Below are 57,671 nucleotides of genomic sequence, written 5' to 3' on the forward strand. Positions count from 1 at the left end.
TGCTTGCTTCAAAAGCGGCGTGTATTAATATATCATAGCACGCAAAAAATAGTCAAGCCCTATTTCAAAAAAAAGATACCCTTTGCTTGAAACAAGCGATTTGGGTATCTTTTGCCGTTCTATATTATACAGCGAGCATCATATATCGAAGCTCCAACGCCTCAGTATCTCCACTAGCTGCCATCACCGCTACCTCGCGAATAAGCGAGCGTTTAACCAATCGTTGCAGCAACAAAGATAAATCAATATGAAGGGTCTTTATTCGCTCATGTTCCTGAAGCTCGCTAATGCTCCATGGCTCCTCTCGGCTCATCATAATATTAAAGAGCAAGGAACAGCAATCCTTCATTTTATTAATTACCGTAAACTCACAAGCAAGCATAACAAGTTGAACACGCTGCTCCAACGTTTCAGGGCTAACGGTTAACTCTTCATAAAGCTTGTAAACCCCAGGATGCACCCGACGCATTTGACGCCACACGGTTAGCTCTGGATGTTGTCCTTCTTCAATTAATACAATGTGCGCCCAGTGATGCAGAGCAGTTAATATATTGCTGTATGCATCCAGTATATTGCGCTCTTCGTAATCGTGCTTCGCCTGTAAGTAACTTCTCAGAAAGCCGGAGAACTCTACAAACCGCTTTTGCTCTCTCATGACGTCCGGAAATTGTATAATGCGCTCACGAATATCGCTTATACGGCTGTCGCGCTCCAACAGTATCTCCCCCCGAACTATCCATTGAATAATACTTTTGTTCTCCCCGCTTGCCATCCACTGCTCCAGTTGACCTACACTCGCACTGCGGATCAGCACATGCTGCCCTTCAATGCGGACATGCTCAACACTTTGAACAGCAGTCTGCTCAACTATTGCAAGCAACAGCAGATCCAATCCTTCAGTCAACGGACTGTAAGCATAAGAATTTTCGATTGCGATTAGACCAAGCAATTCTTGCTGTGATTGATGCGTTTGAATGAAATGTTCTTTTATATGTTTCACTTGGGCCTCCGTATAGCTAATCCAATATGATTAAGATATAATAATAATCTACGGTGTTTGTTATTTCGACAAACCGAGGACAGTTTCCTGCTTACAAAGATGGAAAACCGTCTGATTATAATAAGAATACCACGGAGAGGATGGACAAAGTGAATAAGTTTTTTTTCAAATCAGCGAAAATAAACGAATTTCGTCTGTGGGGACTGATTTTCACACTCGTCGGCATGGGTGTTATGATTCTCGGTACAGCGGGAATCGTTCTTTGGGGACAAGCTGGTAAAATCGTAGCCGCGATCTTTATGGTTATTGGCATGATTTCTTTGCTCGTTAGCGTTGCCGTTTATTTCTGGGCAGGCATGATGTCGACCAGTGCAACGATGCTGACTTGCCCCGAATGCAATCGTCCGACGAAAATGCTCGGAAAAACGGATCGCTGCATGTTTTGCAAAACGATGCTGACACTCGATCCGGCGCAAGCCACACACGCTCCTTCCGAATAATACGCTGCTCTTAAAAATAGGTTACATAAAGGTAAGCTGCAAGATCAGGATTATACATTTTTAAATTAGAATGAAAGAAGGCCCTCGCGAGTTCAGCGAGGGCCTTCTTTCTAATAAAATTGCAAGGTTATTATTGCAATTACGTTTATTTGTTCAATGCGGTATCAATCGTTTCCCAGATAGCGTTCGTTTGAAAAGTGCGCTGCCAGGTTGCTACTCCAGCTAATCCGTACTTTTTAACTAATGCAACTCTAGCTTTGATCGACAGCTCGTCCTCAATCCAGATGCGTTTGAGCGCCTCCTCTTCCTTATACTCCACATAATGCTGCCCAGCATCGCTATCGAGTACAGGCTTTAGCTTATTTTGCGTAATAATCTCTTTCACTTTATCCATGCCAAGCGCTTTGGAGCTTACCTTGGTTCCGCCATTATCTTCGGTTTCCGTCCAAACCCTGGTGTATAGCGGCATACTCAATATAAGCTTGCTTGCAGGAACATCGTCTTCGTCCAATATTCTCTTCAAGGATTGCTCCGTCCAAGGCAGCGAAGCGACCGACCCCGCAATCGGGCTTGTAGCCCAATGCTCGTCATAAGCCATAACCATCATGTAGTCTACAACTTTGCCAAGCGCTTTTCGATCCAGAAAAACAGACCACATCTCGCTGTTGGACTTGGGCGTTACATCAATAGAAACAACTAGTCCTGCTTCATGAAGCAGAGGCGTCAGCTCACGGACGAACTGGACTAGGTTTTCCTTATCTTTCGTATATACATTCTCAAAGTCTACATTAATGCCCTGCAAATGATACAGCTCTGCAAATGCAAGCAGCTGCTGGATCATGTGAAATCGCGTATCTACTGTCGCCAGAGCCGCACTCGTCCGATCAGGCTCAAACCCGTTGCTGAAGAGCGCCCAAACTTGCATCTTCTGCTCTTTAGCCCATTTTACATACGCTGGATCAGCCTTGCCTTTAATTGTGCCATCCGCATCCTGAAGCTCAAACCAGGTTGGACTGACGACATTGACGCCTTGCATTTCCGGAATTGTCGCTGGATCTGGCTTACGTTGATAAACAGCTTCCCAGGTCAGATTGATTTTGCTGCCTGTAACCTTCCAAGCAACAAAGTCCGTTTCATTATCGCTAGGCGCAATCTGCTCCATGCCAGTGAGAGTCGTATCACTTTTAGCGATATAACCCGGATGACCATCCGGTCCCTGAACGAGCAGCCAGCCATCGCGTTCTCCCCAAACTCTGAGCTTGCTCGCGAGCGGAGCCTTCTCCACAATCGGCGCCCTAATAGTAGGCTCTGTTCGTATAGCCGCTCCTTTCTCCCGATTGGCTTCCGCCAGTTGGATAGCCTCGCCAGACTGAAGCAGGGATACAACTCCTGAATTTTCAACGTATTCTGTCTGCAAGCCATAAAGCTCTTCAATCGGTGTAATTGGAATGTAAACCACATCATCCTGCACCTCAGCTGTAATCGTCAAGTCAAAGGGCTTGCGATTCGCAGTCGCCGTCAAGGAATTTGTCTGCAAACGCAGCACCTTATTTGCTGTTGTAAAAATAATAGATCCACTATCCGCTTCATACCGAATAGGTTGGTCTGCCCCAAGCACCTGCTGAAGGACAGGAAGCGGCAGCTTCACTTCGTTATTTTCAATAATGGCACCTTGCTTCATTGCTTCCCCATGAACAATGATTGGATTTTTCACCCCATAATCGGGAGCTATTTGTTTAAAATTAGGAATGTAGCGGTCATATACAAACCAACCACCACCTGCTGCAATAATAACGATTAAAAATAAAAATAGATACCGAGCCCCCCTGCCCTTGCGGCGACGAGGAGTACGGCGAAGCAAAGTTTCCAAGCGTATCGCGCTCCTTTATAAAAGACGAAAGCGTGCATGTCCGCGGTTGAACGCTTCCCTGCACGCCATCATTTTGTTAGATTTAATTCTTGCTAAATGGTTAGCTATTATTTCTTAGCCGCTGCGCAAGTAGAGCAGGAACCGTAAATTTCCATTCGATGCCCTTGCACGATAAAACCAGTCTCCTGCGATGCCACCCGCTCCACCTCAAGTAACGGCGGGTATTCAAAATCAACAATTTGGCCACAGTCATTGCATATGGCATGATAATGCTCCGATGTATCCGCATCAAAGCGGCTGGAATCATCTCCATATGTCAGTTCCTTAACAAGCCCCGCTTCTACAAATAACCGTAGGTTATTATATATGGTCGCCACGCTCATACTTGGAAAATTAGGCGACAGTGATTTATAAATTTCATCGGCTGTCGGATGAGTCATCGATTCCATTAAAAAGCTTAAAATGGCATGACGCTGCGGGGTCATACGGACACCATTCATTTTTAATTGCTGCAATGCTGCATTAACGGCTCCCATTCCCCTCACGCCTTTCAATTCGTATTTAAAGCTATTGTACGTGTTTTCAAAATGATTTGTCAATGAATGCGGTTATTGCTCTGGGGCACTATACTGTATGGCAATACTGTTGTTGGCATTAATTTGCAGACGGTATTGACCGTCTCCAATCGTTCCCCTCACTGTCTTTTTACTGACTTCGAGCGGCAAATTCGTTGTAATTGCGCCGAAAGTGACCGATCCATATACGGTATAACTGCCATACTGCGGGACAGTCAACTTAATTTCCCCTACGGAGCTATCAACATCCCAGTCACCGCCAACTACCGAGCTCGCCAGCTCTATACCGCCATTAAGGGTAGCAGCCTTTACAGCGCCGATAGCTTCATTAATGTTGATTTTTCCATTTTTCGTATCGGCCTCTATATCTCCCGAAATGTTTGTCATCTTCAAAGCCCCATTCGTCGCTTCCGCAAATACATTCCCTGTAATAGATGCAGCGGTAACAGCTCCATTTAATAAGGTTATACTTGTATCTCCTATTATATGACGAAGAGTAATCGTTCCATTATTTGCTTTCGCCTGAACGCTGCCCTGTATGCCTTCTGCTAAAATTTCGCCCGTATCGCTGGAAAGCTCCACACCACCTGGAGCATCAAGATTTACAACTTTTATCGGTCCATTATCCGTATGCACGAGCACAGAAAGCTGTCTCGGCGGCTGCTCATCCCGCTGCTGCTCCTCTAATTGTAGGGGCGACTGCTCAGGAGTTTGTGTTGATGTCTCGTTCAAAGCAGAGGCTTGTTCCACGTTATTCGGCGAGCTTGGATTTGGCATACTCGTCTCCTGTGCAGCTGGATCGTCCGACGCAAGATCATGATCAGTAGCGGAATCAAGATCAGGCTCTGCCACTTCCTTCACCTGAACCTTGGGCAAACGAGGCACGGTTACGATCATATTTATTCGCGGTTTGCGCGTCCCGTTCTCCCCATAGCTGCTGCTTTTGGCCTGCAAGGTGATTTTTTCACCACTTGCTGACGCCTCGATCTGCGCTTTTTCAGCCATTTTGTCGGCCTCAGCCTCATCAGCAATATCAACCCACACCTCGGTATTTATGCTGATATAATCATTATTTCCACTTTGAAGCGTCACTTTGCCATTCACATTGTAAATCTGAATAGCGGTCGTCTTTTCTTCCATTGGCACAATGAGTAGTTCTTTCTGAAAATGGAAGCCCTTTTCCTCGCCATAATCCTGTGCGCCATTCAAATCGACATATTGATCAATCCAGCGAAAAGGCAGATCTGCATATTGCGTTACTAAAAAGCCAAAGCCAGCAATGACAACCGCTGTCACGCTTCCAATAAAATCAAGTCGCAATTGCTTTCGCGACCGCCGCTGCAATAGACTGTAGGCGATTAGCTCACCCCCCAGACCTATAAACAAAACAGGCCACCAATAACGCATCAGCGCATAAGCATTGCTGCTGTGTATTTCATCCCACAACAGCAGCGCTCCTGAAGCCGCAATAAATAGAGCAGCCGTAAAGCTTCCTAACCGAAATACCTCCGCCAGCCGCTGACGCAAAACTAGGCTTACAGCGATCAGCCCTAGAACAGGTCCTACGGCATAATTAGCCGCTTCATCAAACCAAGTGAACAAAGAAGTCGGCTGCCGAAGCATGAGCAGCAGCATAAGCAAAATGCCCGCCACCATAATGAGTATGCCGTCCCTAAGCTTTAAACTGGGCTGCGTTTCCGCTTGCCGATCCAAGCTTTGCAGCGCATCATAGACGCTAATAAAATAAAATACAGGCAGCGCCAGCCCTAAATAAACAATAAGCAGCAAATGCTTCGCACCATCCGCATCCGCCAAACGAACAATAGTGCCGGCATCTAGCAAAATACCAGCGGCAAGCAGCAGCCCTCTCGTATATTCCCCCGTATATAAATGTCCCGCTCCCGGCCATAGAAAGGCCAGCAGCACAGTAAGCAATCGACTTTTCCTACGTCCCGTATTCATCCTATGCTCCTGCAAAACCTGTCCTCCGTATATGCAAGTTTATTGCTTATTATTGTACCATAGATGCCCGCTTATAGGCTTATGCTTAAAATGCCAAAAAAGAGCCGTCCAGCTTATGGACAGCTCTTCATTGAATATCAATATTCAACTTGTATGCTAATGTAGCTATATTAGACTTGCTGAAGACGCTCCAGCAGCATTTTGTTAACCATTGCCGGATTCGCCTTGCCTTTCGTTTCTTTCATAATTTGGCCGACAAGGAAGCCGATCGCCTTCTCTTTGCCTGCGCGGAAATCCTCAACCGATTGCGGATTCGCTCCAATGATTTTATCGACGATGGCAATGATTGCCCCCTCGTCGCTAATTTGTACGAGACCCTGCTCTTCAACGATCTGCTGCGGCAGCTTGCCGGATTCCAGCATTTCCTTAAAGACGGTTTTGGCGATTTTGCTGCTGATTGTGCCTTTCTCCAGCAAGCCAATCATTTCCCCAAGCCCTTGACCTGTAATCAACACATCAGACAGCTCTAGGCTATTCGAATTCAAATAGCCAAGCAGGTCGCCCATAATCCAGTTGGATACAGCCTTCGCATCCTTCGTATAGGACAAGCTTGCTTCAAAAAAGTCGGCCAATTTCTTCGACGCCGTAATAACATCAGCATCGTAGGATGGCAAGCTGTATTCACTAGTATAGCGGGCTTTACGTGCATCTGGAAGCTCAGGTATCGAAGCTTTAACACGCTCTTTCCACTCTTCATCAATAAAGAGGCGAACCAAATCCGGGTCCGGGAAATAACGATAGTCATGGGATTCCTCTTTGCCGCGCATTGAAATCGTCTTGCCCTGCGCTTCATCCCAGCGGCGAGTTTCTTGAACAACCTTATTGCCGCTGTTCAGCACCTCAGCCTGACGCCATTGCTCATATTCAAGACCACGCTGAACGCCGCGGAAGGTGTTCATGTTTTTCAGCTCAGCGCGCGTGCCAAGCTTCTCTTGACCATAAGGACGAAGGCTGATGTTCGCGTCGCAGCGCAAGCTTCCCTCTTCCATTTTGACATCCGATACTTCGCAGTAAAGCATAATTGCTTTCAGCTTCTCCAGATAGGCTTTCGCCTCCTCAGGCGTACGAATGTCCGGCTCGGAAACTATTTCAACGAGCGGCGTACCGACACGGTTAAAGTCAACGAGTGAGGCGTAACCTCCATCAACATGCGTCAGCTTGCCCGCATCCTCTTCCAAGTGCAGACGGGTAATGCCAATTCGTTTCGTAACGCCATTTACTTCAATATCAATCCAACCATTCTCGCCAATTGGCTGATCGAATTGCGAAATTTGATAAGCTTTAGGGGAATCGGGATAAAAATAGTTTTTACGGTCAAATTTGCTGACATCAGCAATTGTGCAATTGAGCGCCATCGCAGCCTTCATCGCGTATTCAACCGCCTGCTTGTTCAGCACCGGCAGCACGCCGGGATGACCAAGGCAGACCGGGCAGGTATGCGTATTAGGCGGGGCTCCGAAAGCGGTGGAGCAGCCGCAAAAAATCTTGCTGTTGGTGTGCAGCTCAACGTGCACTTCCAGCCCGACTACCGTTTCATATTGAGTCGCTTCAGACATCGTTAATCCTCCTTTATTCAATCTATTAGAGCTGCGGACGCAGCTTGTGGAATTCTGTATTTTGCTCGAAGGCATGGGCCGTACGCAGAACCGTCGACTCGTCGAAGGCTTTGCCGATAATTTGCAAGCCGATTGGCAAGCCGTCCGCTTGTCCGCAAGGAATGCTGATTGCCGGAACGCCTGCAAGGCTGACCGGAATCGTACAAATATCGTTCAAATACATCGTTAGCGGGTCGCCGACTTGCTCGCCGAGCTTGAACGCTGCTGTCGGGGCAGTTGGCCCGATGATAACATCATATTTTTCAAATACTTGGTCAAAATCTTGTTTAATGAGCGTGCGCACTTTTTGTGCTTTCAAATAATACGCGTCATAGTAGCCGGAGCTAAGCGCATACGTTCCCAGCATAATACGGCGCTTGACTTCTGGACCAAAGCCCTCGCTGCGCGATTTGCGGTACAAATCAATCAGGTTCGCTGGATTGTCTGCACGGACGCCGTAACGAACGCCATCGAAACGGGCTAAGTTGGACGAAGCTTCAGAAGAAGCAAGCAAATAATAAGCTGCAATTGCATATTCGGTATGCGGCAGCGAAACCTCTTCCCATGTTGCGCCAAGGCTTTCATACACTTTCAGTGCATTCAAAACCGCTTCCTTAACCTTTGGATCGACGCCTTCTCCCAAATATTCCTTCGGTACCGCAATGCGCAAGCCTTTGACATCGCCTGTCAAGGCAGACGAATAGTCCGGAATGCTTACGTTCGCAGAGGTAGAGTCTTTCGCATCATAACCAGCGATCGCTTGCAGCACAAATGCGGAATCCTCCACATTTTTCGTCAAAGGACCGATTTGGTCCAGCGATGAAGCGAAAGCAACAAGCCCAAAACGGGAAACAAGGCCATACGTTGGCTTAAGACCGACAATGCCGCAATAAGCTGCTGGCTGACGGATCGAACCGCCCGTATCAGAGCCAAGCGAGAAATAAACTTGTCCCGCAGCAACAGAAGCTGCTGAAGCGCCGCTGGAGCCACCCGGCACATATTCGGTGTTCCACGGATTGCGTGTTGGATAATAGCTGGAATTTTCATTCGAGCCGCCCATTGCAAACTCATCCATGTTCAGCTTGCCGATTGTGACGGATTGCGCCGATTTCAGCTTGCTCACAACCGTTCCATCATAAATGGGGTTGTAGTTATCTAGAAATTGGCTGGCACATGTTGTGCGCAGGCCTTCGGTAACGATATTATCTTTAATTCCAGCCGGAAGACCAAACAGTAAGCCGCGTTCCACTCCTGCTTGAAGCTGCTTGTCCAGCTCGGCTGCATGCTGGCGAGCTCCCTCTTCATTAAGCGTAAGGAACGCTTGAATGGAAGCTTCTGTTCTTTTAATACGAGCAAAGGATTCATCAACCAATTCGGTGACGGAAAGCTCCTTGTGGCTCAGCTTGTTATGTACATCCTGAAGACGCAAATCAAACAGTGACAAAACATGTTCCTCCCTTCAATATAAAAACGCAGCAAGCCGTTAAAGCTATCGCGCTCAATCATGCAGACTATTCCAACACAGCTGGCACTTTAATTTGGCCGTCTTCTTCATCAGGTGCGTTGAGCAGCACCTTCTCGATCGGCAGCGAATCGTGCGTTATATCCTCGCGCGTCACATTCGTAATCGGCAGCACATGGCTAGTCGGCTCGACGTTTTCTGTATCAAGCGAGTTCAGCTTTTCTGCATATTTTAAAATCGCATTAAGCTGCTCGGTGAATTTATCCTTCTCCTCGTCAGACAGCTCAAGGCGAGCCAAATTCGCAACATGCTCGACATCTTTAATCGTAATGCTCATGAATGTTCCTCCCCCTTCTTAAGCCTGCAATCATTCTTTCTATTATAGCCTAGAATCACATTTTGACAAAGTGCACAAACATGGGCTAGAACGCTTATGGTCTATTATAGCTATCAATAGCAGATGACCCTCCCGCACCTGGCGGAAGGGTCATCTCGCAGAAGCTTATTAAATCCACGCTTTCAAGTTAACCTGCCTTATAAAATCCTTCTGGCTTTGGCCTTCAGCAGCAGTTGGCTCCGCTTCTGGAGCAGACTCTTCGCCTCTCATTATACGCTTAAACAGCTCTTCATTATGAGTAGCCAGCGCGAAGTCAATCAGCGACTCGCGTTCGATGCGGTCAACCTCTTCTTGAAGCAACACATCCTCAAGCTCCACATCTTCATCTGGCAGCAAAAAATTACGATTGGCAGCCGGAACGCGCACCACGTAATCAAATACATTGTCAGCATTACGATCGTAAGCAATTATATAGCCATATTCCCCTACGGGAAGATTTTGCTCAAAATGATCAGATACAATAATTACCTTAGTTCCCAAACTAAGCATAGTCTTCACTCCTATCTATCGGACGCTAACCTATAACTATTATCCTACTAAAAAATAGTAGCGGTGTCCAATAGGGATTGAAACTATCGCGGGTCGGAAGCCGAGAGCAACGCTGCTGCTAAACTCGCTCCTCTCTGCTATACCAGTTCCAAACCCGCTCCATATCCCGATATTCCAATAGCGACACACTATAATCATTGACCGTTCCCATTGTTTGCACGCTCAGTGATACAAGATTTTTCCTCTGCTGGGCCCGGCTGCGTTTTAGAGTCATGGCCAGAATTTGCTGTCTGCGCAGCAAATACGTGACCTTGGAAAAATTCCGGCGCCGTAAAAGGAGTTGACCCTCCTTAAGCGTTAAGCCCGCCGTTTGATGACATGCTCTTCTCCAGAGCGCAACAAGCGGAAGCAGCAGCAGCGACCATAATCCATTAAAAGGCCAGATTATGATTAACGTTGTACAGATCACAAGCGTAAGGAGCAGCCAGTTTCTCATATAATAGAACAAAGCCCGCTTCGGCGCCTTAGCCTCAATAGCTGACCACTTCATCTGCGGTACAAAAAGCCCAATCACCTTCTCCATCTCCGTTATGGGCAAAAAGGGATGCAGCATGAGCTGCTCGTTTTTGTCGGAAGAAACGACTTGCAGCTTAATTTGAGCATAGCCAATCCATTGGCGAACAATTCCTTCTTCCACGATCACGGACTGCACCCTATCGGGGTCAAACGAATAAGCTTTTTTGTTTAACAAACCATAGGAAACCGATATTCGCATACCCTCCCGCTTAACCGTAAACCCACTGTACTTGATAATATACAAAATTAGCGATAGTACCCAACCTGCTGCCAACGCAATAATTGCAGTAATTACTATGACGATGATAAAGTAGCCGGGTACGTGGCTTTGCGATTCCGTATATAATTGCTCAAAAAAACGGATAGGAGTAAACCTCCCCAAAAAATCATTGGCAAATGAATATATACCCGCGATAAAAGCAATCGCCAGCCCTAAATTGAGCGATGTGGCAGCCGCCAGCAACAATTGTACGCTTGTTAAGCGAAAATAGGCGCTATCACTTGATTCCGCTGAAGGGCATCCCGAACTTTTTTGAAAAAGAGCATCGACCTGACGTTCGGGCACGGAGGCATTATCACCGCGCAGCTCTCCTTCAGAGCCGAATGTGCTGGCTTTCTCGGACTCCTCCTGCGAATTTTGCCCGATTCCCTCTTTCATAACATGAAGTTGACGAGACAGCAGCTGCCGGCGAAGCTGCTCCGCTTCGCCAGCCGCGAGCGCGGGCAAAATGCCATCTGCGGTTTTTCCGCCGCCCGGAGTTTCAATCTTCAACTCCGCAACGCCAAAAATTCGCTGCAAAAAGGGCTGATCTACATTCACTGAATGGATTCGCCCATAATAAATCGTCTTCTCATCCTTGAATAAAACGCCTTTGCGCAAAATGATCCGGTCTTCCTCTACCGTATAGGTAAATGCTCTCCATTCCAGCCACCCAAATAACAAGGATAACAGCACCAGGGCGCTTGCTCCCGCATACCAGTACCATTCCAGTCCGAGCAAGCCCGATTTTCTAAGCATTGTAATAATGATGAGCGGCAGCAGTCCTTTAATGAATTGAAACAGCGTAAAAACAACATATACTTTATGCAGTCTTCGCGGATTACTCATGCTGATCATCCACTTTCGCCAGCTGCCCGATTTTCCGCTTCAGCTCCTCTGCTTTTTCCAGCTTTAGCCCTTTAATACGATGGGTCGTGGCTGCCGTTACAACCGCTACGCTAGCCAGCTTGAACTTCCGCATGAGCGGTCCGCTCTCAAGCTCGACATGCTGGACGCGCACCATCGGAACGAGTACATTTTTAATAATAATAAGCCCGTATTGCAGCTCAAGCTCTTCCTCAAACAGTTCATATTGAAAGCGACTGTAGCGGATGCTAGGAACTGCCCAAATATCTATTACACTATAAGCCGTAACGACAGCGAGCCCGATCCATAGCGGGATAAGCGTCCACCCTTTCGATATCGCCAAAGCCGCATAACCGCATACGAGCAAATAGCCAATAGCCGCTAGAGTAGCTGCTCCCATTCGGCTAACCTTAACGTAATCTCTATCTATTCTTTGTGACAAAGCACGGTTCATCTCTCAACCCCCTATGGCAGCACAATAAGCTGCTCTTTCGTGCACGTAAGCTGGCGGGGCGTACCGTCAGTGATCACATAGCTGTTCTCCACTCCAACAACTCCCTGCCCAGGGAAAGTGAATTTCGGCTCGACGGCAAGCACCATTCCAGCAGCAAGCGGCAGATCGAAGCCACGGGCCAGCACAGGCCACTCGTCTATTTCAAGGCCAATACCATGTCCGAGAAACTTGGCCTGATCATGGCCAAAGCCCATATAATGCGCAGACAGCCCTGCAGCAGCCGCTTGATCAAGAGAAGCGATGTACAGTTCCGAGCAAGGTGTCCCGGGAATCATCGCTTTTTCAGCTGCACGCATCATCTCCTCCGACGTTCGGTAAGCATGAGCAAGCTGCTCTGAAAGCTCGCCAATAACCGCAGTACGCGTCTGATCAATAATGTAGCCGTCAATACAGCAGCCCACATCAATGAGTATAGGCTCATTTCGTCCAATGACTCTGCGGCTGACGCTTTGCGGTGAAGTAGCTCCTAAGCCAAGACCCCCTGCGGGACCATCAAAATAAGTAGGCACCGCAGCAGCGGCTCCTGACGTGACCATCCCTGTCGCGACTTCCTGATTGTAGCCTCGCATACGCATCAAGCCGATATGACCGCGAAGGCGCAGCTCATATTCTACTCGCGCTATCCAGGCTAGTTCGGTAATGCCCTCCTTCAACACATTCAATGCTTCTCCTAGCGCCTCGTCTACAGCTTTTGCCGCTGTTTCAATTCGGTTGATTTCCCAAGGCGATTTAATCATGCGCTGCCCTCTAATGAGGGCTGAACCGTCTACCAGCTCGCCTGCCCCCGCCGCTTGCAGCAGCTGGTTAAGCTTAAAATAGGTTTGTGCAGGAAGCACATCAAGATCCGCGGCCACTGTAACCGTACTTCCTGACATAAACAGCTGTGGAAAACGCTCTGCGAGCGTCTGACCGAATTGGCGGAATGAGCCTAATGGCTCTACAGCAATTAGCGTTTCCAGTTTTGCACGCTCAAGGCTTCGTTTGACAAAAAATACGGGCATGCCTTCGGCTGGAACAAAAGCATAGCCATTTTGCATCGAGCCCGTGTAATAATACAAATCTATATTTTGCGTAAGCAGCATGCCGTCAATCGCCTTCTTGCCAAGCTCCAGCTGAAGCTTGCTTATACGCTCATGAACCAAATCATCCGGTATGTCTCTAGTTATCGTTGTCTTATCCATCGCTTTGCTCAACTCCCAGCATCATTTATCCCTCCCCTTCATTAGAACAATTTTACAAAAGGCAGTCAACTGCAAGGCAGCTGCCGCGAGCATTTTTACAAGCAGCATCTCCTTCTATAATAAGGTATTAAAAATTAAAGGTTAGCTCGGACACACCTCTAATCGTCCATTCAATTGGCTCAAGCACTGTGAATACCCTCGGGTTCAAAAGCTTTATAATCATCACAACTCCCGGTCGTGACAGCGTAGCCTCATAGCTGAACTCTGCATTTACATATTGATAAGGAAAGGTTTGCTCACTGTTAATGACCTCGAAGGCTACTATGGTAACTGGCTCATGCAACAAGGATCCGCCAAGCGGCTTCCCTGCTTCATCAAGCTGAAGATTGCCTTGCAAATAACGGCTTGCTGCCGCTTCAGCCGCTATTGGATCAAGGCGGATGACACCGTCTCCTAGCGCAGCCTTATCAATCTGCTGTGCAGCCGCATGAACAGCACGGTTTAGTGCATGCTTGCCCTTAAAAAGCGTCTTCATCGCAATCTCCTCATCCGTCTGCATAACGTGGAGCATGAGCCACATGGTCATCATCAGCACAATTATCGTCAGCTTATACATAACAAAACTCCCTGTCGCCTGATCAAGGTACATATTCGCTCATCTTGATGCCTGTAGCACGAAGCCTGCCATTTTCATCAGGTGGCTTCACGCCGATTAAGCGATCCAATTGAAACAGCCCCTCATAGGGATAGCTAAGCAGAACAATCAATCCTGTCCCTCGCAGCAACGGCTTAGTAGAATTGGTTGCCTGCTCGCCACTATCGGATGCCACCTCAAAAATCAGCGCTTCCGGCTTCATTCCAAACTTCGCCAGCCGCTGCCGCGACTGCTCTACCATCTCAGGACTGATGTAGCCATGCTTGCCGCTCGCCCCGATTTCCAGCAAATAATCGACCTCCTGCTGCAATGCTGCCTGCCTAACAATTAGCACATGCTTATAAATAGGCGAGAACATCAGCCAGCATAAAATGGTTGCAAACAGCACAAATACTAAAATGCTCTTCATGGGCTCATAGTCCTTATGTAGCTGCTTGTGGCATGACCTGAGCGTTCGAGCTGTTTGTTCATTCCTTGATCCCCTTCTGCAATTCCAGAGTAAAGCATTACAATCGTTATAAGCAGCAATATCGCTGCCAGCAGGCTACGCATCGTCATCCCTCCATTCCAGCCGCTACAAGCGGCTTGTAATTTACTGAAGGAGCTTACTGATTTTTTCATTGGCAGCGTCTCCTTGCGACTGAATTTGGCTGCTGGTGCCCGTTGTATCCTTTGCAATAATGCCGTTGAAAAGCAAAATAACGACAACTAACAGCATGACGGTCATTAAAATATTGCGCATTATGATTCACCTCCTTGCTTTTGTAGCGGCTGCCAAGTTCTCAGCCCAACGATGCGAACAGCTTCTGTCCCTCCATCACCCATGGATAAATGAATACTTGAAACGTATACAAAATAGGAATGCCAGCGAGCATAAAGAGCAAATACGATGCTGTCTCCTTGCGGCTGTCCTTAGCAAGCTCCAGCTTCTCCTTATACTCCTGAATACGGTCGCGCAAAAGCATATAATATTCCTTGCTGTCATCTATGCGAAGGGAATCAATGGTCTCTACAAAGCTCATACCGTCATCCGTTCCCATTCTAAGCTTGAATTGACGTAGTGCCTGTTCGGCATCGTGATACCATTCCGCCAGCAATCGCTCCAAATCGCCGCGAAGCGTACTCGTATAAGGGATGCAGCGCGATAGCTTCGTATGAATATGCAGCGACGAATCGGCCAAATAAAGCAATTGATTGCTCATTACATAAATCTCCTTCGTCATGCGTTCCGATCGAAGCTTGCGCAGCATTCGCAGCCAAGGCAAATCCCAAACCAGCATAATCCAGCAAAAAACGAGCCCCGCGGTTAAATAGGCTATTGTACTGACCTGACCCAGACTTGCACTGACAGGAACGCCTATGGAAATGCCTATCATCAATACGATGAGCAGCAATTTGCGTGCAGCTGCGTACCAGCCGGCATCTGCCTCCACTCCGCATCCGGCGAGCAGCATTTCACGCTCAACGTATGTCTGCTGCTCCCTTGAGAGCCTAAGCTTACTGAGCCAGCTATCTGATATTTTTCTCGAACGCCAGTTCATTCCCGTAAGATGCAGCCAGCGCGGCTTCCTTTGCGGCAGCAGCCTAAGTATAGCGGCTACTGCAATAAACCCGAATATAAATTGGGCCGCAATTGCTCCAATACGCAGGCCGCCTTCCACCCAATGATGCATCGCAGCCTCGCCTCCTTTTCAGCTTGTTAATACGCCGTTAACAGCCGTTCGCGGCCATTTACATTTTCTTTCGAGATAACCATAGTCCCATTAGGAAGGAGGCAAAAATGAGCAGCAGTGCATTTAGAAGCATATCCCTCCCCTTTGGGTCGAGAACGTAATAGTAGTAGGCATTCTGCTCGTTATAATGCAAATTGATTCCAATAAATAAACCCAAAAACAATATCGGCGTAAAATTAGCAATTCTGATTTCCAATAGCCGGTTCCGTTCCTGCTCATTCGCGCGGCGCGCCTTGCGCATGTCCGCCAGCAAATCCTTGAGTCCATCAGTCATCGGCACGCCCTCAGCAAGTGCAACCCGCAAAATATTAGCGAAGTAATCCGCCCACGTATGCCCAAGCGATGCAGCAAAAATCCGCAGGCTCGCCTCATCATCACCACGAACAGACAAATTGCGATATAATTGCTCAAAAACGGCTTTCATTGGGCCAAGCAGCCGTCTTTCGTCAACCGTTCGCTGTAGCGCTGCCCTGACTTGCAATCCCCCGGTTACTAGATAACACTGGTAAAACAGCTCAATGGCGGGCAAAAATTCGACCTGTGTCTGCATTTGACGCTGGACAAGCAGCGACCGCAGCACTACATACGGTATAAAGCCTAGTACAAAACCGAACAGCAAGGTGCCTTTGACCGTCTGAAAAAACAATCCGCCAGACGCCAGCCCAATCAGCAGCAGCAGTCCCGACAAGCATAAAAATGCCAATGGCTGCAGCTTAATCTGGAGTGCCTCCAATAAATCAGCAAGCGGGCGATAGAGCTTGTCCAGCCGCTGCAATCGCTGCTCCAGAAGGTGACGGAGCCGCCCCCGCTGCCGATAGGCCAGTCTCGCTAATCGCTCATGCCTTTCCATCCACATGACAAGCAGCGCAGCAAGCATAATAAACAAGGCTAAAAACAGCAGCGCGCCGCCTCCAAAAACGTACAGCCTAGTCAAAAAACAAACCTCCTCTCGCCAGCTTCCTCATCGCTCGCTGCGAAGGCCGCTGCGGATATTGCCACTGCTCCAGCACCTCATCATAAACCGCCCAATCACGTACCGTTACCTCGTTGTTCGACCAGCCTATTTCAGCAAGTCGCGATACGATACGCCGGCCCTTAATGTTGCGCATTTCAATTCCAATCTCCACTACATACTCAGCAATCCGTTTTGTCAGCCGCTCAGGGCTCATGCCTCGCCCATCCAGCATACACATATCGGTGATTACCTCGGGCACATCCTCAAGCGTACTTGCGTGAACGGTTGTCATGCTGCCGGAATGTCCTCTCGTGCAGGCTCTCACATAAATGTTCGCATCGCCGTCCCTGATCTCCGCATGCACGATGCGCTGCGGAGATTGCCTCAGCGCCAATTTGAATGCCCGGCTGGCGTGGTGCTGCGGGTCGTCCTCGTCGGTTTCGTATTCAACGATATTTTTTGCTGGAAAATCTCTTCCGAGCATCATTTCGAAGCGCCCTTCAATCGTAATGATTCTCTCCTCATCCGGCAGGCTGGCAATTAGCGCCTTCATTAGGTGGGTCTTGCCGGAATTCGTCGACCCAATAATAATGAGGTTGAATCTTGCCTGCAGCACAGCTTGCAGCATCGAAAGCATAGCACCACTTATCGTTTCGTATTCCGGCTCGCAAAGTACAGGCAGACCGAAGCTTTTTACAGTGAAAAAGCGAATCGTCAGCGTTGGCTTTGAGGTGAAGCCGAAGCCTGTCATCGTTACGCGTGAGCCGTCGCTAAGCATTACTTCTGCCCAACGCTTGCGCGGGGTGAAGCGATCGTTGTTATATAGCACCAAATTGCTCTGGATGCGTTCAACATCGCGTATGCTTGCAAATTGATGCTGAGACATAACGGCCTCGCCACTGCGAACCTCATAAATTTGCGTACCTACGACCTGTACTTCCTCCAGCCCATCCTTGTGCTGCATAACCAGCTCCAGCACGTTCAGCCCAATAACCTCAGCGAATAGAGCTTCACCAAGGGTTTCGTAGGGATGATCATAACCATCTTGATTATGAATGCGCAGTCGCCGCAGCCGATCATTAATGACCGCATAAATTTGTTCCCGTTCTGGCATAAAGCCAAGCACAGCACGGTTTAACGTCTCATTGTATTGTCTGCGCTCATCATCGTTCAGTCCACGAGGCGCCGCCAGAAAAGCTTTCATCTCATCGGCGAGTCTGTCAAAATCCGCTTCATGTGACGCAGCAGGCAGCTCCGGTTCTCTAGCTTCCCCCTCCTTGCTCCCAGTCACCCCCACTCTCAACTGGGCTGAATAATCGAAAGGGGAAAATCGGCCTTTAACCGCCCTCAAGAGCGGGCCTCATTACGATGCGAGAGCAGTTTGCGGTACCAAGGCTGCAGCTTAAAGGCAGGTGCCACCGTTCGAATGCCGTATCGTTCCATTAACTGCTGCGACGGTTTTTTCATTGCCGCTCTGCCTGCTTGATCCTCTCCCAGCCATTGTCCAAGCTTGCCGCTGTCCAAATGTATAAACGTATCCTTCGTCATTTGCATTTCACCCAGCCGCAGCGTGCCCATTTCCTTACAAATATCCTTCATTCGATATCCTCCTCTGCCCCATGGGGGCTGTATAATAACCGTATTGTATTGGTCAGCTGTTAAGCCAAATAACGGAGAAATTTGTGCTATCCATCGTTTCCCATCCTCCTGGAAATGGGAAAGCGCAGCCGTCGTAACTACAATTCGCGTGCTCGCCAGCCGCAATGCACAAACGGTAGCCGCATTATCCCAATAAGCGCTGACATCCATAAAAAGCACCTCAAAGGTTTGCTCTGCAATGTGGATTAAATGCTCCGCCTCCTCGGGCGTGAAAAATTCGGCCTGGTCACGCATGATATTACCGAACAGCACTCGCAAATTCACTCTTCCTTCAACCTTATGCATAGCACTCTTCAATCTCCCTGGTGTGAGCGAGCCGGATTGCAGCTCGGGCCGCAGCTTGTCGAGCGTGCTTTGCGGCTCCTTAATGCCAAGGTAGCGATGGAGCTTCGCGCTCTTAAGATGCAGACATAAATACCCGACACGAAGGCCGCTGGCTTCGGCCATTCGGTACGCCGCGGCAAAAGCAGCTGTCGTAGTCCCAATATTAGGCGTCGTTCCTACAAAGGCAATGCGGGGTATTCGCTGCTCCATCAAGACCGCTCCTCCTTCGTCTCATCCACAACATGGAGTGATTCCGGGCTGAAGGCTATAACAAGCTTACGGCTCCCATCCTTGCAATAGCTATCCATTTCGAGCCACTGCCTCTCGGTCAGATTAAGGTTGATATAATCGATCATGCCATTAGCCTCACGTCGCGAGGCATACATTTTTTCCTTATCCCCATCCGCTAAGGAGAGTAGATTTGGAGCCTCCAAATTATCAATCTCAACATTTCCTGAAGATTTGACCGACGCTACTGTAACTGCCCGATCGAACAAGCGGCCGGAGCCTTCGCCTTCTCCCGATAAATAAAGCACGACCTTATCCCCGGCACGAATGCCGTTAGAAATGGAACGGACATAATCCCGCGGAATTTGAAAGGTCGATTCGCCGCTGCTCGGCAGAAGATGAAAACGGTCGATTTTCCAGCTTAGTATCGGTTCCTGAGTGCCTAGCGGCACAAGCGTCTCCATTCCAGCAGCAGTCGCAACGTCCAGCAGCATTCCATTGTCATAAGCCGCTTTCGGCACATAGCGGTAGGCGAGATCCTCCGCCATCAAAGTCACCCCAGCATCAATAAAGCGCTTGGGAACGACGACGGCAACCATCTCTTGACGCTGCAATTGCAGCTGCTGAATCTGAAACAGGCCGTATACGAGCGCACCCGAGAGCAGCGCAGCCAGCACGCTTATCCAAATATTCCTTCTCCTGTTCATCCCTTCTCCCTTCCGAGCCATTAGCAGACAACAAAAAAGAACGCAGCAGCAGCCTGTAAAAGGCTTAACTACTAGCGTTCTTCGCTAAGTATTGCTCATATACAATTGGATTGTTCCTTGATTAACCACATAATAGCAAAGGAAACATTTCTTGTCCATCTATTTTTCAAAAATAAATTTTCACACGCCGCTCATGCATAAATGCGCTCTCCTACAGCATCAACGATGCTATAAAAAAGCGCATTTATACAGGATTTAGTCCGCTAAGAGCAAACACCTGACGACGTCCTGTCTATAGACGCCATCGTTTAAAAATCAATCAGGCCCACACTAATCAGCAGCGCATCATCGACCTTACGCATCGTTTCATCATCCAAATGCGTAATTTTGTCGGTTAACCGCTGTTTGTCGATCGTTCGAATCTGCTCAAGCAGAACGACGGAATCCCGGTCAAAGCCATGTGCAGCCGCGTTCATTTCTACATGTGTAGGGAGCTTCGCCTTCTGAATCTGCGCGGTAATGGCCGCCACTATGACGGTCGGACTAAACCGGTTGCCGATATCATTCTGAATGACAAGAACAGGCCGCACTCCGCCCTGCTCCGATCCGACGACAGGTGACAGATCAGCAAAGAACACGTCTCCACGTTTTACGATCAAGCTCTACACCCCGCTTACAAGACGGCCGAGCGTGTGATCAGCCTCTACCTCCGCTTGAAAAGCTTCCGAGGCCATGTTCAAGTTGATTTTCGCCATCTCCAGATACCCACGCTGCATGGACTCGCGGATTTGCCGTTTCTTTCTTTCCACAAGGTACAGCTTCATAGCCTGCCTAATAAATTCACTGCGGTTAGAGTTCTCCTTAGCTACGATACCGTCAACCTCCTCCAGTAAATGATCCGGCAAGCTAATCATGATCCTCTTGGTGTTCTGCACATTGGCCACCGAACAAGCACCTCCAAAACTTCTCCACAACCTTTAATACACATTATTGCAATAATAAGGCCCCTCTATACTTCAACATATCTATGTCAGCCATATATCAAATATGCTGTACGAACATGACGTACTTTAGCGTCTTTAAACCCGACCTAGCATTAAATTCGAGACAAATGGTGAAAACCCTCTTTTTTTGCGTAAAAATGGCATTTGAAATTTTTCCCGCACGCTCATGCTGTCAAATTAAAGGATTTACGACGGATAACGCCTTTCCGTCCTTCATATAGACACGCGGTACACGAGCAGCCAGCATGCAGGTGACCTCATAAGGAATCGTGCCGAGCTGCATCGCGACCTCTTCTGCAGAAATTCGCGCATTGCCCTGCTCGCCAATGAGTACAACCTCTTCACCTTGCTCTACAGGTTCTCCCGCTTCCGTCGTCGCCGCATCAAGCGCAATCATACACTGATCCATACAAATCGTCCCGCGGACAGGAACCTTCACGCCACGGACAAGCGCTTGAGCTTTGCCTGTGAGCATCCGGCTAAAGCCGTCTGCATAGCCAATCGGAAGCGTGCCAATCCGCTCCTCGCCCTGCGTCACATAACGTGCGCCATAGCTGATGCCCCAGCCAGAAGGTGCATTTTTCACCATAACGATCTCCGTCTTAAGCGACAATACCGGCTCCAACTTCAGTTCATCATGGCGCACCTCATCCGAAGGGTATAGACCATACATACTAATGCCAAGTCGCAGCATATTGCCTGCAAGCTCCGGCGTATCCATGCCTGCGGCGCTGTTCGCTGCATGAATAATCGGAATCGGAAGCTCATGCTGCTCTACGTAACGAACAATTTCCTGGAAGCGCTCATGCTGCAAAATCGTATAGCTTTTGTCCTGCTCATCCGCACGTGAATAGTGGGTAAATAACCCTTCGACTTCAAGCTGGGGAACGGAAAGCGCCTTTTCAATAAAAGGGATAGCCGCCTCCGCTCCAATGAGCCCAAGCCGTCCCATGCCGGAATCCACTTTAATATGAACCTTTAGCTTATGATTAATATGATCCTCATCCGGATCCGGCAGCTTGGAAGCTGCCGCTAGCACATCCTCACGAAACAAGGCAATCGTTATATCATGCTTTCGTGCAAGCCAAAGCGCATCCGCCGCAACATAGCCAAGCACCAATATAGGGAGGGAAATGCCTGCCCGTCTGAGCTCCAATGCCTCATCCAGAAAAGCGACCCCTAAATAATCGACTCCGCTGCTTGCAGCCTCCCGTGCAATTTCCACCGCTCCATGGCCATAAGCATTTGCTTTCACAGAAGCCATCAGGCGTACGCCCTCGCCCATATGCGCTCGAAACAAGCTTAAATTGCGACGCAGCGCATCCAAAGAAATTTCTACCCGTGTCGGGCGATAATACCCCTCCAAGTCGTTCACCTTCTCCTTATCCGGCAGCCCCACACATGAAGGCCAGTAAACATCAATAGTGATAATGTTATACGTTGCTGTCAGGACTGTCAATGAAATGACCGCCGGAATTGATTAGCACGTCTTGGAAATTCGGGGTTCTTCCTATTTATCGACACCAGATTGCACGGATTGGGCAATTTTGATCATTTCGGTTTCCGGCAGCGCGGCGCTTGTCAGTCTGAATTGATCGCCTTCATATGTCCAGCTGAGCGTTTGCTGCTCGGCTCCTGAGGTGAGCTCACCCCACGTAAAACCAAGATCCACCAAAGTTCCCGGTACGAGCGAAGCTGCTTGATCATGCGGCTGAGTCTGAATAAGCGAGAAGTCGTAAGCGCCTGTATACCGAGTCAGCTGCCCAGGATTCCCAGCGAACTCCACATCACTGCTGTCTTTCCATACGACGCCATCTGGCAAATAAGTCGGAGCCATCGTCAGGAATATGCCATCCTCCGGCAGCGCGCTAGTCTCATTGGCTTCCTCATCCGTATTCGAGCTGCCATCTGCATTTTGATCTGAACTCACATTTTGATCGCTGCCGGTATTTTGCTCCGAATTAGCTTCTGTATCTGAATTGCCGGTAATGCCTGTGCTGCTGTCCACATCGTTCTGCCCGTTTGCGTTATTGTCTGAACCTGAGGCTTGATTATGGTTTGTGCCATTGTTATTCGCATTATCCTGAGGCATCGCCGAAGTCGCTTGGTCGCCTGTGCCGCCGCTTGACGGGGTCGACTTCATGTTGGCTTCTGTCTCGAATACACTTTTGTCGAATTTGGAGCCAAATTCGAACGCATTAAACTGCACCTCGACCATAAGCGCAGCATTGGCGTCGCTGACCTCGACATGGACTGGCTTGTAGCTAGACTTGTCTAGCCAAATCTTTTGCCGTGCCAATGAACCATTATTATAATTCGCCATAACATCGAAAACGTAGGCACTTTCTTCAGAAGCAAATTGGCGTGAGTTATCAAGCAGGATGCTCTGCACCAGCGTCTGGTACAAATAAACCTGGCCTTGATTTTGCGGCCAATCGCTTTGGAAACGGAACACTTTATTGAGGCGCGGCGTCAGAACGAAAACGCCATCGTCATTGCGCAGTACAATTTGGGTAATGTCTTTTTCTTCATTAGTTAGCTTTATGCGATAATATTGCGGCTTCTGGTACGATACTTCAACCTTGTAGGTAAGCGGCTGCTGTCCCGTATGCAGTGTCATCGTCCCGCTTCCTTGATAGCTCTCAAGCCCATTTACTACCTTGTCCAGATCCTTCACCACGGACTCGGCATCCTTCGTCCCGCAGGCAGCCAATACGAGTGAAAAACATAATATCATTGCCGCGGCCCATGTCATGCGACGCATTAAAATCATCCCCTCTTCACAATGTTTTGCCATCTGATTCATGTGTATGAGGGAACTTGGACATTTATGCGGACTAGTTTGACAAGCTGGCTGTGAAAATAAATCAAAGCTTCCCCGCCATTTGTCGCGTTGATGCCCGTCTAAAGGCTAGTATGCTGAACGGACTGTGGTCCGTTACGCAATTTTGCGGAGCGCCTTACAATAAGGACATAGACGAACACGGGAAAGGATGAACGATATGAAAAAATTATTTCGCTCAACTACGGACAGTAAGCTGACTGGTCTGTGCGGAGGTTTAGGACAATGGCTCGGCATTGATTCTACTATTATAAGATTGCTTGTTATTGTTGCATCGCTTTTCAGCTCAGGTGCTGTCATACTTGCTTATTTCATTGCAGTATTAGTTGTTCCAAAAGCTCCGCAAGGCAATTTCGGCTTTTCTGATCACTACTAAAGCTAACTACTAAAACTAATTTTGAGGAGAGATGATAGAATGGGAATTTTACAGCGCGTATTTAGTATGACGAAGGCAGCGGCCAATGAGATGTTAGATAAAATGGAAAACCCCGTAATCATGCTTAACCAATATTTGCGGGATCTGGACGCGGACATCGCAAACACTGAACGGGAGAGCTTGCATCAGCAAGCGCAAGAGCGTGTATTAGAAGCTAAGCTCACTGAGCTGCAACAACAAGCAGACTTCTATGAAAGCAAAGCAGAGCAAGCGGTAGCAGGTGAACGCGAGGAAGAGGCTCGTGCGGCACTTGAAGCAAAACTTGCTTACGCCGATCAGCGCGAGGAAACCTCAAAGCTGGCTCAGCTTGCCAAGCAGAGCGCATTTGAGCTCGGTCTTCGTCTCGAATCGCTTAAGGAAGAAAAAATCCGTCTGCTGGAAAAACGCAAAGAACTCATTTTGCGCCTGAAGAAAACAGACAAGGCCACTGGCTATTCATCAGGAGATTCGTTTCAGGGGAGCTTCGCATCCCGAGGTTTTGACCGTATTGAGCAAAAGCTGATGGAACGGGAAGCACAGCAGGAGTTGTCTAAGGCACCCTATGGTGCGGGTCGTGACGCAGCGGGTAATACCCAGCAAAACGAGCAGCAAAGCGCAAGAGTAGAGGAAGAGCTGCAGCGGTTATTGCAGAAAAAATCCGTCAGCTAAGCATAAACGGCTCTCTCCGTCCTCTGGCAGCAAAGCTATCGTAAATATAAACAGGAGCCGCTCCTTTAGCAGTCATACTGCTTTCTGAGTGGCTCCTGTTCTTTTTTTACGGACAATGTCATTATCCTCTTGAACGCCTTAGTCTTTTCCACAATTGCTCAAAGCTTCGGTATATCCATTTGGACTCCTTCGTAAGCAATGGCCCTAATACAGCAAGAATAAGGACGTACAGTACGGCAAAGGATTGAATGGAGGCCATCAAGCCGCCCGCTTTGCCAATGTTCGCCATAATGATGGAGAACTCTCCTCGGGAAACGAGCGTAAAGCCTACATTAAGCGACGCCTTAGGCGTAATGCCTGAAATACGACCCGCCAGCATGCCTGCTGCAAAATTGCCAATCAACGTCAAAATGACCGCAATCAGCGTCAGCCCTACCGCACCGCCTAAGGAGGAAGGCTCGATCGTTAATCCGAAGCTAAAGAAAAACAGCGCCCCGAAAAAATCGCGAAAGGGCAAAATCTGCTGTTCAATCCGCTTCACATGCCTGGATTCTCCCAGTACAAGCCCGATCATCAGCGCTCCGATTGCCTCTGCCACATGCAGCGTTTCCGAGAAGCCTGCGACAAGAAACAGCAGCGTCATTATCATCAGTAGAAATAGCTCTGACGATTTAATATTAAGCGCAAAATCAATATATTTAATAATTTTCCTGCCAATAAATAAAAATACAACGATGAATGCCAAGGCGGTCAATGAGATCAGCAAAACGCTCCAGAATGAGGATGCGCCGCTCAAAACGAGTCCCGTCAAAATCGAAATATGCACCGCAATAAACAAATCATCAAACATGATCATGCCCATAATGATTTCCGTTTCCGGGTTAGCAGTTCTCTTTAAATCGACTAATACCTTGGCCACAATTGCAGTCGAGGAGCTCGTCATAATACCGCATACGACTAGCGTCTCTTTGATGGGCAAGTCCCCCATCCAGCCAAGCAGCAGTCCTGATAAAAAATTCAGCGCTACGTAGAAGGAACCTCCTACGATTATCGCTTTTCCTGATTTCAACAGCCGCTTCACAGAAAACTCCAACCCTAAATAAAACAGCAAAAATAATATGCCTAAACGTCCCATGAATTCGATAAAGGAGGAGCTCTCAATAAACCGCAAATCAATAATCCAAAAATGCGGCGCATGCGGCCCAACAGCCATCCCAATTAATATATAAAAGGGAATAACCGAGAAGCGAAGCTTCGCTGAAAGCAAGCCTGTCAGCGTAATGAGTGCCAGTGCCATCCCGACTTCAAATATGAGCGTCTCCATCGGTTAAAGCATCCCATTCAGCAAAAGGTTTTTTAATTGATTCAGTTGAATACGCTCACCTGCTACGACTAAGGTACCGCCTGGCTTAAACACGTATTCCGAACCAGGATTAATATGGTTAGTCTTATCCTTCTCGACTACCGCTAATATGGTCGCACCGGTCGTTTTGCGGATATCCAGCTCGCCAATTCGTTTGCCCACACATTTGGATAATGGCTCCAGCCTAATCCATTCAATAACTAAGCTATCTAACGCTATTTCCTGATTTTCGAGAAATTTCGGCTTGTAGGTAATGCCTGCAAGGATGGCCGATACGACTCTGGCTTCCTCGTCATCAAGCGATACCATTGACCGCATCTCATCAGGCTCATCAGCATCCATGTGAAACAGATCCCGTCTTTCATCATTATGAACGACAATAACCAGCTTCTCCCCACCGCGGGTGCGCAGGCTGTATTTTCGTCCAATACCCGGCAGTTCAGATTCTCTAAGATCCACTTGTAGCCCCTCCTCCCCCGGAAAATGAGTTTTCTGCAAACGTAATGGAGGTGATGATGACATGCATTGCGCCAGCCGGTGTCGTTACTGAGATCAGCTCACCAAGACGTGCGAGCAGCAATTGCCTACCAACAGGAGACAGGAATGAAATCAGATTATCATCTGGATTTGCCTGCTCAGGGAGCACGATTGTAAAGGAATCCTTCGTTTCATATTCAGGGTATTCAATCGTAATTTGGCTGCCAATCAGAACCAGGGAATGTAGCTCTTCCTCCAACACTATATCCGGTTCCGAGAGCAGCTGTTGCACTTTCTCTGTATACAAGGATAGCCATTCATCCATCTCCAAACGCTCTTTTCCTTGCATAGCAAAATAGGCACCCAGAAAGCGTCCCTTCTCGGCACCTAACAAAATAAGCTGAGACATCAACTGTTCTTGAGCATAGGATATTTCAATGCTATGGTTCATAGTAGACCTCGCTCCCTATGCGCACATTACTGATCCGGCATAAGCAATAAACCGCTTTTTTCATGCTGTTCTCCTCCTAAAATAATTTAAGACCTCTGCGACAGAGGCCTTATAACAAGCTTACCAAACAAAAAATATATGTCCAGCTATTATTTAAGGCTAATTAGACAAGCTGTGCTATTGATTAGCTAGGAAAGTCGTTGTATAGACAGAAGGTTTCATATCGTTTACAATTGATAACAATTCTCACTAAATGAAGAGAAGTAAATTAATCAACTACAGCACCTCGCTGCCGAAACATAGGAATACAGCGGATTTTCTTAAAAGGAGGGCGCAAATATGAGAAAATCGGCTTCCATCCCATCCACGGGCAACGCCAGCAGCTATTGGAAAAGGCAAGTCCCTCAGGCAGATTTTGAGCAGCATTCGGCTGTTTTAAGCGAAGCTGAAGCATGGTCATCGGAATCCAAGGCTATGATTGACCGAACCATCCATTATATGAATGAAAAATTTGCAGAGGGTATGACCCGGCAGAAGCTGTCTTCAATTGCGGGCATGAGTCTATGGCATTATTCCCATCAATTCAAGCATTGGGTAGGACAGAGCCCCATTGACTATTTGAACAGTATCCGAATTAACAAAGCGAAGGAGCAGCTGCTTTATTCTAATTTGCGAATTAAGGAAATTGCAGAGAAGGTCGGCTTTGAGGATGAATTTTATTTTAGTCGAAAGTTCAAGAAGGCGGCAGGCATCACCCCAAAACAATATGCCAAATGGACGACTACACGTATTGCGTCCTTCTCCTTTCCCTATGCCGGCCATCTGCTCGCCCTAGGTATTGTCCCATGCTCGACACTCGTCGATCCGCAGAGGGATGTGCATCGCCATGCTTTTTTTCAGCATATTCCCTACCCGCTTAGACGCTCCAAACGAATGGAGCCAGACCTTGTCGACTACAACCGCAGAACGCTTCAGCAGGCGAGACCTGAGCTTATTTTATGCGACGATATGGTGAATGAGCAGATTATTAGCTCAATCGGCAAAATCGCCCGCACCGTCATCATTCCTTGGCTGGATCTGGACTGGCGGCAGCAGTTTAGACAAATTGCGGCGCTGCTTGGTAAAGGAGCGCTCGTGGAAGGCTGGCTTGCGAAATATGAGCAGAAGGCGGCTTGCACTGGAGCGCGAATCAGAGAGCTTTTTCAAGAGGATACGATTTCATATATTCATCTCATGCAGGGACATATCGTGGTGTATGGACGACGTAACGGAGGGGCCGTCCTTTATGAGGATTTGCAATTAAACTGCCCTTATAAATTAGATGACATTTCGATTATGCATGAGATTGAGCAGCAAGAGCTGCCGGCATATACAGGCGATCGTCTGCTGCTCATCGTTGATTCTGACCCAGCCTCTCAGCAGATGTGGCTGAGGCTTCAGCATAGCAGCGTTTGGAGGCAGCTTAAGGCCGTTAAGACAGGAAATGTGCGGCAAATACTTGAATGCCCATGGCTGGACTATTCTCCTTATGCCCATAATCTCATGGTAGATCAGCTAGAAGAGCTGTTTCAAAGGAACTAAACACGAATGTCCATGTTTTGCGGCGTGGGGTGAGCGTATAATACGTTTTGATCATACTATGTCAGACTATTATTGTCTCAACGGAGGTTTCAAGATGAGTACGTACCGTCATTTCTTTCTGTCTGTCGCGCTCGCGGCTATTATTGCTGTGTTATCAGCTTGCGGGAACAGCTCGGGAAGCGAGCAGTCATCCAGCCCAACTGCTAGCCCTGTTTCCACCGCTTCCGCATCATCAGCGGAAACTTCTTCCGAGCCACAAGCACTTAAGGTCACACATGCCTTCGGCACAACCGAGCTGCCGGCGGCTCCTAAGCGGATTGCTTCCATTAATTTGGAGGATATGCTGCTCGCTTTAGATGTGCCCATTGTTTTCGGTATGTCGATTGGCGAAGGCTATTATTTGAATGAAAAACTTAAAGAGCAAGGGGCCACTTTAGAAATTTGGGGAGACAGCCTGAATCTAGAAGCTATTGTTGCAGCCCAGCCTGATCTGATCATCGCCAGCACCGCAATTATGCAGGAGGGCTATGACAATCTGTCCAAAATCGCGCCTACCATCGTATACGATCGTGAGGATTGGAGAAATTCGCTTGTAGCTATTGGACGAGCATTGGATATGGAGGATCAAGCATTAGCCTTCATCAGCGCCTATGATAAGCAGACCGCAGACGCTAAGGCTTCGCTAGGCCAGCTTCTGGCAGAAGGCAAAAGCGCAGCCTTCATTCGTATGAACGCTAAGGATTTCCGTGTTTATTTCCCTAATTATGTGGATGAAAAAACACAAATCGAATGGCCGACCTATCCTGGCGTTCTCTATAATGAGCTTGGAATGAAGCTTGATCCAACTGTAGAAAAATGGCATCAGGAGCAGCCTCATTTTCAAAATGCGACGATTTCTCTTGAAATGCTGCCCGAATTGCAGGCTGACTATTTATTCGTTACACTCGGCGGTGCCGGCAGCACGGATGAGGAAATTAGACAAGCGAAGGAAAGCTTCAGCTCGATTGAGCAATCCTCTGTATGGAAATCGGTCCCGGCTGTTAAAGCAGACCATGTCATTTTCGTAAATGCAAGACATTGGATTAGCTCTGGTCCACTCGCGAACAGCATGAAAATGAATGATGTCGTAGCCGAGCTCGGCTCGTCTAACTAAATAATTGAGCTAGGCAGATGATAAAAAAGCTCACGAGTATCCCGAATTTCTTTGGGATACTCGTGAGCTTTTTGCTTTGTCGAGTGTAAATATGCAAGCTTATTAAGAATGAAGCCGATAAAGTCGATATACATACTAAATGGTAATGAGAGAGGAATTATATTCAGCATGACGTTAAGCCAAAGTCGAGTACCCCATTACATGAAGCAATTTGCTTGCATTGGTTCTGCCTGTGCAGATACTTGCTGCGCTTGGTGGGGAATCAGTATTGATAAACAAACCTATACGAAATACCAATCGGTAACCCACACTAGCTTAAAAGACAAATTGAAGCAAAACTTATCCATTAAAAAACAGGGCAGCGTACAAGATTATGCAGAAATGCAATTAAACCCGAATACAGGTGATTGCTCCATGCTTGATCAAGGAATGTGCTCTATTCAATTAGAACTCGGTGAGTCATTTCTGTCTCAAACTTGTCGCACGTACCCACGCGTCATTAATCAGACAGGTACTGCATTGGAAATGACAGCCCAGCTTTCTTGCCCGGAGGTAGCGCGCCTTGTATTGCTCGATGAGCAAGCAATGGAATTTGTTGATGTCGATTTAGCTAATATCGGCTCTGTAACCTATAAGCATAAAGCAGCCGCTGCTTTGGATCAAAGTCGCCCTGAGTTTTATTTTCCTCAAATACGCGAAATGATGATGGAAATTATGGGATATCGGGAGTTCAGCCTTTCCCATCGCCTTATATTGCTTGGTGTTTTTTGCGATAATGTCAGCCTGCTGATGGAGGAAAAAAAATATAAAGAGCTGCCTCATCTATGCGATCAATTCCGGGATGAGGCCTCCCACAATGATGAGCTGCGCAACTACGATTTATACCCGCTAGATCCTATTTTCCAGCTGCAATATTTGAATAATTATTTGATGGATATATTGGATGCTACAATATGGAACGCCCGCTACCGCGAATGTATTCATGATTATAAGCAAGGAATGACACGAAACGGAAGTACGTGGGAAGCCATCGCGGAAACTTACAATTATTCTTATGACCATTATTACAAGCCTTTTATGGAGCAGCATTCGTTTATTTTAGAAAATTATATATTGAATTTCTTACACAGTCGTTTGCTTGCGGAGATGTATGTGAATATTCCTGTGTTTGACAGCTATCAAATGCTCGTAGCCGAATTTGCCATGATTAAGCTCCATCTGATCGGTATGGCGGCGCATCATCAGCAATTAAACGAGGAGCTGACCGTAAAGCTCTTTCAGTCTTATACTAAAAATTATGAACACTCCAAGCTATTTCTTAAGAACATCCTCGATGATTTTAAGAAGCATGGCTATGATACGCTGGGATATATGAGTCTGCTCATAAAAAATGACTAAGTAAAGCAAAAAAGCTCCGAGCCTCCACTGCGAGGACTCGGAACTTTTGTTTTATTTAGAGGTGATTCACTAGCGGATCATAACGAACAAATACAGGAAAATAGCGCGGAGCCATCGTAAAGCTAAACTGCTGCTCTGTCTTGTCCCTATAAGTGACGGTGTAGTTACTGTTATCCGCATCATAAACAATTTTCAGAAAAGTAAACTCGCTGCTCGCGTAATGAGAACGAACATAGTAATGAGAAGCAGCCTTAGCCGCATTTTCCTGAAATAGACTGCTATTAACGAGTAAAATCAGCAAGGTCATAATGACAATTATAAAAAGAATAATACTCTTGTACCGCATGTTGCTCCTCCGCTTAAGCTTATGTAACAATTACTCGAATGTGCTTGTAATATCATTCCATTGCGATAAATCAGGCAGCCTCTGTGCTCCCCAATATTCAAGAAACATGCGAATGATCTCGCCTTTATCTGTCGTTTTGTAGTCATAGTGCTTAAACGACTCATCGGCAAACACGAAGCGGACCTCCACAATGTAGCTGTCCAAGCCTTCCCCTCCGGTTGCAGCTTGCAAATAGATGCTGTCTTCTAGCGGCAAGCTCGGCTCCAGCACGATAAAATCCTCATGCTCCGGTTCAAACCCATCAATGATATCCGTTATAAGCGACGCATTAATCCCTTCATTTTTAAATTCTGCATGATCCGTGAACAGCTTATATGTAAGCTCTGCTTTCCCCATTAAAGCGCCTCCGCTCGAAAACATTATTTCGCAATTGTATCATAAGGCTATAGTCCGATAATATCAGCCTCCCGACTGATTATTTGCCGCTGCTATGCCAATAGAACTAGCTTACTACCGTGGCTGTACGATTACGATTGCATGATCACAGCAGAGTAACACATCGCACAACACTGCCTCTTGACAATTGACAGCTAGCGGCTTAAAATGAGAAACATCAATGTGTAACCGATTACACATCACACATTCTACAAACAGAGGTGTTCCTATGGCTCAAGCGAAAATTACCGTCATTGGCAGTTTAAATATTGATATGGTAACAGAAACGGATGTCATGCCTGAGCAAGGCGAGACTTTAATTGGCAACGCTTTCTCTAGCTTCACAGGCGGAAAAGGCGCGAATCAGGCTGTAGCCTGTGCAAGGCTTGGGGCAGCGGTTACGATGATTGGCTGTGTCGGCGAGGATGCAATGGCGCAGCAGCTGCGGGATGCACTTCGTGCAGAGAACATTGATATGACAAATGTGAAAACGGTTCCCTATAAATCAACTGGCATCGCTGCGATCACCGTCACGGAGGGCGACAATCGCATCATCGTCATTCCAGGTGCAAACCATTGCTTGCTGCCGGAGGATGTGCTTGCACTGAAAGAAGTGATCGCCGCATCCGATATGATTATGCTTCAGCATGAAATACCGCTTGAAACCGTCGAGGCTTCGATTAAGCTTGCCCATTCCCTAGGCATTCCAGTCATTTTGAATCCTGCCCCTGCGGTAAGACTGCCCGAGCAGCTATTAAGCCAGCTTCATCTTATTACGCCGAATGAATCTGAGCTCGCAATTGTAACAGGGCTGGAGCGCCAGAGCACGCCAGAGGCATTGCTCGAGCAATATCCGAATCCCATCGTAATGACAGCAGGAAGCAACGGTGCTTATTACAAGGGAGCAGATGGTGAGCTTGGTCATGTTCCAGGCCATACGGTCGAGGTTGTGGATACGACTGGCGCAGGAGATACGTTTAATGGCGCTTTAGCTGTAAAGCTAAGTGAAGGAGCCTCGCTTCAGGAAGCTGTTCAATTTGCCGTTGCTGCGAGCGCGTTATCTGTCACCAAGCTTGGCGCACAAAGCGGAATGCCGCTTAGACAAGCTGTCGAGGCATTTATTAAACAGTCCAGCTGATTTCCTGACTTATATTGAATTGACTTGAAAGGATATTTTCATGAAAAAATTAGGCATACTAAACAGCGAAATTACAGCCGTACTTGGTCGGCTTGGGCATACAGACTGCATCGTTATTGCCGATTGCGGTCTGCCGATTCCCGATTCGGTTAAGCGCATTGATCTGGCACTTATGCCTGGACTCCCTTCTTTTATGGATACGCTTGGGGCGATGCTTGCAGATATGGAAGTAGAGAAGGCTATTATCGCCTCAGAGATAACGACGCATAACGCAGAGTTACACTCAAAAACGCTAAAGCAACTGGGCCATATTACGATTGAAGAAGTTTCACATGAGCAATTGAAAGCGTTAACGCATAAGGCTAAGGCGGTCATTCGTACAGGAGAGGCTACCCCTTACGCCAACATCATTCTTCAAGCTGGCGTTATTTTTAAGTAAAGCTGTCCCAGCTAGAGCGAAGGAGGAGAGCAGATGGACTATTTAATCGAAATGACCGGCATTCATAAATCCTTCTCATCCGTACAAGTATTGAAAAATGCCGCCTTCCGGCTTAAAGCAGGTGAAATTCATGCTTTAATGGGCGAAAACGGCGCCGGCAAGTCTACGCTTATGAAAATTTTGACGGGTGTTTATAAGGCGGATGCAGGCAGCATTAAAGTAAAAGGTAAAGAAAGCGCCTTTGCGAACCCTACAGAAGCGGAAAATAGCGGTGTCGCGATCATTCATCAGGAGCTTAACATTATTCCTAAGCTTACGGTCGCCGAGAATATGTTTCTTGGCCGGCAGCTTGTATATGGTCGGACCGGCATTTTACGGGATAAGGAAATGAAAAAGAAGACCCGGGAATATATGCAGCGCCTCGGCGTAGAGCTGGACCCCGATGCAGTAGCAGAAAGCTTATCCATCGGCCAGCAGCAAATGATCGAAATTGCGAAAGCGCTGTCTAAAAATGCGGAAGTGCTCATTATGGATGAGCCTACAGCGGCGCTGACTGATCGCGAGATCGAATCTTTGTTCCAAATTATGAATCAGCTGCGCAGCGAAGGTGTTGGTATTGTCTATATTTCACACCGGATGGAGGAAATTTTCCGTATGTGTGATGAAATTTCTGTGCTGCGCGACGGTTCATTTCTCGGGACGGAACAGACAGCTAGCACGACCGTACAGCACATTGTTCGTTTGATGGTAGGGAGAGAAATTGGCGAACGTTATCCGCAGCGTCATACGGTGATTGGCGAGGAGCGGCTCCGCGTCAGTGATCTAAGCGATGGCAAAAAACTGAACGATATTAGCTTCTCGGTTAAAGCTGGTGAAATCGTCGGTGTTGCTGGATTAATGGGCGCGGGCAGAACAGAAATCATGCGTTTGTTGTTCGGAGCGGATAAGAAGAAAAAAGGGCAGGTTTGGCTTGACGGCAAGGTAGTCAACATCAGCGACCCAGCCAGCGCAATTGCAGCCGGCATCGTCTTCGTCACGGAGGACCGCAAGCATCAGGGCCTAATTCTCGATATGTCCGTCCGTGAAAATTTATCACTGACGAATTATCCCTTTATCGCCGACAAGGGCATCATCAGCAGCGGCAAGGAACAAGAATTGTCCGAGCAAATGATCAAGCGTTTTAATATTCGTACCCGCGACCCCGAGCAAACCGTGAAATCGCTCAGCGGAGGCAATCAGCAAAAAATTGCAATTGGCAAATGGCTCGGCAAGCTGCCCAAGGTCTTTATTATGGACGAGCCTACTCGCGGCGTAGACGTTGGCGCCAAGAAGGAAATTTACAGCATGATGAACGAGCTAAGCGAGCAAGGTGTCGCTATTATTATGGTGTCCTCGGATCTTCCCGAGGTGCTCGGTGTCAGCGATCGCGTCATTGTCGTGCATGAAGGGCGTATCGCATCTGTGCTCGACAAAACGCAAATGAATCAGGAAGCAATTATGCATGCGGCGACTGGAGGAAGCAGCAATGGCCATTAAGAACAGACAGCTATCAAACGTATTACAAAAGCTTGGACCGTTGATCGGGCTTTGCATCATCGTTCTCATTCTCATTTTAGCAAGCCCTAACTTTTTGACGATCAACAATATTTTAAACGTATTTCGTCAGGTTTCCATCAATGCCTTAATCGCATTCGGTATGACCTTCGTTATTTTAACAGGCGGGATTGACTTATCGGTTGGCGCGACTCTCGCTCTATCGGGAGCACTTACCGCAGGCATGATGAGCAGCGGGCTTGATCCAATTACAGCTGTTATTATCGGCCTGCTTGCTGGATCGGTAATGGGTGCAGTGAATGGTCTTCTCGTTACAAAAACAAATATTGCTCCATTTATAGCCACTCTCGCCACTATGACCATCTACCGAGGACTCGCCCTTGTTTATACCGATGGTCGCCCGATTACTGGATTTAACAGCGAGTTTTTCACAATGATTGGCGGGGGTTATTTCTTCGGTATCCCTGTTCCGGTTATGATTACGATTGTTTTGTTCGCCGTGCTGTATTTCATTTTGCGGAAAACAACATTTGGACGCAACGTCTACGCGATTGGCGGCAACGAAGAGGCTTCTCGTCTATCCGGTATTAAGACAGGGCGCTTTAAAATCTATGTGTATACACTGACCGGCCTCCTGTCATCTCTTGCTGGCATCATACTTGCTTCCCGCCTCAATTCCGCACAGGCGAATGCCGGTACCGGCTATGAGCTGGATGCCATTGCGGCCGTCGTTCTCGGAGGTACAAGCCTATCAGGTGGACGCGGCTGGATTGTCGGCACTCTCGTTGGTGCACTCATTATCGGTGTGCTGAACAATGGCTTGAATTTGATGGGTGTCTCCTCGTTCTACCAGCAGGTTGTTAAAGGGCTCGTTATTTTGCTAGCGGTCTTGCTCGATCGCAAGAAGGCTAGCAGCTAATGATAAACAAACAAATAGACAAAGGTGGTTACAACATGAAAAAAATGATTAAACTCGCCAGCATTTCCTTAATTACTGCTCTTACCCTAGCAGGATGCTCAACGACAGCTCCAGGCAGCGAAGCAACTACATCTGCCAGCACTGCTCCGCAAAGCGGCACTATCAAAATCGGTCTAGCCGTATCCACGCAAAGCAATCCCTTTTTCGTAACCTTAAAAGAAGGAGCGGAAAAAGCGGCGCTTGACGGTGATGTACAGCTGATTACGGTAGATGCACAGGATGATGCTGCAAAGCAAGCCTCCTCCATTGAGGATTTAATACAGCAAAAGGTTAACGTCATTATCATTAATCCTACTGACTCCGCAGCGGTTGTACCTGCTGTTGAATCTGCGAATGCTGCTGGCATTCCAGTTATCACAGTAGACCGTATGGCTGATGGCGGCACAATTGCCAGCCATATTGCTTCAGACAACAAGGCTGGCGGTGTGCTAGCAGCTAAATTCATTGCCGAGCAGCTAGGCGGAAATGGTAAAGTGGTTGAGCTTGAAGGTATTCCAGGCTCGTCGGCCGCTCGTGAGCGAGGCGAAGGCTTTAATGAAGAAATCGCCAAATCCTCCGGCATTGAAATTTCTGCAAAGCAGCCTGCCGATTTTGACCGCGCAAAAGGGCTGACGGTTATGGAAAACATTTTACAGGCAAGCAAAGATATTAAAGCTGTATTCGCACACAATGATGAAATGGCGCTTGGCGCTTTGAAGGCTATTGAGGCTGCTGGCTTGAAAAATATTATCGTCGTAGGATTCGATGCAACTGATGATGCCGTGAAGGAAGTTTTCGCAGGCACGATGAGCGCAACCGTTGCTCAAAAACCGGATATGATGGGCGTTTTAGCTGTACAAACGGCTGTTAAAATCGCCAAGGGAGAAACTGTGGAAAAATCAATTCCCGTTGAACTTGAGCTTGTAACGAAGGATTCTGCATCTGCAAAATAATAGCTGGCTCCTGCTCCCTTGACGGACAAAAACAAGTGTGCTAACGTTTTCCCAAACGTGAGCACACTTGTTTTGCTCACCCGCTAGCTCGCTTGTTTAGAAGGCCAGACCATTGAAAGGAATTTGCCAGAAATGACTACGATCAGAGATGTCAGCAAGCTGGCTGGCGTATCGGTTGCCACTGTCTCTCGGCTGTACAATAAGAGCGGATATGTGAGCAAGGAAGCGGAGACCGCCATTCAAGCAGCTGCCGAGAAGCTTAACTACAAGCCCAATACGATTGCCAGAAGCCTCGCAGGCAAAAAAACAGCTGCTGTCGCTTTAATGGTACCCGACATTTTGAACCCGTTTTTCCCGGAAATCGCTCGTGCTGCTGAGGATGCAGCCGCCTCACAGGGCTATACGCTCGTCCTTTGCAACACGGACAATAACCCGGATAAGGAAAAAATGTATATTGAGGCGTTAATCAATAAACAAATAGATGGCATCATCATATCTTCTTACACAATTTCACCAGAGCAGATTATTGCCCTACAGAAGCGTTCAATTCCTATTGTCGTCATTGATAAAAGCTTTCCTGACCATCCGATTTTGACAATTACGGCAGCTAACCGATACGGCGGACAGCTCGCCGTACAGCATTTAATGGAAGCCGGCTGCGGGAAAATCGCTCATATATGCGGCCCCTCCCATGTGCATTCCGCACGTGAGAGGACGCTTGCTTATGAAGAAATGTGCGCTCAGCTGCCGTGGTTTACACCCAGCCTGATCGCATTCGGCCACTTCAGCGTTGCGGGAGGCTACGCGGCGATGAAAAATATTTTCCATCAGCATCCCGATGTGGACGGCGTATTCGCCGGCAATGATCTTATGGCCGCTGGGGCTCTTAAAGCACTGCATGAGCTCGGTGTAACGGTCCCCAATCAGCTTAAGCTAATTGGCTTCGACGGTATTCGGATGGATATGGTATATCCCGAGCTGTCCACCGTATCCCAACAAATTTATTCGCTCGGCAAAACCGCTATGGACTATTTAATTCGCCTAATCAACAATGAGCCTATCGAGAGATGCAATTACGAGCTGGGTGTAGAGCTGCTCCAGAAGGCATCGACCTAATTGCCGCTGCATCATGATTTCAGCTTAGAAAAACCTTCGAACCCACATAGTCTGCTGTGGAGCTCGAAGGTTTTTCCGTTTATCTGCCAAGCAGGAAATTCAAAGTATGATATGGCATAATAAGAAATAGTCGGAGGCCTCTGATCGCTATTTTTTTCTATAGGAGGAAGATATGAAGCTGAGTTCTATCTATGAATCAGAAACACTAGAGCAGCTAGCGGAGGCTATTCAAACGGCCCCCGTTAAGGATGAGCTGCGTGAACTGCTAATCGCCGAATATCATCGGCTTTTTCATTATGCCAACATCAAGCAGTGGAATGAGCTAGTTCGTGTATGCGAGGCGCTCGCTATAATAGGATGGGGATCGTCTTTGACGCCTGTGGAGGCAGTCGCAGACAAATGGATCAACGGCTCCTATTACACCGAGCTGCGCACCCGTACCTTTGAGCAGCTCAAGGACTCCTGCAAGGGCTGGAGTAAGCAGCAGGACAGCTTCATCATCCATGATGGCAGCGACAGCACCCATTATGGCATAACCGAATTTGCTTCCCAGCGTAATTTATTGCCAAAAAACCCGCTCCGCCTAGTCCGCTCCGGCAACTATCAACGATCGGCCCAGCCCTTCATCGACAGCCTTAGCGAGCTGCGCCGCGAACTGGATGAGCATATGCGTCAGGAGCTTTACGGCGCTGCCTTTAGCTATGTCGGTATTCATTGCCACTTTAGCCATCATGACGACGCCGAGCGAACGCTTCAATATGAATATTTTCATGAGCAAAACGATGTACCAGACGGATTTGAGCAAGGCTATTACATAAAGCCAAAGTTTGCAGCCCGCAAGCTGACTTCCCGCAAGGGCGAGCTTAAGCTGGAAGTGACCAGACATTATACGAGAGCGGAGGGCGAGCTCCCTTTAAGTGAGCAGCAACAGCAGTTTAAGACGGACATGCTCGTTATTGTGGACTTGCTTACAGAGAAGCTCCGCAAGAAGAAGGTCAGCTACCGCATGGATTTATTGAGGGAAGACTTACTGAATATTTTGGAAAAATGGACGACGAAGGAGAACGCGATATGAGTGCAAGCCCTACATTAATGACGGAATTACAGCAATTTGCTGCTGTATTTGGGAGGCACGACATAGACCTTGGCAAGGTTTATTACCATGAGCCTCTACCTGTAGAGGAGCCTCTTCCGCTTGGAGACGCGCTGCACACCTTTTACAGCTGCCTTGAGCTGCAAGATCATCCGATAATCGGCGGCGTTCTGGCCGTTCAATTGTTCCGCTTGCCGGAGCTGGAACGGGCGCAGCAGGGCTGGCGCTGGATATTGACAGCCTCAGGACTCACTCCTGATCCGAACTGGCCAGACGGCTGGATCGTCTTCGCCGATTACAATGGAGATGCGCTTATTGTTGATACGACCGAACCGCAAGGACCGGTGTATGGCAGCATTCAGAAGCGGCATTCGCAAATTGCTGCTTCACTGGCTGACTTTTTCGCTATGACCACTGCGTTGATGAAGGTTGAGGAGGAGGAGTTCGAGCTCGATGCTGCAGATGAGGATTCCGAAGTGAAAAGCGAGTTTATTGAACGTGCGATGGAGCTTGCCCAGACGATTATTGGACGCGAGCATGGACAGCAATATTTAGATTTTTTCTTTAGTTAGAATTGGCTCTGCTAGTAAAAGATAACCGGCCCTGCTCCGTAATTGCACACAATATTATGTTGTGCAGGCAAGGTCGGTTATCTAGCTTCTATATGCAATAGGAACGGATATTTATGACCGCTCCTGCTCCTTAATTTCTTTCAAAAAAGCCTTTAGCTGCGGATTGGCAGGCGGGTCCTGTAGCTCCATGCTTCTAAGAGCTTCTACTGCAATACGCAGCACGGCATAATTACGATACCACCGATGATCGGAGGGCACGATATGCCAAGGAGCGCGCTTGCTGCATTTTTCAAATACCTGCTCGTAATAGTTTTGATATTGCTCCCAATATTTCCGTTCTTGGAGGTCGGAAGGGTCAAACTTCCAATTTTTCGATGAATCCTCGATTCGGCTTTTTAGCTTCTCTAACTGAAACTCCTTGGAAATATGCAAAAAGATTTTGACAACCTTAACTCCGCTATCCGCAAGCAGCGACTCAAAATGGTTAATATGCTTGAAGCGCCGCTTCGCCTCCTGATCGGATACATCACCATGCACCCGTGTAATCAGAACATCCTCGTAATAGGAACGGTTAAAAATAGCGATTTGCCCTAGCTCCGGCGTGTTATTGTGCGCCCGCCAAATAAAATCATGCCGCTTCTCCACATCCGTCGGCGCCTTAAAGCTGTGAGCGGATACGCCCTGTGGATTCAGCCCCGCAAATACATGCTTCGTTACGCCATCCTTGCCGCTGCAATCCATCCCTTGAATGACGAACAGCACCGCCTGCTCCTTCGCAGCCGCCAGCTTCTCTTGAAGCTGCTCCAATTCCTCCTTTAGCTCCAATGCTTCCTTCTCTACCTCGTCCTTATGAGCAAAGGGGCCTTTGTCCTTTGGATTAATACTGCTCAAATTAACCTTTTTATTCGCTGCCAGCTCGTATTTTTTTGCCATTTGCTTCACGCTCCTTATGTACCAGTATTCCACTTCATGCCCTTCTTATCAATCTTGCTGCTATCTAATCTCTTATCTGGCAATAAGCCTTTAAACCTTAGTTATGCGTTATTGACTTGCAGCGGCTGCTGCTCACCCAGCCACGCTTGGACATGCGTGAGGAAGCGCCTTGTGGCAGGCGAGCAAAACTTCATTGAATGAACGGCGATGCCCAGCAAGCAGAAGCTCGGCTCCTCCAGCTCCATGACGTGGACCTGATGCTTACGCCCTTCAATGACCAGCTCCGGCAAAATAATGACTCCGCAGGGCTATGTGGGAGCTGCGCTCGTGCTGCTTGCTGTCGTTGACTCCGAAATAAAATGGAGGCATTGTGGTAACACCGCAATTCATATTAAGGCTAAGGAGAAAGTTCTAGGTAGAGCCAGAGACAACGAAGCATTTCAACTGCTTCTCTAGAAAATACGATCCAGTTGATGCATAAGTGAGCCGTGGGTGAGCAATCAACGGCTCATTTGTATAATCAGACTTTTATTCAAAATGTTGCTTTGTCCTCTACCTTGCTTATTTTATAGTCAGAAATCTATATTGCTATTTACGAATTTATCCATTCATAATAGATAGCAGAATAGGAGTGGTCAACAATGAACAAGCGCACAGATTACAATAATAACAGCAGCTACTGGGAGAGCTATCAGCGATTTTTCCCATCCGAAATACAGTTAAAAGAAAATAATCTGCCCAACGAGGAATGGTGGGATTGGCATAGCTACAACATTCATTTAGACCGGCTGCCAGCAGCCAACAGCCCACTCAAGATTGTACTTGTACATGGTGCTGGAGGAAACGGCCGTTTATTCGCCCCTTATGGAAAAATGCTGCAAATGCAAGGCTATGAAATGCTTGCCCCAGACCTGCCTCCCTATGGACTTAGCAAATTAGGCCCATTGTCCAAACCAATCCGTTATGAGGATTGGGTTCAGCTTCTCGTTGATTTAGTAGAAAGCGAATATGCACGCGATGGCAAGCCTATTGTTCTGCTTGGCGCCAGCATTGGGGGCATGCTCGCCTATCATGTCGCTGCGCGCAGTTTACATGTGCAAGGCCTGATTGCTACAACGTTCGTAGATACAAGTGACGCTGCTATGCGCCTCCAGCTTGCCCCTAATAAATATATTGCGGTGTATGGCAAATGGTTAATGGACACCTTCCCGATTTTGCTGGATTCAATTCGGCTGCCTGTTTCCAAAGTGTCGCGCATGGAGCTAATTGCTAACCATCCTGAATTAGCCCAGCTGATTATGCATGATCCCCGTGCAGCAGCAACCCTTGTACCACTTAAATTACTTAGATCCTTTCTAAACATGAAACCTGAAGTACAGCCAGAAAACTTTACTTCCTGTCCGGTACTGCTTGTTCACCCAGAGGCTGATCCTATGACTCCTTATCCGTTTAGCGAAAGCTTTTATAATAGATTAGCCTGTCCGAAAAAGCTGGTGATGCTAGAAGGAGCCGGACATTTTCCAATTGAGCAGCCAGGGCTTGAACAATTACGTGATGCTGTCCTGCAATTTTTAACTAGTCTTGCCTCAACAATTTCAGAGTAAATGAGCACACCCAGGTTTCCCATGATAACTCATTAAAATTTTGTGAAAGTATTTATATAATTAATATAATGTTTTCCTTCATACAAACCGATAAATATTCAATCGACTTCCTTTTTTTCACTAAAAGAGAGTTGTTTACAGCAAATACTATTCCATAGCACTAGAAAGGAAGATTAAGTAATGAATAAGCTTCGCCTTTTCACCAAAAAAAATGTTTGTTTGCTTTTTATTTTCACACTGCTGTTTACTAGTTTTGGCACAGTAACGGCACCGAAAGCCGAGGCAGCTACAACAGCCAGCGGTTATGTATACTACACATCTGACGATGACCTATTCCGCATTAAAACAGATGGCACTGGCGCCGCTCTCATAATGGAGGATTTTGACGTTCCTGGTACCGCTTTGAATCGTGGCGGCAAATATTTGTATTATCTGACCTATAACGGATCAACTACACTATCGCGCCTGCCAATCGACGGTACAGCCACGGAGGATGAAGTTTTTTATAATGATGTGCTGCATTATTCCATTGTAAACGGAACGCTATACTATATGACAAGCGCTGGAAAAATCTATTCCGTTTCTGCTAATGCTGCTGCTGTATCGGAAGCAAAGCAAATTGCCGATAAAGCTGATACAAAATTTGAAGAATTCATAATCATTGATGGAAAAGTCTACTACAACACCATCCGTAATGGTCGCTCCACTTGGGTAGCCTCTAAAGCCGTAACAGGCGCAGGACAAGTGCAATATATTGCAGCCGGTGCCATTGAACAGGATCACCATATTCAAACCACTGCTAATTCGGTAAATATTATTGTCAACACCAAGCCAGAAGAGCAATTTTATTCCCTTGACTGCATTGTACTTTATAGCGTACCTAAAAAAGGCGGCGCAGCTAAAGCCCTGAACTTAAACGCTCCAATTGATGCAAATGCGGCTTATTCTGGAAGATGGGCAACGAATGCGTATTACCTATTCAACAAGGACATTCGCCTTGATTCCGAAGGACATTTCAACTATAACACCGGTAAAGGCTATATCATGAACACTAGCGGCAAAACCTTCTCGCTGCACAGCACAGGCGTCTACGATATAGCTAATGCAGGCACAGACAAAATAGCTTTTATTGATGCAGCGAATAAAGGTTATGTTGCAACGATAAAAAACAATAAAGTAATAAGCAAAAAAAACCTTAATATTTCTAAGCTTTATTCCGTATACAACATTATGTCGGGTGGAAAAATCGCTTCCACGATCTTTTTTGGAGACAATGCCAGCTATTTGCTGAAATCGGATTTATCGGTTCAAAAGATACCTGGATTGAACGGTCGTTTCATGCGTCTCCATGATGACGTTGATGGCATTTACTACATCAATGACGATTCCAAGGATGAAGCCTTCGGACAGCTATTCCACCTAAGCAGCGATGGCAAAACGGCAAAGATGCTTAGCGAGCAAACAATTAGCCGCGTTTTGCTTGTTGCCAAACAATAAGCTGCCGTTTTTCTGATCATGTGAATTGCATCCACCATGTATGATAAAGAGGAGCAGAATTCAAAAACTGCCCCTCTTTTTCTATTGTGAAATGGTTGAATCTCTTAACGTTTGATTTGCTCAACAATTTGCGGATCTTTAATTTTCGTATCTTGTGCGAGCAGAACGATTTTGGATAAAATCTCTGCTGTCTTTGGATCTTCATCCATAAACGGCAAAAACAGCTTACCCCGGTGCTGAGAATGAACCGGAATGATGGCAACTGCGCCAGAAGCCTGCTTATATACGATTCCGCTGCCCAGATGAACGCTGTATTCACCTAATTGCCCTGCAATTAAAGCATGGCTGCCCTCCAGTCTTACATTATTTATTTTGAGCAGTCGCAACGATTCTCTAACGATAGCTTGGCGAATTTCAATTGTTGTCAGGCTCGCCTCAGGATCTACTCCGCCTACATGCGCCACACTGACAACCAAATCCACATCGCGCATCACTTCAGAGAAAACGAGTGGCGGTACATTTTTAATATCAATCGGTTTATACGTATGGCGATCAAAGAAGCGGACTGTTTCTAAAGTTGGACATTCAACATCCGACGGAGAAAACCAATCAGCTAGTGCATAAATGCTCGCAATAATATTCTCCTTGTAATAAACCTTCTGTAGTCCTTCCTCGTAGCTTACTGTCCATAAGCGGCCCTTCAGCAAGCTGACCGTCTTGCGAGGCTGTACCTGATGTCCATCATATCTGCGGGAAATCGCACCACTAGCAAGCTCATCCGTACTCGGCATATACAATTCACGAAATACTTGTTTGAACGGTTGCTTCAACTGCCTGTCAAACATATCCTTTTGGTATAAGCTCCACTGTCCGCTGTTGAACAAATGCAGAGGATGGACAATAAGGAGTTCATCGCTTTCGGCAGCTTCATAGGCTTCCCCTGCTGCTCCGAACAGCGTCCCATTTTCGAAGTAACCCAGCTTTCCATTTGCACTGAATATCAATGTTCTAATTAAAGGCGCAATAACTGGGTTTTTCGCGAGCTTGTTAATCTCTTCTTTAGTGAAAAGACTTCCCGTTTCCATGGAGCGTTCAAGTTCCCTGCGCGCCCGCTTGAATTGGTCTGAAAGCTCCGATTTAATTTGCTTAAGCGTCTCAATATATTCATGCTTTTTATAAGCGGCCGGAACAGATTTAAGCTCCTTATCTTTGCGGAGCAAACGCATATCCGCTTTACCTTCTTCGTCAATGATCAGTTGCACCGTAACCTCCTCATCCAAAGCGACAGGATCAAAATAGTGCAGAAGCTCGTCTATTTTCCGTCCTTCCATATCCCAAGTTAAACGAACTACATCATTATAACCTGCATTTCGTGCTAAGTTATCAAGTGCAATGGAGCTTGTTTTTGATTCTGTCGCCCGGCGCTGAGCTCCAAATGCCTTGCTTTCTTTAAGAAATTTCTGAATAAATTCATACCTTTCCAGTACATCGCGCTGCTTGTCTTGCTCCAATGGAACTAAGCTATAGCACAGCAAATGATCTTTATTGCGTTTATCTGCTACTGATTTCTTCAAGTCCGCAAGCTTAAGCTTGCCCAGCACCGCGTCAGCAAACAATTGAGAGCGTCTGTGATTGGAGCCGGCCGAAATGTATTTTGCCGACTGATAGAGCTGGTCAAACCGCTTCTCTCCCAGCTCTTGATAAGCCGAATGAAACCAATTCACATCGAATGCGCCATCGTTAAAATCTTCCGGCAATATCGGTGAGTAATGGGCTACAATCGTTTCCTTTTCTCCCGAAAACGTCTCATTAATATGTGCGTGGAAATACCAGGCTGCACTGCGCAGACCATCCCAGCCCAAATATTTTGCTATTATATCGACCCACTGAGGGGCGTACATCGCAGCTTCAAGCAATCTAACCTCACTAATCTTGCTGCCCCTAAGCAGTTCTTTCAACGTCTCCTCGTTTTCCCCTACAGCAGGATGACACACTTTAAGCATCTGACTGAACGATTCTTTCTTCGTTGTATCTTTCCCATAACTGTAAATGTAGCCTCGAACGAAGGATTCTTTATCTAGCCCCGCCAAAATGCGCAGGAAATACGCGGTTCCTTGAATATGCGAAATGCTTGTTGCAAGCTTGGTGACATCTGTTGGGAGATCACCGCGGTTAAGTTCAATATCCAAAATTCGCTCGATAATCCGATTTTGAAGCTCGTTCAATTTTGGATAGCAATCTAAACTATGATTTTTAGGGCTAGTCATTTCCCTAATGTAGTTATCGCTGCGCGGCCTGGACATTAATAATCGAATAAGCTCGTCTTCGCTAAGAAGCTCCAGGCTATACGCCCTTGCAAAATCCTCAAGACCTAGCAAATAACTATTGTAGCCCTGTAGAGCAAATAACCAGTAATAAGCTTCAAAATACGGCTTGAATGAATGATCATCATGCAGCTCAGACTTTTGCCAGTTCCGCCAGAAGCTCGTTAATGCGTTTAAAATACCATGATTCTCATCCTCTTTATCATAAGGGAAGCTGCTAATAATTAAACGCAGCGCATAATTCGACCTATCAAAGCGCTCTCGCATATCACTATCTGAAATATAAGCACCAATAATTTCATTGACTTGTTTCTCATAATTCAAACGATTATAAATCGTTTGCATATCCGCCACCTTATCCATTGGATAAATGGCTTCAATTAGCTCCTTACCCCAGCTCTCTAACGCCTTGACGTTAGATCCGTACATTTCCCAGCTTTTTAATTCACCCGTGCAGCAACGATGCAAGAAATTAGCCTGACGATAAAAATCCAGCTGCATTAACTCAAGCGGACCAAATCCGCTCAAAGCCAAATAATTTCTCCATACTTCAGCTAAGGGGTATCGCTCCAACACGGGAGTTTTATCATCGGAATCATATCTCCAGTTAGTTGTCGAAAGCCTAGTTCCAAGGAGTACAGACTGTTTAGCCTCATAATAATCCTGAATTTCATACTCATGCTCCCGATGCTCGTGAACGAGATCCGATAATCCTTGCAGAAACTGCTGCATCTCGTCAACCGACAAAACAAAATATTGCTTTACTTCTCTCAAAACTGACAATGGCATAGGCTCTATTTGCAAAAGACGGTCAAATTTTTCAGGAAGATTATATAAACCAAAGCCATTTGCTAAAGTATAAGTCGTCTCTTGCTTTAGCTTATCTAGTAATAGCTGCTCCTTGTCTGTTGGCTCAGCAACCATTTCAATTTGATCCTGAAGCTCGGCAAATAGCACTGCATGCCGCTTGTCTTCCTTCATCTCGGTTAACAGTTCTAAGGCAGCCAGACGCTGCAGCTCTACTCGGCTTTGCAGCAGCTCCTTTGTTGTCGTCTTAAGGCTTGCAGCTGGCTGGCTAAGCAAAAGCTCAATCGCACCTTGGCGAAGCGCACCCTTCTTAAGCTTGAGCAAAGCGGCAATAGCTGACATTTCCTCCTCGTTAAGTTGAAGCTTGGCAGCTTTACGAATCGCAATTTCTCGATTGCTCGTACTTTTGTCCGAAAGGCTTGCAAATAAAAAATCTCTTTGTTCTTTATTTTCTAAATCAGCAAGGAAATACTTTAACAGCTCTCCCCTCATGCTAGGGCTCAATGTATCTTTAATTGCTATCATTTCAGCAATCATTTCATTATCCATATCATAGGCGATAAGATAGAGCATTTTTTTTACAATTTCATCAGCTTGGAGCGTATAACTCAACCATTCAAATACACGGGAGTTTTTCGTAATTTCCTTCCCATTCATCTTGGAAAGCATATTGAAAAACTTCAAGAAATGATTTTTCCGCTCCGCTTTATCCTCAAGAAAAGGCGTACTTTCATAGGTCAATGTATTATCCCTGTCCATATGCCATTCATAGCTGTATCTATAGGTATAGTTATTTAGAAGCCAATATTGCAGTTCAATATCTGCCTCATCCAGCCAATTTTTAGCAATGGCAAAACGCATTGCAGGATTGTTGCTCTGTGCTAGAGCATATTGGGCAACCACTTTGCGATATGTATCTTGACCTTCCATTAAATATGTAATTTTATCCTTTAAATCGTCTTCCTCATGAACAGCTGTTGCCCACAAAGCCATAAATACTTCATTGACGTTGCTGCTTTCCAGCCACTGCTCACGTAGTTCCTTATTGCCCAGAGACTGAACCGCATAGTCTAAGCACAGCTTTGCTACACGAGTATTAGCTGCTTCCAAATTTAGTCCTGTCCAAACGTCCAGCGCTCTTACAACTGAACTAAAACGGATTAAATTGTTATCCTCAACAATTTTCAGCATAAATTGCATAGCCTTGATTGTTCCCATATCCATTTGCTCGACAATACTTTGTCTGAGGCCTTCTTGCAGACGTGCAGCTATAAGAAGCTCGCCTACCATTTGATAAGCACGTTCGCTATGGCTCAAAAATATACCCAAAATCATATGACGGGACAAGAGCGCTGTATTATTATCCCCATATATAATTTCTCTTAAATCTTCAAGCGTTTCTTCGTTGCCTCTATCAATCTCAAATGCAATCATGTCTGCCGCCGCATTCATAAGGTGACTATTATTCGCAAAGAAAGATTGTTCAGCTTTTGTTAAATATTCTTTCACATCGAACTTTGCCGCCTGCATATAAAAGAGAGAAATACATTTCTCCATCACTCTATCTGTATATACTTCTAATTTGGATGTGCGGAATGGCCGGCGCATATACCCATTACTATGCGGATATTCTACGCAATGATCTACAATATATCGGAACACAGCTGCATAAGGAGCATCTAATAACTTATCTACAATAATAACAAGCGGCATAAACCAGTTGTTGCTGTCATCTGCCTCCATTTGCGTAAGTAACTGCTTCAATTCTTGCTTTGCGACATGATCTACAAATACCTCTTTAGCAGATTCAATTACTAGTACAGCAAGCTTGCGATAAGACTCCACATCGAATGAGCTTTCCGCTTTGTCCAGTAGCTTCTTAAAATATTCCTTTCTCTCTTCCAGTTCCATCTTGAATTGCCTCCTGATTCAATAAAATGCGAAACGGCTTTCCTACCACATTCTTCCTGCCAACATCGTAAATCGAATTAATGCGAGCTCGTCTCCATCACTCATATGTAAAGGACTATCCAATTGCTCTATTTCTTCCCCATTAATAAATACCTTATATAGTCCGTCTTCAAACGCCAGTATTGCAGTACAAAGCGCTTCATCTATACTTGCCCTTTGCTCATTATATATTGATCCAAAGCCAACTTTGCCCGCCTCGGCTTGCAGCTCCACATCGCTTTGCGTCAAATATGGCACAAGAGGAACGCCGGTCTCCTTTTGATTAAATGTCCGAACATTTACAGTAACAAGGTCCGTAATTAGCGCCTTCAACGTATCCGGTTTATTTGTAAGTGTCCACTCGAGACGATTTAAATAGCTTTTCTTCTTTCCAAGACTCTTCACTGTTATGTACACAATCATGACCGACTACCTCCGGATACTTGTAATGTCCCCTGACTACCATAATAGTACCATATTTAGGAAAGGACGCCCTTCATGCCTTTAGGAGGAAATAATGAAGCTTTCTCTGTACAGCCAGGCCCTTTTACACTTAAAAATACGTGATATAGACTATTTACACCTATTGCATATGAATAGAACAGTTTATAAATTTTATTATTTTGTCTTCAAGTATGTTTAATTGTCCTTTAATATTTACGGCTTGCCAAAAGAGAACGTAGGTTCTATAATTCATATTACAGGAACATACGTTCTCAGTCAATAAAATTCCAAGCTCTTCCTTATGCTTTTGGATATACGGATTTTAACATTCATTAACAAAATGTTTGAGCCTTCCTTAGCATGGGTATAACCCTATATTGGAAACTTTGATTTTATGCTTCATTGTTTATTATTAATCATTTTCAGGAAATCAGTTGGATTGACGCTGCTGAGTAGAGCGTGTTATTTTAAATTGGACATGGAAACTTTTGGAGGGATATGAATGATTGAGATTCGTTTATCCGTTGATTATGATGATTATGAAAATGGTGTTCGCATTTCCCAGCTTATTGAACAGCTCACTGAAAAGCCGAACGCAGCTAATATTTCTGTGCTTACGATTGGTGATTGGGGACAAGCCTATGAGAACGGACCTGATGATGCAATCGAATCACTCATTAAACACAAGCATATTTTCACAGGCTTGAGCAGCGTATTTCTTGGAGATATGGACTCGGAGGATTGTGAAGTATCCTGGATTAATCAAACAAACATCGCTCCACTTCTTGAAGCTTATCCTAATCTTCGATCCCTTACCGTTAAAGGAAGCACCGATTTAAGCTTTGAACCTTTGCAGCATGCAGCGCTTCAAGAACTGAAAATTATTTGCGGCGGTTTGCCGAATAGTGTAATTGGACAAATCGCTGGCTCCCAGCTTCCTGAACTCCGTAGACTTGAATTGTATCTTGGTGTAGAGGATTACGGGTTTGATGCATCGCTGGAAGAAGTTCTGGCAGTCGCTAATCCAGAGTTATTCCCAAAGCTCACCTATTTAGGCTTGAAAAATAGCGAAATTCAGGACGAGATTGCAATCGCAATTTCTGATTCGCCAATTGTTGACCAATTGGATACGCTTGATTTGTCTTACGGTACTCTAACCGATGTGGGAGCAGAAGCCCTCTTACAGAGCGAGCGGGTGAAAAAGCTTAAACATTTGGATCTTAACTACCACTATATGAGCGATACAATGGTCGAACGCTGGAAAGCAACCGGCATTTCTGTTGACCTCAGCGATGGGCAAGATGCTGATGAGGATGACTGGCGCTATCCCTATATTACGGAATAATGACCGCCACAGCTTCAGGACAACCTTATTTATTAATTGGAAACCCGGGCAACAAACGTACGCTCGGTCTACAAGCTGCCAGACAGAAGCTTGGGCTGCCCCCAGCTATTGTTCTTCCTTATTCCAATCTGCTGAAACGCTCTGCCCATTTAGATGAAGCGATACGGCAGGCGGCAATAAACTTACAGCACATTGAAGAAGCGCCCATTATTCTCCGACTCGACGCTCCTGGAGAAAATTCGCTTGTAGAGCGTGAATTAATTGCGTGGGGTGCAGAATTTGAAAGCAGCAGACAAGATTTAACTAGCGGTATATCTGTTACCCCGTCTGAAGCGTTGCAGCTTCCCGAACAATTTGGGCGCATCCTTTATCCAGGGCAATGGTACCGTGGCTTTTGTCGCCTGCTAGCCGAGCTTCGTGAAGCTGCGAAGCAAAGTAATTTTCCAATCCGCTGGGTCAACGATCCGGCGGATGTTGCCGTTATGTTCGACAAACGGCGCTGCCAGCAGCTGCTTTCACAACATGGTGTCCCTATTCCTGCTATGCCAGCTCCTATCGGCTCTATCGGAGATTATGAATCGCTGCTGACGGCTGTTCAATCGAGCCGTATGAACCGCTTATTCATTAAGCTTGCTTATGGCTCAGGAGCCTCAGGCGTTATCGCCTATCAGCGTCATCCTATAACTGGTTCAGAAATTGCAATTACCACGATTGGCATAGAGCAGCATAATAAAGAACATGTTTATTACAATTCCGGTAAATTACAGCGTTACACCGACCAGTCAACGATTCGATTAATCATTGACTGGGTGTGTCGTGAAGGTGCTCAAATTGAGCGTTGGATTGAGAAGGACAGTCTCGATGGCAGCAGCTATGATATTAGGCAGCTTGTCGTTAACGGTTCCCCTTGCCATGCTATAGCTAGGCTAAGCCGCACTCCTATTACTAATTTACATTTGCGTAATGAGCGTCGCTTCATAACAGATGGCACGCTGTCAGCTGCTTTGAAAAACCAGGTAGAAGATACCGCGGTGTCCGCACTCGCCGCATTTAATGGTTCAACGGTCGCTGGAATTGATGTGCTTGTTCAAAAAAAACAGGGCCGGACCTACATATGCGATGTTAATCCCTTTGGTGATTTACTGTATCATGCCGAGCATAAAGGAATGAATACATACGAATGGCAAATGTCGCTTCTACAACAGTAAAAAGCCTGCACGGAGAGGATGCTCAGGATGATAGATATGAACCAAATCGTGGGCTCTCATGATATTGTTATGATTACGCTTGATACGCTGCGTTATGATGTAGCCAAGCTCGAAGAATCCAACTGTCGCAACTTATGCGCAGACGGACCATGGGAGAAGCGGCATACGCCTGGCAGCTTCACGTATGCTGCACATCATGCCTTTTTCGGAGGCTTTCTCCCTACTCCTGCCAATACGGATAAAGCGTCGCATGTGCGTTTATTCCACACCAAAAATACAGGTTTAAAAACACATCCCTACACCTGGCAGTTTGATGCGCCTGATCTTGTAAGCGGCCTTGCTGAAGAAGGATACCGAACGATATGTATTGGAGGAGTCATCTTTTTTACTAAGAAAAATAAGCTGGCAAAAGTACTTCCCGGATATTTTCAAGAAAGCTACTGGCGCATGAATTTCGGGGTAACCAACCCTCGTTCTACGGAGCATCAGGTCAATCATGCCCTAAAGCTGCTGGAGAAGGCTGATATCAATGAAAGATTGTTTTTGTTCCTGAATATCTCTGCTATTCATGGGCCGAATCATTATTTTCTCCCTGGAGGTTCTCGTAAAGACTCTATCGAATCGCAGCGTGCAGCACTCAGATACGTAGACAGCCAGCTTGGCATATTGTTCGATGCGCTGCGAAGCCGCGGCAAAACCCTTTGCCTCGCCTTCTCTGATCATGGAACCGCCTATGGCGAAGACGGGTACGACGGACATCGACTCGCACATGAGGTTGTATGGAATGTGCCATACCGTGAATTTATTATAGAATGAAAGAGGAGAGATGCCGGATGTCCATGCCAACATCACTAACTAGACCAGCGGATTTGCCGGAATGGGGCAAGCGCTGGTTTGCCTCCCCTTACCGCTCCTATCTATATTCTTATCCGCATAAAACCGCTTATCGGACACTAACACCGGCGCTGCCGCTTGAGGAACTCTGGAAAGACGAAGCCGCCGATTATTATTTCTTATATATGCACATCCCGTTCTGTGGTGTACGCTGTGGATTTTGCAATTTATTCACCCTGCCGGATCGTCGTACCCATGTGCATGAGCAATATGTAGATGCACTCGAACGGCAAGCTTTGCAATGGGCTCCCATTATTACAGGAAAGCCTTTTTCCCGCTTCGCCATTGGTGGCGGTACGCCTACGTTACTTGAGGCTTCACAGTTAAAACGACTGTTTACCATTGCCGAGGATATTATGGAGCTGGATACAGCTCAGGCTTCCATTTCTGTGGAGACCTCTCCTGATACGGTGAGCGAAGAACGGCTGCAAGTTTTAAAGGATCACCGGACCGACCGGGTTAGTATTGGTGTGCAAAGCTTTATTGATGAGGAGGCTTCTGCCATTTATCGACCACAAAAGCCAAAGCTTGCTGAACAAGCAATTACGATGCTGCAGGCTTTTGATTTCCCTTTGCTGAATATTGATCTGATTTATGGTTTGCCGGGACAAACTGCCGACTCATGGATATATTCATTGGAGAAAGCCATTGGCTTTGCTCCTGGTGAAATTTTCATTTATCCGCTGTATACGCGCGAACATACGATTTTAAAGCCAGATCAAATTCAACGTCAGGGTACCGATGCACGGCTGGACCTCTATCATATTGCATGCGAACGCCTTAAGGCGGCAGGCTACAAGCAATTTTCCATGCGTAGGTTTGCTAAAGACATCAAATTTACGCACAAAAACATTTTACCATTTAGCTGTCAGGAGGAAGGCATGGCCGGGCTTGGCTGTGGTGCACGCTCTTATACGCGGGAAGTGCATTATGCTTCCCGTTATGGGGTAAGCGCAGCGGCTACAAGAAGCATCATTGCCGATTATGTTGCAACAGATAATTTCCAATTCGCAAATTACGGATTTAAATTAAATGTCGCTGAGCAGAAGCGGCGGTTTGTTTTAAAGGCGCTGCTGCATGCCGAAGGACTCTCACTTGCCAGCTACTCAGAACGTTTTCACAGCGAAGCGCTAGCCGATCACTCCGAATTGGCTGAGCTTATTCAACTCGGCTTTGCCCAAATGATGGATGGCGGACAGATTCTTCGTCTGACAGAGCTTGGCATGGCTTACTCCGATGCTATCGGCGATGAGTTTATTTCGGGTGATGTTAGACAATTAATGGAAGGGTACGAGCTGTCATGAAGGCCGTGCTATATTATCGGGGTTCACTCTCCTCTTGCAACTATGATTGTCCTTATTGTCCATTTAGCAAAAATAAAGACAGTGCCGCTACGCTGCGCAAAGACGAGGAGCAGTTGCATACTTTCATGAATTGGGCTTGGGAGCAGGGGCACGCCGGCCATAATTTATCTATTTTTTTCAACCCCTATGGCGAAGCACTAATCCATCGCTGGTATCGCGAGGCTATGATTGAGTTGTCACATATGCCGCATATTTCCAAGGTAGCCGTTCAGACGAATCTCTCTACTAGGCTAGATTGGACAAGCCGGCTCAATCCAGAGAAAGCTGCTTTTTGGGTTACTTACCACCCCGGTCAGACGACGCTCAGCCAGATGCTATCACAATGCATGCAACTATACCGACAAGGGCTTAATTTTAGCGTTGGAACCGTAGGTCTGCGAAGTGCTTTCGAGCAAATTGAAGCGCTTCGCAGCAGCCTGCCAGAGGATGTATATGTTTGGGTGAATGCCTTTAAAGATAAACCTAACTATTACACAGAAGCAGAGATCGCCCGGCTTGAAGCTGTTGATCCTTATTTTCTATGGAATACGAGGGACTACGATAGCTTTGGTCAGCGATGCTCCGCCGGTTCCTCCGTGTTTTATGTTCAAGGAAGCGGTGTTGTCAAACATTGCTACAAGGATCGGCGTATCATCGGTCAACTCTACCGGGACGGCCTGGAGGGCTTGTCCGCAGAGCGGCCTTGTGGCATGAAGAAATGTGGATGTTATATCGGCTATATCCATCTACCGAAGCTGGAGCTGGGAAATATCTATGAAGACAGACTGCTGGAGCGAATCCCCGCCTATTTTCAGCACAAAAAAAAGGACGCACCTCACAATACAAGTTTCTGTTGTGACTAGACTTTACCTGAAAAGGAACTTGTCTATTTCTGTCGAATTGTAAATAATATGATACTTAAAAACAAGCCCAAACTCAGACTGTTTATCTATATCGTTGTATTTATTAGCTTTCTAACCTGCCTGCATTTCATCTGGAACGCGGCGTTTAAGCCCCCTGTCCATCCTGTTGCAAAGCAGGGTGTACTAGATCTGCGCAGCTGGCCCTTTACTGATAAGGAAACGATTAGGCTAAACGGTCAGTGGGAATTTTATTCAAATACATTTCTTGCACCTGATCCATTAGACGCCTCCCCTGTCAGCAAGAGCTGGGCTGCTGTTCCGAATGCTTGGGGTAGTTATTTAAATAAAGACAGTGATGGTTCTGGTTTTGGCTTTGGAACTTATCGTCTCCGAATTTTGCTTCCAGACAATGACACTCAGCAGTTTGGAATCGAGATGATGGCTATTTCAAGCAGCTATGAGTTATTCATTAACGGCCGTTCTGTAACCAAACTTGGTCAGCCATCAGAAAATCCACAAGAGCATATTGGAAAGATGTATCCTATTATTGCATCTGTCACAGACACAAATGAACTGAATTTGGTGCTGCATATTTCCAATTATAATTTTCCTGAAGGAGGCGGTATTACCCAGCCGATTAAATTCGGGACGTTCGCCGCTGTTCAACGCGAGAATCATTTATTAATTGCCATGCAGCTCATGGTAACTGTCATCTACATGCTTCATCTCATTTATGTCGCTCTTCTCCCTCTGCTCGGTGTCCGAAAGAAAGAGCTTATTTATTTGGCAATCGTCATTTTCTGCATGATGTTAGGTACTCTATTAGATGATAATAAATTATTGCTCTCCTGGCTGCCTATCTCTTTAGAGTGGAGTATTAAGCTATTAAGGCTTAGTTTAATTGGAGCATCAACCATGCTGCTAGCGTTCTCTGCCAATTTTTTCTCGATATACCGCAAAGGTAGAGCTATACGCATATATTTATTGTTTTGTGCTCTTTATGCGCTCTTCATTTTGCTGCTTCCATTTGAACAAGTCATTTCCTTGTCTCCCCTTAGAATTTTAACGATTTCGCTACCGCCTCTTATTATATTTATTATGATATTGCGCTTAGCACTTAGGGGAGAAGAGCATATGATTTTCCTGCTGTTCGCCGCTTTAAGCGTCGTATCCAGTATCGTATGGAGTACGCTCAAATTAAAAGCAGATGGGGATTTGCCTTATTATCCATTTGATTTAATTTTTGCATTTATTTGCTTTGCTTCCTTCTGGTTCAAACAATTTTTGCAAACTAGAACCGATTTGGAGCAGCTTGCTTATAAACTGCAAAAAGCCGATAAAGTGAAGGATGAATTTCTCGCTAATACTTCTCACGAGCTGAGAAATCCGCTGCATGGCATGATCAATATGGCGCATACCGTATTGGCTAACTCAACCCATTCCATTAATGAAGCAAGCAAAAACAATCTCATGCTGATCATTACCGTTGGACGCCGCATGTCGCTGCTGCTTAATGATTTGCTTGATGTTACGCGTCTTAAGGATCGAGATATTCATTTGAATAAGGAAAGCATCCGACTGCAAAACATCATTTCCGGCGTATTTGATATGCTGCGTTATTTGACGGAGGACAAACCCGTTCAGCTAGAAATGAATATAGCTCGTTCTTTTCCTAAAATAATGGCCGATGAAAATAGGCTAATTCAGATTTTATTTAATCTCATCCATAATGCGATTAAATTTACGAACGAGGGAATAGTTAGCGTTCATGCAGAAGCTATTGGGGATAAAGCCTATATCCACATACAGGATTCTGGGGTCGGCATAGATGCAGACGTACAGCGCACTATTTTTCAAGCTTACGAGCAGGGTGATTCAAGCATGACCGCCATGAGTGGCGGCATTGGTCTCGGGCTTAGCATTTGCAGGCAATTAGTCGAGCTTCACGGGGGCGAGCTAACGGTACAGTCGGCTCCAGGGAAAGGTTCTACTTTCACCTTCACCATGCTCCTTGACGTCCACGCTGCTGCCGACGAGCCGGAATTTACGCTGCCAAGCGAGGCTGAAACAGCCGCGACAACAGAAGCCGTCCTTGCCGCTGATTCTCGATTGCTGCGTCTTGATCAGAGACAAGCGGCCTCCGACACCGAACAAAATAAAGCTACTGTCCTTGCCGTAGATGATGATCCTATTAACCTGAAAATATTATCCAGCTTGCTGGATTCGGAGTTTTATGAAGTAGCTGCCGTCACGAGCGGCAAAGAAGCACTCAAGCTGCTGGAAACGAAGGAGTGGGATCTAGTTATCGCAGATGTCATGATGCCGCAAATGTCAGGCTATGAGTTGACTCAAACGATTCGCAAGCGATTCAGCATATCCGAGCTTCCGATTTTATTGCTAACTGCTCGCAGCCGTCCCGAAGATGTCAATACTGGCTTTCTGGCAGGTGCAAATGATTATGTCACTAAGCCTGTCGATGCGTTGGAGCTCAAGTCTCGCGTACAGGCTTTAACTGACCTGAAACAAACGGTAAATGAGCGGCTGCGAATTGAGGCGGCTTGGCTTCAAGCCCAGATTCAGCCTCATTTTCTATTTAATACACTAAATTCCATCGCCTCCTTAAGTGTGATTGATCAATCGAGAATGGTGCAATTGCTGGAGGAGTTCGGTAAATATTTGCGAGCGAGCTTTGATATGAAAAACTCAGAGCGCTTAGTTCCGCTTCAGCATGAGCTGGATTTGCTTCATTCCTATCTATTTATTGAGAAAGAGCGCTTCGGCAATCGCCTGCAAATTGAGTGGGAGCTTGATGACTTGCCATGGCTTCGTATTCCGCCGCTTTCCATTCAGCCGCTTGTAGAAAATGCCGTGAGGCACGGAGTGCTGGCCCGTTCAAGTGGGGGCACTGTACGTATCCGCCTGAAAGAATACGAC

55 protein-coding genes (1 of these 55 cut by a window edge) are annotated in these 57,671 nt (G+C 46.6%); 22 read left to right on the forward strand and 33 right to left on the reverse strand.

The genetic code is table 11. From position 1 onward, the window contains the following. Positions 1-124 precede the first annotated feature (124 nt). Positions 125-1,000: a nucleotidyltransferase-like protein gene (locus tag V5J77_RS21130; RefSeq protein WP_338552791.1), complete on the reverse strand. Its 876-nt coding sequence runs from the start codon at positions 998-1,000 to the stop codon at positions 125-127. 149 nt (positions 1,001-1,149) lie between these two features. On the opposite strand from V5J77_RS21130, the gene V5J77_RS21135 reads away from it, so the two are divergent. Then, the gene (locus V5J77_RS21135; protein WP_338552792.1) at positions 1,150-1,500 is read left to right on the forward strand and encodes a YgzB family protein; all 351 of its coding nucleotides are present in this window, start codon (positions 1,150-1,152) and stop codon (positions 1,498-1,500) included. A gap of 145 nt (positions 1,501-1,645) precedes the next feature. Here the strand turns inward: V5J77_RS21135 and V5J77_RS21140 are convergent, their stop codons facing one another. From V5J77_RS21140 to V5J77_RS21250, 23 genes are all read right to left on the reverse strand, one after another. Beyond that, a complete protein-coding gene (locus tag V5J77_RS21140) occupies positions 1,646-3,370 on the reverse strand; it encodes a glycosyl hydrolase family 18 protein (protein WP_338552793.1) in 1,725 nt (574 codons plus the stop codon). 107 nt (positions 3,371-3,477) lie between these two features. Then, complete coding sequence (perR, locus tag V5J77_RS21145; RefSeq protein ID WP_056043983.1) at positions 3,478-3,906, reverse strand: peroxide-responsive transcriptional repressor PerR; 429 nt, start codon at positions 3,904-3,906, stop codon at positions 3,478-3,480. 72 nt (positions 3,907-3,978) lie between these two features. Beyond that, positions 3,979-5,907 (reverse strand): DUF6677 family protein, encoded by a 1,929-nt coding sequence (locus V5J77_RS21150; protein ID WP_338552794.1) that lies wholly within the window; start codon positions 5,905-5,907, stop codon positions 3,979-3,981. Positions 5,908-6,077: 170 nt separating this feature from the next. Further along, positions 6,078-7,523 (reverse strand): Asp-tRNA(Asn)/Glu-tRNA(Gln) amidotransferase subunit GatB, encoded by a 1,446-nt coding sequence (gene gatB / locus V5J77_RS21155; protein WP_338552796.1) that lies wholly within the window; start codon positions 7,521-7,523, stop codon positions 6,078-6,080. Between the two features lie 25 nt (positions 7,524-7,548). Continuing rightward, positions 7,549-9,006, reverse strand: coding sequence for an Asp-tRNA(Asn)/Glu-tRNA(Gln) amidotransferase subunit GatA (gatA, locus tag V5J77_RS21160; protein WP_338552797.1), 1,458 nt, complete (start codon positions 9,004-9,006; stop codon positions 7,549-7,551). Between the two features lie 67 nt (positions 9,007-9,073). Then, the gene (gene gatC / locus V5J77_RS21165; RefSeq protein WP_338552798.1) at positions 9,074-9,361 is read right to left on the reverse strand and encodes an Asp-tRNA(Asn)/Glu-tRNA(Gln) amidotransferase subunit GatC; all 288 of its coding nucleotides are present in this window, start codon (positions 9,359-9,361) and stop codon (positions 9,074-9,076) included. A gap of 168 nt (positions 9,362-9,529) precedes the next feature. After that, a complete protein-coding gene (locus V5J77_RS21170; RefSeq protein ID WP_338552799.1) occupies positions 9,530-9,910 on the reverse strand; it encodes an ATPase in 381 nt (126 codons plus the stop codon). Positions 9,911-10,028: 118 nt separating this feature from the next. Then, a complete protein-coding gene (locus V5J77_RS21175) occupies positions 10,029-11,594 on the reverse strand; it encodes a PH domain-containing protein (RefSeq protein WP_338552800.1) in 1,566 nt (521 codons plus the stop codon). After that, on the reverse strand, positions 11,587-12,066 hold the full coding sequence (locus V5J77_RS21180; protein WP_338552801.1) for a PH domain-containing protein: 480 nt from the start codon (positions 12,064-12,066) through the stop codon (positions 11,587-11,589). Before V5J77_RS21180 ends, V5J77_RS21175 begins: the two co-directional genes overlap by 8 nt. Positions 12,067-12,077: 11 nt before the next feature. Then, positions 12,078-13,307 (reverse strand): Xaa-Pro peptidase family protein, encoded by a 1,230-nt coding sequence (locus V5J77_RS21185; protein ID WP_338552802.1) that lies wholly within the window; start codon positions 13,305-13,307, stop codon positions 12,078-12,080. A gap of 127 nt (positions 13,308-13,434) precedes the next feature. Next, complete coding sequence (locus V5J77_RS21190; RefSeq protein WP_338552803.1) at positions 13,435-13,923, reverse strand: hypothetical protein; 489 nt, start codon at positions 13,921-13,923, stop codon at positions 13,435-13,437. A gap of 22 nt (positions 13,924-13,945) precedes the next feature. After that, positions 13,946-14,371, reverse strand: coding sequence for a hypothetical protein (locus tag V5J77_RS21195; RefSeq protein WP_338552804.1), 426 nt, complete (start codon positions 14,369-14,371; stop codon positions 13,946-13,948). Next, positions 14,368-14,583, reverse strand: coding sequence for a hypothetical protein (locus tag V5J77_RS21200; protein WP_338552805.1), 216 nt, complete (start codon positions 14,581-14,583; stop codon positions 14,368-14,370). The genes V5J77_RS21195 and V5J77_RS21200 overlap by 4 nt, the downstream gene beginning before the upstream one ends. Continuing rightward, positions 14,555-14,704 carry a hypothetical protein gene (locus V5J77_RS21205; protein WP_200931697.1) on the reverse strand — a complete coding sequence of 50 codons (150 nt, stop codon included), beginning with the start codon at positions 14,702-14,704 and terminating at the stop codon, positions 14,555-14,557. Before V5J77_RS21205 ends, V5J77_RS21200 begins: the two co-directional genes overlap by 29 nt. 40 nt (positions 14,705-14,744) lie before the next feature. Next, on the reverse strand, positions 14,745-15,635 hold the full coding sequence (locus tag V5J77_RS21210; protein ID WP_338552806.1) for a hypothetical protein: 891 nt from the start codon (positions 15,633-15,635) through the stop codon (positions 14,745-14,747). A gap of 58 nt (positions 15,636-15,693) precedes the next feature. After that, positions 15,694-16,629: a type II secretion system F family protein gene (locus V5J77_RS21215; RefSeq protein ID WP_338552807.1), complete on the reverse strand. Its 936-nt coding sequence runs from the start codon at positions 16,627-16,629 to the stop codon at positions 15,694-15,696. Continuing rightward, positions 16,622-18,001: an ATPase, T2SS/T4P/T4SS family gene (locus tag V5J77_RS21220; protein ID WP_338552809.1), complete on the reverse strand. Its 1,380-nt coding sequence runs from the start codon at positions 17,999-18,001 to the stop codon at positions 16,622-16,624. The genes V5J77_RS21215 and V5J77_RS21220 overlap by 8 nt, the downstream gene beginning before the upstream one ends. Continuing rightward, complete coding sequence (locus V5J77_RS21225; protein ID WP_338552810.1) at positions 17,998-18,843, reverse strand: hypothetical protein; 846 nt, start codon at positions 18,841-18,843, stop codon at positions 17,998-18,000. Before V5J77_RS21225 ends, V5J77_RS21220 begins: the two co-directional genes overlap by 4 nt. After that, the gene (locus V5J77_RS21230) at positions 18,843-19,568 is read right to left on the reverse strand and encodes a flagellar biosynthesis protein FlgA (protein WP_338552811.1); all 726 of its coding nucleotides are present in this window, start codon (positions 19,566-19,568) and stop codon (positions 18,843-18,845) included. The genes V5J77_RS21225 and V5J77_RS21230 overlap by 1 nt, the downstream gene beginning before the upstream one ends. A gap of 308 nt (positions 19,569-19,876) precedes the next feature. Beyond that, complete coding sequence (locus tag V5J77_RS21235) at positions 19,877-20,227, reverse strand: type II toxin-antitoxin system PemK/MazF family toxin (RefSeq protein WP_046233824.1); 351 nt, start codon at positions 20,225-20,227, stop codon at positions 19,877-19,879. A 3-nt stretch (positions 20,228-20,230) separates the two neighbouring features. Continuing rightward, positions 20,231-20,512, reverse strand: a complete 282-nt coding sequence (locus tag V5J77_RS21240; RefSeq protein ID WP_046233825.1) for a CopG family ribbon-helix-helix protein — start codon at positions 20,510-20,512, stop codon at positions 20,231-20,233. A 232-nt stretch (positions 20,513-20,744) separates the two neighbouring features. Further along, on the reverse strand, positions 20,745-21,938 hold the full coding sequence (alr, locus tag V5J77_RS21245) for an alanine racemase (RefSeq protein ID WP_338556969.1): 1,194 nt from the start codon (positions 21,936-21,938) through the stop codon (positions 20,745-20,747). 144 nt (positions 21,939-22,082) lie between these two features. Then, positions 22,083-23,336, reverse strand: a complete 1,254-nt coding sequence (locus V5J77_RS21250) for an outer membrane lipoprotein carrier protein LolA (protein WP_338552813.1) — start codon at positions 23,334-23,336, stop codon at positions 22,083-22,085. 238 nt (positions 23,337-23,574) lie between these two features. Between V5J77_RS21250 and V5J77_RS21255 the strand changes: the two genes are divergently transcribed. Both V5J77_RS21255 and V5J77_RS21260 read left to right on the forward strand, forming a co-directional pair. Further along, on the forward strand, positions 23,575-23,790 hold the full coding sequence (locus V5J77_RS21255; protein ID WP_338552815.1) for a PspC domain-containing protein: 216 nt from the start codon (positions 23,575-23,577) through the stop codon (positions 23,788-23,790). A 39-nt stretch (positions 23,791-23,829) separates the two neighbouring features. Then, on the forward strand, positions 23,830-24,498 hold the full coding sequence (locus V5J77_RS21260; protein ID WP_338552817.1) for a PspA/IM30 family protein: 669 nt from the start codon (positions 23,830-23,832) through the stop codon (positions 24,496-24,498). A gap of 121 nt (positions 24,499-24,619) precedes the next feature. Here the strand turns inward: V5J77_RS21260 and V5J77_RS21265 are convergent, their stop codons facing one another. Genes V5J77_RS21265 through V5J77_RS21275 form a run of 3 tightly spaced genes read right to left on the reverse strand, consistent with a single transcriptional unit; the run spans position 24,620 to position 26,789 of the window. Beyond that, on the reverse strand, positions 24,620-25,822 hold the full coding sequence (locus V5J77_RS21265; protein WP_338552818.1) for a cation:proton antiporter: 1,203 nt from the start codon (positions 25,820-25,822) through the stop codon (positions 24,620-24,622). A gap of 3 nt (positions 25,823-25,825) precedes the next feature. After that, positions 25,826-26,320 (reverse strand): cation:proton antiporter regulatory subunit, encoded by a 495-nt coding sequence (locus V5J77_RS21270; RefSeq protein WP_338552819.1) that lies wholly within the window; start codon positions 26,318-26,320, stop codon positions 25,826-25,828. Continuing rightward, on the reverse strand, positions 26,310-26,789 hold the full coding sequence (locus V5J77_RS21275) for a GreA/GreB family elongation factor (RefSeq protein WP_338552820.1): 480 nt from the start codon (positions 26,787-26,789) through the stop codon (positions 26,310-26,312). Before V5J77_RS21275 ends, V5J77_RS21270 begins: the two co-directional genes overlap by 11 nt. A 339-nt stretch (positions 26,790-27,128) precedes the next feature. On the opposite strand from V5J77_RS21275, the gene V5J77_RS21280 reads away from it, so the two are divergent. From V5J77_RS21280 to fliB, 3 genes are all read left to right on the forward strand, one after another. Then, a complete protein-coding gene (locus V5J77_RS21280) occupies positions 27,129-28,370 on the forward strand; it encodes an AraC family transcriptional regulator (RefSeq protein ID WP_338552821.1) in 1,242 nt (413 codons plus the stop codon). Between the two features lie 94 nt (positions 28,371-28,464). Then, entirely contained in the window at positions 28,465-29,523 is a 1,059-nt protein-coding gene (locus tag V5J77_RS21285; protein WP_338552822.1) for an ABC transporter substrate-binding protein, read from the forward strand. A gap of 168 nt (positions 29,524-29,691) precedes the next feature. Beyond that, the gene (fliB, locus tag V5J77_RS21290) at positions 29,692-30,921 is read left to right on the forward strand and encodes a flagellin lysine-N-methylase (protein WP_338552823.1); all 1,230 of its coding nucleotides are present in this window, start codon (positions 29,692-29,694) and stop codon (positions 30,919-30,921) included. Positions 30,922-30,976: 55 nt separating this feature from the next. Here the strand turns inward: fliB and V5J77_RS21295 are convergent, their stop codons facing one another. Then, positions 30,977-31,267, reverse strand: a complete 291-nt coding sequence (locus tag V5J77_RS21295) for a hypothetical protein (protein ID WP_338552824.1) — start codon at positions 31,265-31,267, stop codon at positions 30,977-30,979. 30 nt (positions 31,268-31,297) lie between these two features. Beyond that, positions 31,298-31,663: a hypothetical protein gene (locus V5J77_RS21300; protein WP_338552825.1), complete on the reverse strand. Its 366-nt coding sequence runs from the start codon at positions 31,661-31,663 to the stop codon at positions 31,298-31,300. A gap of 268 nt (positions 31,664-31,931) precedes the next feature. Here V5J77_RS21300 and rbsK point away from each other — a divergent pair, with 268 nt between their 5' ends. The 8 genes from rbsK (at position 31,932) to V5J77_RS21340 (ending at position 39,525) form a co-directional block, all read left to right on the forward strand. Continuing rightward, complete coding sequence (gene rbsK / locus V5J77_RS21305) at positions 31,932-32,840, forward strand: ribokinase (protein WP_338552826.1); 909 nt, start codon at positions 31,932-31,934, stop codon at positions 32,838-32,840. A 40-nt stretch (positions 32,841-32,880) separates the two neighbouring features. Further along, complete coding sequence (rbsD, locus tag V5J77_RS21310; protein ID WP_338552827.1) at positions 32,881-33,279, forward strand: D-ribose pyranase; 399 nt, start codon at positions 32,881-32,883, stop codon at positions 33,277-33,279. A gap of 33 nt (positions 33,280-33,312) precedes the next feature. Beyond that, the gene (locus tag V5J77_RS21315) at positions 33,313-34,815 is read left to right on the forward strand and encodes a sugar ABC transporter ATP-binding protein (protein WP_338552828.1); all 1,503 of its coding nucleotides are present in this window, start codon (positions 33,313-33,315) and stop codon (positions 34,813-34,815) included. Continuing rightward, entirely contained in the window at positions 34,805-35,752 is a 948-nt protein-coding gene (gene rbsC, locus V5J77_RS21320; protein WP_338552829.1) for a ribose ABC transporter permease, read from the forward strand. The genes V5J77_RS21315 and rbsC overlap by 11 nt, the downstream gene beginning before the upstream one ends. Before the next feature lie 35 nt (positions 35,753-35,787). Further along, positions 35,788-36,744: a ribose ABC transporter substrate-binding protein RbsB gene (rbsB, locus tag V5J77_RS21325; RefSeq protein WP_338552830.1), complete on the forward strand. Its 957-nt coding sequence runs from the start codon at positions 35,788-35,790 to the stop codon at positions 36,742-36,744. Positions 36,745-36,876: 132 nt separating this feature from the next. Then, positions 36,877-37,860 carry a LacI family DNA-binding transcriptional regulator gene (locus V5J77_RS21330; protein WP_338552831.1) on the forward strand — a complete coding sequence of 328 codons (984 nt, stop codon included), beginning with the start codon at positions 36,877-36,879 and terminating at the stop codon, positions 37,858-37,860. A gap of 172 nt (positions 37,861-38,032) precedes the next feature. Beyond that, positions 38,033-38,935, forward strand: coding sequence for a hypothetical protein (locus V5J77_RS21335; RefSeq protein ID WP_338552832.1), 903 nt, complete (start codon positions 38,033-38,035; stop codon positions 38,933-38,935). Continuing rightward, positions 38,932-39,525: a hypothetical protein gene (locus tag V5J77_RS21340; RefSeq protein WP_338552834.1), complete on the forward strand. Its 594-nt coding sequence runs from the start codon at positions 38,932-38,934 to the stop codon at positions 39,523-39,525. The genes V5J77_RS21335 and V5J77_RS21340 overlap by 4 nt, the downstream gene beginning before the upstream one ends. A 111-nt stretch (positions 39,526-39,636) precedes the next feature. Here the strand turns inward: V5J77_RS21340 and V5J77_RS21345 are convergent, their stop codons facing one another. Continuing rightward, entirely contained in the window at positions 39,637-40,458 is an 822-nt protein-coding gene (locus tag V5J77_RS21345; protein WP_338552835.1) for a PPK2 family polyphosphate kinase, read from the reverse strand. 101 nt (positions 40,459-40,559) lie between these two features. Then, entirely contained in the window at positions 40,560-40,748 is a 189-nt protein-coding gene (locus V5J77_RS21350; protein ID WP_338552836.1) for a hypothetical protein, read from the reverse strand. A 351-nt stretch (positions 40,749-41,099) separates the two neighbouring features. Here V5J77_RS21350 and V5J77_RS21355 point away from each other — a divergent pair, with 351 nt between their 5' ends. Together V5J77_RS21355 and V5J77_RS21360 are read left to right on the forward strand one after the other, a co-directional pair. Further along, positions 41,100-42,062 carry an alpha/beta hydrolase gene (locus tag V5J77_RS21355; protein ID WP_338552837.1) on the forward strand — a complete coding sequence of 321 codons (963 nt, stop codon included), beginning with the start codon at positions 41,100-41,102 and terminating at the stop codon, positions 42,060-42,062. Between the two features lie 180 nt (positions 42,063-42,242). Then, positions 42,243-43,559: a DUF5050 domain-containing protein gene (locus V5J77_RS21360; protein ID WP_338552838.1), complete on the forward strand. Its 1,317-nt coding sequence runs from the start codon at positions 42,243-42,245 to the stop codon at positions 43,557-43,559. A gap of 104 nt (positions 43,560-43,663) precedes the next feature. On the opposite strand, the gene V5J77_RS21365 is transcribed toward V5J77_RS21360, so the two are convergent. Both V5J77_RS21365 and V5J77_RS21370 read right to left on the reverse strand, forming a co-directional pair. Next, positions 43,664-48,601 carry a DUF4132 domain-containing protein gene (locus V5J77_RS21365; RefSeq protein ID WP_338552839.1) on the reverse strand — a complete coding sequence of 1,646 codons (4,938 nt, stop codon included), beginning with the start codon at positions 48,599-48,601 and terminating at the stop codon, positions 43,664-43,666. 42 nt (positions 48,602-48,643) lie between these two features. After that, entirely contained in the window at positions 48,644-49,063 is a 420-nt protein-coding gene (locus V5J77_RS21370; protein WP_338552841.1) for a hypothetical protein, read from the reverse strand. 523 nt (positions 49,064-49,586) lie between these two features. On the opposite strand from V5J77_RS21370, the gene V5J77_RS21375 reads away from it, so the two are divergent. The 6 genes in view from V5J77_RS21375 to V5J77_RS21400 are tightly spaced (at most 48 nt apart) and all read left to right on the forward strand, a layout consistent with a single transcriptional unit that may run on beyond the window. Beyond that, on the forward strand, positions 49,587-50,429 hold the full coding sequence (locus V5J77_RS21375) for an STM4015 family protein (RefSeq protein ID WP_338552842.1): 843 nt from the start codon (positions 49,587-49,589) through the stop codon (positions 50,427-50,429). Next, positions 50,429-51,637 (forward strand): STM4014 family protein, encoded by a 1,209-nt coding sequence (locus V5J77_RS21380; RefSeq protein ID WP_338552843.1) that lies wholly within the window; start codon positions 50,429-50,431, stop codon positions 51,635-51,637. Before V5J77_RS21375 ends, V5J77_RS21380 begins: the two co-directional genes overlap by 1 nt. Positions 51,638-51,664: 27 nt before the next feature. Next, positions 51,665-52,453 (forward strand): STM4013/SEN3800 family hydrolase, encoded by a 789-nt coding sequence (locus tag V5J77_RS21385; protein ID WP_338552844.1) that lies wholly within the window; start codon positions 51,665-51,667, stop codon positions 52,451-52,453. A gap of 23 nt (positions 52,454-52,476) precedes the next feature. Then, positions 52,477-53,835 carry an STM4012 family radical SAM protein gene (locus V5J77_RS21390; protein ID WP_338556971.1) on the forward strand — a complete coding sequence of 453 codons (1,359 nt, stop codon included), beginning with the start codon at positions 52,477-52,479 and terminating at the stop codon, positions 53,833-53,835. After that, complete coding sequence (locus tag V5J77_RS21395; protein ID WP_338552846.1) at positions 53,832-54,737, forward strand: STM4011 family radical SAM protein; 906 nt, start codon at positions 53,832-53,834, stop codon at positions 54,735-54,737. The genes V5J77_RS21390 and V5J77_RS21395 overlap by 4 nt, the downstream gene beginning before the upstream one ends. A 48-nt stretch (positions 54,738-54,785) precedes the next feature. Next, a protein-coding gene (locus tag V5J77_RS21400; protein ID WP_338552847.1) for an ATP-binding protein crosses the window boundary here: on the forward strand, positions 54,786-57,671 show its 5' portion. The gene runs 231 nt beyond the window's last position; only the first 2,886 of its 3,117 coding nucleotides appear in the window; it begins with the start codon at positions 54,786-54,788; its stop codon lies beyond the right edge, outside the window.

Source organism: Paenibacillus sp. KS-LC4 (assembly GCF_036894955.1).
Lineage (GTDB): Bacteria > Bacillota > Bacilli > Paenibacillales > Paenibacillaceae > Pristimantibacillus.

Excerpts from the sequence above, each read along its gene's own strand:
- rbsC (WP_338552829.1), top strand. The coding sequence starts at position 34,805 with ATGGCCATTAAGAACAGACAGCTATCAAACGTATTACAAAAGCTTGGA.
- V5J77_RS21265 (WP_338552818.1), bottom strand. The coding sequence starts at position 25,822 with ATGGAGACGCTCATATTTGAAGTCGGGATGGCACTGGCACTCATTACG.
- V5J77_RS21170 (WP_338552799.1), bottom strand. The coding sequence starts at position 9,910 with ATGCTTAGTTTGGGAACTAAGGTAATTATTGTATCTGATCATTTTGAG.
- V5J77_RS21295 (WP_338552824.1), bottom strand. The coding sequence starts at position 31,267 with ATGCGGTACAAGAGTATTATTCTTTTTATAATTGTCATTATGACCTTG.
- V5J77_RS21345 (WP_338552835.1), bottom strand. The coding sequence starts at position 40,458 with ATGGCAAAAAAATACGAGCTGGCAGCGAATAAAAAGGTTAATTTGAGC.
- V5J77_RS21250 (WP_338552813.1), bottom strand. The coding sequence starts at position 23,336 with ATGCGTCGCATGACATGGGCCGCGGCAATGATATTATGTTTTTCACTC.
- V5J77_RS21390 (WP_338556971.1), top strand. The coding sequence starts at position 52,477 with ATGCCAACATCACTAACTAGACCAGCGGATTTGCCGGAATGGGGCAAG.
- V5J77_RS21200 (WP_338552805.1), bottom strand. The coding sequence starts at position 14,583 with ATGAAAAAATCAGTAAGCTCCTTCAGTAAATTACAAGCCGCTTGTAGC.
- V5J77_RS21330 (WP_338552831.1), top strand. The coding sequence starts at position 36,877 with ATGACTACGATCAGAGATGTCAGCAAGCTGGCTGGCGTATCGGTTGCC.
- V5J77_RS21260 (WP_338552817.1), top strand. The coding sequence starts at position 23,830 with ATGGGAATTTTACAGCGCGTATTTAGTATGACGAAGGCAGCGGCCAAT.
- V5J77_RS21340 (WP_338552834.1), top strand. The coding sequence starts at position 38,932 with ATGAGTGCAAGCCCTACATTAATGACGGAATTACAGCAATTTGCTGCT.
- V5J77_RS21190 (WP_338552803.1), bottom strand. The coding sequence starts at position 13,923 with ATGTATAAGCTGACGATAATTGTGCTGATGATGACCATGTGGCTCATG.
- V5J77_RS21335 (WP_338552832.1), top strand. The coding sequence starts at position 38,033 with ATGAAGCTGAGTTCTATCTATGAATCAGAAACACTAGAGCAGCTAGCG.
- V5J77_RS21385 (WP_338552844.1), top strand. The coding sequence starts at position 51,665 with ATGATAGATATGAACCAAATCGTGGGCTCTCATGATATTGTTATGATT.
- V5J77_RS21355 (WP_338552837.1), top strand. The coding sequence starts at position 41,100 with ATGAACAAGCGCACAGATTACAATAATAACAGCAGCTACTGGGAGAGC.
- rbsB (WP_338552830.1), top strand. The coding sequence starts at position 35,788 with ATGAAAAAAATGATTAAACTCGCCAGCATTTCCTTAATTACTGCTCTT.
- V5J77_RS21185 (WP_338552802.1), bottom strand. The coding sequence starts at position 13,307 with ATGGATAAGACAACGATAACTAGAGACATACCGGATGATTTGGTTCAT.
- rbsK (WP_338552826.1), top strand. The coding sequence starts at position 31,932 with ATGGCTCAAGCGAAAATTACCGTCATTGGCAGTTTAAATATTGATATG.
- V5J77_RS21315 (WP_338552828.1), top strand. The coding sequence starts at position 33,313 with ATGGACTATTTAATCGAAATGACCGGCATTCATAAATCCTTCTCATCC.
- fliB (WP_338552823.1), top strand. The coding sequence starts at position 29,692 with ATGACGTTAAGCCAAAGTCGAGTACCCCATTACATGAAGCAATTTGCT.
- V5J77_RS21360 (WP_338552838.1), top strand. The coding sequence starts at position 42,243 with ATGAATAAGCTTCGCCTTTTCACCAAAAAAAATGTTTGTTTGCTTTTT.
- V5J77_RS21225 (WP_338552810.1), bottom strand. The coding sequence starts at position 18,843 with ATGGAGCAGCGAATACCCCGCATTGCCTTTGTAGGAACGACGCCTAAT.
- rbsD (WP_338552827.1), top strand. The coding sequence starts at position 32,881 with ATGAAAAAATTAGGCATACTAAACAGCGAAATTACAGCCGTACTTGGT.
- V5J77_RS21175 (WP_338552800.1), bottom strand. The coding sequence starts at position 11,594 with ATGAGTAATCCGCGAAGACTGCATAAAGTATATGTTGTTTTTACGCTG.
- gatC (WP_338552798.1), bottom strand. The coding sequence starts at position 9,361 with ATGAGCATTACGATTAAAGATGTCGAGCATGTTGCGAATTTGGCTCGC.
- V5J77_RS21205 (WP_200931697.1), bottom strand. The coding sequence starts at position 14,704 with ATGCGCAATATTTTAATGACCGTCATGCTGTTAGTTGTCGTTATTTTG.
- V5J77_RS21180 (WP_338552801.1), bottom strand. The coding sequence starts at position 12,066 with ATGAACCGTGCTTTGTCACAAAGAATAGATAGAGATTACGTTAAGGTT.
- V5J77_RS21285 (WP_338552822.1), top strand. The coding sequence starts at position 28,465 with ATGAGTACGTACCGTCATTTCTTTCTGTCTGTCGCGCTCGCGGCTATT.
- V5J77_RS21395 (WP_338552846.1), top strand. The coding sequence starts at position 53,832 with ATGAAGGCCGTGCTATATTATCGGGGTTCACTCTCCTCTTGCAACTAT.
- V5J77_RS21370 (WP_338552841.1), bottom strand. The coding sequence starts at position 49,063 with ATGATTGTGTACATAACAGTGAAGAGTCTTGGAAAGAAGAAAAGCTAT.
- V5J77_RS21195 (WP_338552804.1), bottom strand. The coding sequence starts at position 14,371 with ATGAAGAGCATTTTAGTATTTGTGCTGTTTGCAACCATTTTATGCTGG.
- V5J77_RS21375 (WP_338552842.1), top strand. The coding sequence starts at position 49,587 with ATGATTGAGATTCGTTTATCCGTTGATTATGATGATTATGAAAATGGT.
- V5J77_RS21380 (WP_338552843.1), top strand. The coding sequence starts at position 50,429 with ATGACCGCCACAGCTTCAGGACAACCTTATTTATTAATTGGAAACCCG.
- V5J77_RS21230 (WP_338552811.1), bottom strand. The coding sequence starts at position 19,568 with ATGAACAGGAGAAGGAATATTTGGATAAGCGTGCTGGCTGCGCTGCTC.
- V5J77_RS21280 (WP_338552821.1), top strand. The coding sequence starts at position 27,129 with ATGAGAAAATCGGCTTCCATCCCATCCACGGGCAACGCCAGCAGCTAT.
- V5J77_RS21210 (WP_338552806.1), bottom strand. The coding sequence starts at position 15,635 with ATGCATCATTGGGTGGAAGGCGGCCTGCGTATTGGAGCAATTGCGGCC.
- V5J77_RS21300 (WP_338552825.1), bottom strand. The coding sequence starts at position 31,663 with ATGGGGAAAGCAGAGCTTACATATAAGCTGTTCACGGATCATGCAGAA.
- perR (WP_056043983.1), bottom strand. The coding sequence starts at position 3,906 with ATGGGAGCCGTTAATGCAGCATTGCAGCAATTAAAAATGAATGGTGTC.
- V5J77_RS21275 (WP_338552820.1), bottom strand. The coding sequence starts at position 26,789 with ATGAACCATAGCATTGAAATATCCTATGCTCAAGAACAGTTGATGTCT.
- gatB (WP_338552796.1), bottom strand. The coding sequence starts at position 7,523 with ATGTCTGAAGCGACTCAATATGAAACGGTAGTCGGGCTGGAAGTGCAC.
- V5J77_RS21365 (WP_338552839.1), bottom strand. The coding sequence starts at position 48,601 with ATGGAACTGGAAGAGAGAAAGGAATATTTTAAGAAGCTACTGGACAAA.
- V5J77_RS21255 (WP_338552815.1), top strand. The coding sequence starts at position 23,575 with ATGAAAAAATTATTTCGCTCAACTACGGACAGTAAGCTGACTGGTCTG.
- V5J77_RS21150 (WP_338552794.1), bottom strand. The coding sequence starts at position 5,907 with ATGAATACGGGACGTAGGAAAAGTCGATTGCTTACTGTGCTGCTGGCC.